This window comes from Lentzea californiensis (genome assembly GCF_024648825.1).
GTDB classification, from domain to species: domain Bacteria; phylum Actinomycetota; class Actinomycetes; order Mycobacteriales; family Pseudonocardiaceae; genus Lentzea; species Lentzea californiensis.
The window spans coordinates 285615-342197 of sequence record NZ_JANBBE010000005.1 but is presented as its reverse complement, the minus strand read 5'-3'; the positions used below and the strand labels follow the sequence as shown (position 1 = coordinate 342197).

The following is a 56583-nucleotide window of genomic DNA, read 5'->3' as shown; positions in this document are numbered from 1 at the left end:
TTGCGGACCAAAGTGGACAGCAGCACCGGGTCGTTCACCGGCGCCGTCAGCAGTCCCGTGTCGTCGTCCCTCGTCGGCCGGGCCCCGGTCAGGTCACCGAGGATCCGGTACACCACGTCGAGATCGCGCAACGACGTCGGCCGCACCTGCAGCGTCTGCCCGCCCACGCGCCGTTTCAGCTCGTCCGGCCTGCCCTCGGCCACGACCCGGCCGTGGTCGAACACCGTGATCGAGTCCGCGAGCTGGTCGGCCTCCTCCAGGTACTGCGTGGTGAGCAGGACCGTCACGCCGTTCGAGACGAGCTTGCGCACCACCGCCCACACCTCGTTGCGGGCGTGCGGGTCCAGGCCGGTGGTCGGTTCGTCCAGGTACAGCACGGACGGGTTGCCGACCAGGCTGGCCGCGAGGTCGAGCCGCCGGCGCATCCCTCCCGAGTACGTCTTGGCCGCACGCCCCGCGGCGTCGGTGAGCTCGAACTGCTCCAGCAGCTCACACGCCTTGGCCTTGGCCCCCGCACGTGAGTAGTCCAGCAGCCGGGCCAGCAGCACGAGGTTCTCCGTCCCGGAGAGGTCCTCGTCCACCGACGCGTACTGGCCGGTCAGCCCGATCAGCGACCGGACCGCCCTCGGGTTCTTCACCACGTCGTGGCCGTGGACCGTGGCGTGCCCCGCGTCCGGGCGCAGCAACGTGGCCAGCACCCGCACCGCCGTGGTCTTGCCCGCGCCGTTCGGCCCGAGCACCCCCACGACCTTCCCCTCCGGCACCTCCAGGTCCACGCCGTCCAGCGCCTTGGTCTCCCCGTAGTGCTTGACCAGGCCTTCTGCCCTGATCGCGAGTGCCATCGTTCCTCCCTGTGTTCAGGGGGAACTGTGCGCCGCACCGCTGGCAGACCGCGCACAGCGCGCTGTCAGCGGCTGGCAGCCATCCTGCGCACGGCCTCGGTGATGATCTCGGGCGAGGTGCCGAGGTTGAACCGGACGTGGCCCGCTCCGCCACTGCCGAACTCGGCACCCGACATCAGGGCGACCTTGCCCCGCTCGAGGAAGTACGCCGCCGGGTCGTCACTGAGGACCCGGCAGTCGAGCCAGGCCAGGAAAGTCGCCTCGGAGGGGTCGTAGCCGATCTCGGGCAGGTGCTCGGTGAGCAGGTTCTTCAGCAACTTCCGGTTGTCGTCGAGGCCGGCCAGCAGCGCGTCGAGCCACTCGCCGCCCTCCCTGAGCGCGGCCGCGTGCGCGATGGTGCCGAAGTGGCTAGGCCCGTGGCTGACCTCCTCGGGCAGCCGCGCGAGGTCGTCGGTGCCGGAGATCGCGACCGCCGCCCGCATGGCCGCCAGGTTCCAGCCCTTCGACGCGGACATGAGCGACATCCCGTTCTCGTCGACGCTCAGGTACGGCACGAACCGGGTGCTTTTCGAGACGAGCGGTGCGTGGATCTCGTCGGCGATCACGCGCACGCCGTACGTCCGGGCCAGGCTCGCGAGGGCCGTCAGCTCCTCGACGGTGTGGACGGTGCCGGTCGGGTTCTGCGGGTTGCACAGCAGGTACACCGGGCGGTCGGCTTTGACGTGCTGGAACGTCCACTCCAGCACGTTCAGGTCGAGGCGGCCGAGCCGCAGCGGCGCCTCGACGACCGCGCGGCCCATGCTCCTGACGAACAGGTAGAACGGCGGGTACACCGGCGGGCTGACGATCACGGGCGCGCCGGGCCCCGACACCAGCTTGATCAGCTCGACGACGCCGAGCATCACGTCGGACACGAGCGCCGTGCGTTCCACCGGGAGCTGCCAGCCCCAGCGCTGTTCCGCGAACGCCGCGAGCGCCTCCTGGTAGCCGGTGCCGGCCGGGTAGCCGGTGTCGCCGAGGTCCAGGGCGTCCGCGACGGCCCTCTTGACGGGCTCAGCCAGGTCGACGTCCATCTCGGCCACCCACAACGGCAGCACGTCGTCCGGGAACTGCCGCCACTTCACACTCGTGCGCCGCCGCAACCGTTCCAACGACACCTGGGCCAGCGGGTTCAGCATGAACCCCAACGTAGGTCACCCGGGATGAGCCGTCACGTTGTGCGGTGATCTGGTTCAGGAGGGGCCCCGCCGGCGAGGCCCCTCCTGAAGCGAACTCAGGCGAACGGCGATTTGTCGACGCCGCACGTCTTCTGAGCAGGCAGCACAGCGGTGAACAGGTACTCCCGCTTCACCTTCTCCGCGCACGCGCTGCGCACGTACATGGAGGTGTGCCCGTGGCCCTCAACGGTCAGGAACCCCGTGCGGGCCATCTCCGCGGCGCCGTCGCGAGCTCCGTGCAACGGCGTCGACGGGTCGAACCTGCTGTTGATGAACAGGATCGGCGCCGACGTCCAGCGGTTCCACGGCCCGGTGTAGCGGTCGTCGTCACGGCCCTGCCAGAACGCGCAGGCCATCATGTCGAACACCACGGCACGGCCCCAGTACGGCACGCGCTGGTCCTCGCTCTTGCCGTACTTCGAGTACACCGCCGGGTCGCGCGGGAAGTCGCTGTCCGAGCACTGCACGGCGTTGAAGCCCTCGAAGCGGTTCGTGACGTAGTCCGCAGACGCCGTCAGCGAAGCCGGTGCCTCCCAGACGCCCTGCAGCACCCGAGCCGTGTCCTGCCAGGTGTCCGGCTGCGCCAGCGCGTCCCACACGAGGCTGATCAGCGAGACGCGGTCGAACCGGCCGTCCGGCGTGGTGACCGGGGACGCGGTCACGCGCGCGACCAGGTCCGACCACTTCTGCTTGAGGTCGCCGCCCGCGAACGCGCAGTTCGCGCCCGGTGCCGCACACAGCTTCAGGAACTGGTCGAACGTCTCGGCGACACCGCGCGGCACGTCCTGGCGGGTGTCCAGCGGCACCGTGGTGCCCTGGTCACCGTGCCCGGTGGCGTTGCCGACGAAGTCGAGCGAGCCGTCGAACGCGAGCGCGCGGACCTTGTCCGGGAACATGTTCGCGTAGATCGCGCCGAGGTGCGTGCCGTACGAGATGCCGTGGTACGTCAGCTTCTTGTCGCCCACCGCCTTGCGCAGCAAGTCGAGGTCGCGGGCCGTGTTGGCGGACGAGACGTGGTCCAGCAGGTTGCCGGACTTCTCCTCACACCGCCGGGCGAACTCGCGGTAGCTGTCGTAGAACGCGGGTTCCTCCGCCGCGGTGTCCGGGTAGACCGGGATGGAGTTGAGGAACTGCTGCTGTTCCTCGACGCTGTCGAAGCAGCGCACGGTCGCCGAACGGCCGATGCCGCGCGGGTCCCACGACACCACGTCGAACCGTGACCTCAGCTCGGACGAGAACAGCCACTCCCACTTGCCACGAGCCCGCAGTCTGTCCACACCGGACGCTCCAGGCCCGCCGAAGTTCACGAACAACGAGCCGATCCGCTTCGCCGGATCGGTCGCGGGCAGTCTGATCAGCGCGAGATCGATCTTCGCACCGGACGGCTGGTCGTGGTCCAGCGGCACCTTGGCCGTCGAGCACTGGAACCCGTCCTGGCAGTCCTGCCAGGACAGGACCGGCGCCTGTTCGGTCGCCACCGCGGCCGGCGCCAGCCCGATGAGCAGCGCGGCCGTCAACAACAGTGATTTCACATGAAGCTCCCCAGGATTGACCTCTCGACCACGAAGACGCCGTCGAGATCAATCTGGTTGCCTCCTGGTGAGCGTCAACCGTTCAGCGCGTGCGTCGCCGTCGCCCCTCCGTCGACCACGAACTCGCCGCCCGTGCAGTAGGCGCTGTCGTCACTGGCCAGGAACAGCACGACGTTCGCGACGTCCTCGGGCTGCCCGATCCGGCGCAGCGCCAGCTTCTTGCCTATCGGCGAGACGTCGATCGGACGGCCCAGGGCCGTGCTGACCATCGGGGTGTCGATGGCGCCGGGGTGCACGGAGTTCACGCGGATCCCGTGCTGTCCCAGTTCCATCGCGGCGACCTTGGTCATGCCGCGGATCGCGAACTTCGACGCCGTGTAGGCCACCAGGTACGGCATGCCGCCCAGTCCCTCGACCGACGACACGTTCACGATCGACCCGCCGGCGGCCTGCTTCATGGACGACACGACCGCGCGCATGCCGAGGAACGTGCCGACCTGGTTGATGCCGATCACCCGCTGGTAGTCGGCGAGCGTGGTGTCTGCCAGGGCGGAGAAGTGCAGGATGCCGGCGTTGTTCACGAGGACCGTGATGTCGCCGAACGTCGCGACGGTGAACGCGACGGCGTCCGCCCACTCGTCCTCCGACGACACGTCCAGGTGGCAGTACTCGGCACCGAGTTCGGCCGCCAGTTCCTTGCCCTGGTCGTCGAGGACGTCGGTGATCATCACCCGCGCGCCCTCGGCGACGAACCGGCGTGCCGCGGCCGCGCCCTGACCCCGGGCGGCGCCGGTGATCAGGGCGACCTTCCCGTCCAGCCGCATCTACATCATCTCGTCGGTCAGCGGCATCATCACGGTCTTGAGCTCGGTGTAGGCCTCGTAGGCGCTCTGTCCGCCCTCACGGCCGAGGCCGGACTGCTTGTAACCGCCGAACGGGATGTGCGGTTCGAGCTGGAAGCCGTTGATGCCGACCATGCCGACGCGCAAGGCCTTCGAGACGCGGAACGCGCGGCGGACGTCATTGGTGTAGACGCCGGCGCCGAGTCCGTACTCGGTGTCGTTCGCGATGCGGACGGCCTCTTCCTCGTCGTCGAACGGCACGACGGTCAGCACCGGGCCGAAGATCTCATCACGCGCGATGGCCATGTCGTTGTTGGCATCGGCGAAGATCGTGGGTGCGACGAAGTTCCCGGACGCGTAGTCGCCGTCGAGCCGGGTGCCGCCGGTGACGAGCCGGGCGCCCTCCTCCTGGCCGCGCTCGATGTAGCCGAGCACGCGTTCGAGCTGCTTGCCGTTGATCAGCGGGCTGGCCAGCACCGCTGGGTCGAACGGGTCGCCGAACGTCACCGCGGTCGCGAGCATCTGCGCCATCGAGAGGAACTCTTCCTGCGCGTCCCGCTGCACCAGCGCGCGTGTGTGCGCGACGCACGCCTGGCCCGACAGGCCCATCGTGACCATGCCCATGCAGGTCATCGCGGCGAGGCCGACGTTCGGGGCGTCCGCGAACACGATCGCCGGCGACTTCCCGCCCAGTTCCAGGGACACGCGCTTCATCGTCCCGGCGGACGCCTCGACGATCCGGCGGCCGATGGCGCGGCTGCCGGTGAAGCTGATCTTGTCGACGCCGGGGTGGGTGATCAGCGCCTCGCCGGTCGGGTTGCCGGGGCCGGTGACGAGGTTGACGACGCCCTCGGGCAGTCCGGCCTCGATCAGCAGCTCGACCATGCGGATCACGCAGAACGACGCGTACTCCGACGGCTTCACCACGACCGTGCAGCCGGCGGCCAGCGCGGGCGCGAGTTTCTGGGCGAACAGCACGAACGGCGCGTTCCACGGCAGGATCGCCGCGACGACGCCGACCGGTTCGCGGAACGTCATCGCGAGGTGGTCGCCGCCCTGGTACGGCGGCAGCGTCTGGCCGCCGACCTTGTCGATCCAGCCGGCGTGGTGGTCGAAGATGTCCGCCGCGATGCCGACCGAGGTGGCGTAGATCTGCCCGAACGACAGCGGCACGCCGTTGTCCAATGCCTGCAGTCCGCGCAGCTCGTCCGAGTGCTCCCGCAGCAGGTCTCCGTACCGGCGCAGGACCTTGATGCGCTCGCCGGCCCGGCTGCGCGGCCACGTGCCCTCGTCGAAGGCCTTGCGGGCCGCACGCACGGCCGCGTCCACGTCCTGCACCGAGGCGACGGCGAAGCTGCCGACCTCCTCGCCGGTGGCGGGGTGGTGGTGGGTCCAGGTCTCGTCCGCCTCGCGGAACTCGCCTCCGATGAGGAGCCGGCCGTCCTTGAGGCCCAGCGAATCGCGGTGCGGTTGGACGGTGAGCGCCACAGCTCCTCCTAGAGCGACATCGTTTCCGTGCAGGCGAAAGTCCTCTGTGGATCTCGTTCGGCGAAGTAGCCGTCGAGATCGGTGAACGCGCCGAACTCCTGCTCGACGGTCGGTGGTGCCATCAGCGCGACCATGCCGCCGTGCACGACGAAGACCTGGCCGTTGATCCTGTCGCCGGACGGTCCTGCCAGGTGCGCCACGAACTTGGCGACGTGCTCGGGTGCCAGCGAGTCGTCACCCTCTGGCGCGTCGCCGAAGACGTGCGCGGTCATCTGGGTCCGGGCGCGTGGGCAGATCGCATTGGCGCGCACGCCGTAGCGGCTCGTGCCACGGGCGGTCGCCACCGTCAGCGCCGCGATGCCCGCCTTGGCCGCCGCGTAGTTGGCCTGCCCCTCCGAGCCGAGCAGGAACGCCTCCGACGAGGTGTTGACGATTCGCGCGTACACCGGTTCACCGGCCGCCTTCGACTGCTGCTTCCACAGCGCGACCGCGTTGCGCGACAACAGGAAGTGGCCGCGCAGGTGCACCCGCACGACCAGGTCCCACTCCTCGTCGGTCATGTTGAACAGCATCCGGTCGCGCAGCACGCCCGCGTTGTTCACGACGACGTGCAGCCCGCCGAACTGCTCCATCGCGGCGGTGACGAGGGCGTCCGCGGTGCTCCGCTCGCCCACGTCACCCTCGACCACGACGCACTTCGCGCCCAGTTCCCCGATCTCGGCCGCAGCGGCCTCGGCCGAGCCCGGCAGGTCGTTGAGCACGATCGACGCACCGGCCCTCGCGAGCTCCAGCGCCTCCGCGCGGCCGAGCCCGGCACCGGCGCCGGTGACCACGGCGACCTTCCCCGCAAGGTCCACAAGAGACTCCCAGAAGAGGTGTGTCAGGACAGACGCGTCAGTCGAAGAGGATCACCTGGCGGATCAGCGATCCACCGCCACGCAGGGCCTGCAGGCCCTCGTTCACGTCCTCGAGCCTGATCCGCTTGCTGATCATGCCTTCGAGGTCCAGCCGGCCCTGCCGCCACAGCGCGATCATGCGCGGGATGTCACGCCGGAAGTTCGCCGTCCCGTAGAACGAGCCGTGCAGCGTCTTGTCGTGCAGGAAGAGCTCCTGGGCGCTGAACGACACCATCGCGTCCGCCCGGCCCGCGCCGACGACGACCGTGTGGCCACCGCGACGGGTCAGGTCCCACGCCTGGCGGATGGTGGCGGGCAGCCCGACCACGTCGAACACGTAGTCGAAGCCCATGCCGGAGTTCAGCTGGTTGTTCAGGTCCGCGACACCGTCGGGCGTCGTCGCGTGCGTCGCGCCGAACTTCCGCGCCACCTCGTGCTTCTCGAGCACCGGGTCGACCGCCACGATCCGTGCGGCGGCAGCGAGCCGGGCGCCCTGGACCACCGCGACACCGACACCACCGCAGCCGATCACGGCGACGCTGGAACCCGGTTCGACCTTCGCGGTGTTGAGCACGGCCCCGACGCCGGTCAGGATGCCGCACGACAGCAGCGCCGCGATCTCCCACGGCACGTCGTCGTCGACCTTCACGGCGGCGTCCGCGGGCACGACCATCTCCTCGGCGAACGCGCCGAGCCCGGCGTATCCGAAGGCCGGGTTGCCACCGACGACGAACCTCGGTGACGTGAACGCGGAGATGGTGTGCACGAGACACAGATGCGATTGACCCGTCACGCATTGGGCGCACTTGCCGCACGGCGGCACGAAAGTGATCGCCACGTGGTCGCCGACCGCGAGCGACGTCACGGCGCTCCCGATCTCGACGATCTCACCGGCGCCCTCGTGACCGACGACGCCGGGCGTGAGGGCCGGCAACGTTCCGTCCATTGCGGACAGATCGCTGTGGCACACCCCGCACGCCTTGATCCTGATGCGGATCTCCTGCGGCCCCACCGGGGCTGTGGTCACGTCGTCGCGGAGCTCGAGCTTGTCGTCGCCTACCTGGTTGAGCACGGCAGCCTTCACCGGTATCACTCCTCGCTGAGCTCACGCGGTCAAACTACCCGTCGCACACTAGAATCTGTTCTTGTTCGTGGCAAGGTCCATCAGCGTGAGAGGCGCAGCGCGCCCATGGGGCACGAGGCCACGGCCCGTTCCGCCGGCTCCTCTTCCGACGGGGCCAGCTCACCGTCCCGGATCTGCAGAACCTCATCGTCGTCAAGGTCAAACACCTCAGGCAGGATTGACATGCACGCCCCGTGCGCCTCACACACCGAAGGGTCGACGCCGACCTTCATCGCGGCCTCCTGACATCAAGTAGAACTTGTTCTAGAGTAGCGGTCATGCGCATCGGTTTCACGCCCGAACAGGAGCAGTTGCGCCAGGAGTTGCGGGCGTACTTCGCCGCGCTCATGACGCCCGAACGCAGGGCCGGGCTCGCCGGCGGCGGTGACTACGGCGACGCCGCGGTCTACAAGGACACCGTCCGCCGGATGGGGCTGGACGGCTGGCTGACCATCGGGTGGCCGCAGGAGTACGGCGGCCGTGCCCGCCCGATGATCGAGCAGCTGATCTTCCTGGACGAGGCGTCCGCGGCCGGTGCCCCGGTGCCGTTCCTGACGCTGAACTCCATCGGCCCGACGATCATGTCGCTCGGAACGCCCGAGCAGAAGGCCTTCTACCTGCCGAAGATCGCGTCCGGCGAGCTGCACTTCGCCATTGGCTACTCCGAACCGGAGGCGGGCACCGACCTCGCGGGCCTGCGCACGCGCGCGGTCCGCGACGGCGACGAGTACGTGATCAACGGGCAGAAGATGTGGACCAGCCTCATCCAGTACGCCGACTTCGTCTGGCTGGCCTGCCGCACCGACCCGGAGTCGCAACGGCACAGGGGTTTGAGCATCATCATGGTGCCGACCTCCGCTCCCGGCTTCTCCTGGACGCCCGTGCCGACCATGTCCGGACCCACGACCAGCGCCACCTTCTACGACGACGTGCGGGTGCCCGCGGCGAACCTCATCGGCGAGGAGCACAAGGGCTGGAAGCTCATCACCAACCAGCTCAACCACGAACGCGTCGCCCTCTGCTCGGCCGCGCCGCTGCAGACCGCGTTGCGCGAAGTTCGCCAATGGGCGGACGAAACCGGTGCCGTGGAACAGGAATGGGTGCGCCTGCACCTCGCCCGCGTACACGCCAAGACCGAGTTCCTCAAGCTCATCAACTGGCGGATCGCCTCCGGTTCCGACGAGGTCCCGTCACCGGCGGAGGCCTCCGCCACCAAGGTGTTCGGCACCGAGTTCGCGACCGAGGGCTACCGGCTGCTGATGGAGGTGCTGGGCGCCAACGGGATCGTGCGCACGGGCTCCGCGGGAGCACTGCTGCACGGCCGGGTGGAACGCATGCACCGGTCGTCGCTGATCCTGACGTTCGGCGGCGGCACCAACGAGATCCAGCGGGACATCATCGCGCGCGTGGGCCTCGGGCTGCCCGCTGTGCCTCGGTAAGGAGACTCCGTGGACTTCACCCTGACCGAGGCCCAGCGCGAACTGGCCGCGCTGACCCGCAAGATCCTCGACTCGTCCGACACGCCCTGGCCCGACCTGGTCAAGTCGGGCGTCGTGCCGGAACGGCCCGACGAGTTCGGCGTGCTGGAACAGTGCTCGGTGCTGGTCGAACTGGGCCGCGCGGTCTCCCCCGTCCCCTACCTGCCCACGACGGTCGCGGCGTCGGCGCTCGCGGAGTTCGGAACTCCGGACCAGCGCGATCGCTGGCTGAAGCCGGGGACGGTGCTGTCCGTGGCGCTGTCGGAGGCCGGCGGTCTGAAGACGACCGTGCCGTTCGCGTCGCAGGCGGCCGCGTTCCTGGTGGCGCACGACGGGCAGGTGTTCCTCGTCAAGGCGGAGCAGCTGGACATCACGGGCCAGGAGCTGGTCGACGGCTCGGACGCGGGGTGCTTCGCGTTCTCCGGCACCGGCGAGGTCGTGCCGGACCTGTCCCCCGACTGGTTGAGCACCCGGTACACGCTGGGGTTGTGCGCTCTGCAGCTCGGCGTCACCGAACATGCCTTGGAGTTGACGGCCGAGTACGCGAGGACACGCGTGCAGTTCGACCGGCCGATCGGCAGTTTCCAGGCCGTGGCGCAACGTCTGGCTGATGCGTACATCGACGTCGCGGCGATCCGGCTGACGCTCTGGCAGGCCGCCTGGCGCCTCTCCGAGGGGCTGGACGCGGCTCAGGAGGTGGCCACGGCGAAGTTCTGGGCCGCAGACGCAGGGCACCGCGTGGCGCACACCGCCGTGCACGTCCACGGCGGCACCGGAATCGACATGAGCCACGACGTGCACCGCTACTTCACCGCGGCGAAGCGCAACGAGTTCGAGCTGGGCGGGGCGACCGCCCAGCTCCTGAAACTCAGCGCAGCTTGGTGAGGCGTTCGACCGTCGCGTCGAACTCCGCCAGCAGGTCCGCCATCACGGCCGCGACCGGGCGGACCTCGTTCATCCTCCCGACGATCTGCCCGACCGGCATCGAGACCACGGACGGGTCGTCCGACCGGGCGATCCGCAGGTGCGCCTCGCTGACCAGGATGTTCTGCAACGGCATCGGCAACGGTTCCGGTGCCTCCGCGGACGTCCACGCCTCTGTCCACCGCGTCTTCAGCAACCGCGCCGGTTTGCCGGTGTAGATGCGGGTGCGGACGGTGTCGCTGGAACCGGCGGCGAGCAACGCCTGCTGCGTGCTGGAGTTGCCCAGCGCGTACTCGGCGGTGGTCAGCCAGTACGAGCCCATCCACACGCCGGACGCACCGAGCGCCATCGCGGCGGCGGCCTGCCGTCCCGACCCGATGCCCCCCGCGGCGAGCACCGGGACGTCCACCGCGTCGGCGATCTCCGGCACCAGCACCATCGTCGCGACCTCGCCGGTGTGACCGCCGGCCTCGTAGCCCTGGGCCACCACGATGTCGACGCCGTTGGCCACGTGCCGTCGTGCGTGCTCGGCCTTGCCCGCCAGCGCCGCCACCGGGACTCCGGCCGCGTGCACCTGCTCGATGACGTCGGCGGGTGGCGAGCCGAGGGCGTTCGCGATGAGCCGGATGGGGTGCCCCAGTGCCACGTCGACGTGTGATCGCGCGACCGAGTGCAGCCATCCGAGCACGCCCTCGCCACCTTCACCGTCGGGCAGCGGTGGCACGCCGAGCTTCAGCAACGTCTGTTGCACGAACTCCTTGTGGCTCTGCGGGATGAGGCTCGCCAGGTCGATCTGCGTGCCCTCCTTCGGCACGGTGGCGGGCATGACGATGTCGACGCCGTACGGCTTGCCGTCGGTGTTCTCGTCCATCCACGTCAACGCGCGGTCGAGGTCGTCCGCGTCGTTGAACCGCACGCACCCGAGGACACCGAGCCCGCCTGCTCGGCTGATCGCCGCCGCCACGTGCTCGGACGGCGTGAAGCCGAAGACGGGGTGTTCGATGCCCAGCTCGTCACACAGGCTGGTGCGCATGATCCTCCACGTGGCGCTTCGCCCACTGGTAGTCGGGTTTGCCGCTGGGGGTGCGGCCGATCTCGGCGACGAGCCACAGCGACCGCGGCACCTTGTAGCCGGCGAGGGTCTCGCGGACGTGAGCGTCCAGTTCGGACAGTGTCGGCGTCGCGCCGTCGCGCGGCTGGACGATCGCGCCGACGCGCTGGCCGAGCAGGTCGTCCGGGATGCCGATCACGAGCGCGTCGAACACGTCCGGGTGCGACTTCAGCACCCCTTCGACCTCTTCGGGGAACACCTTCTCGCCGCCGGTGTTGACGCAGGTGTTGCCGCGGCCCAGCAACGTGATGTCGCCGTCCTCCTCGAACCGGGCGAAGTCGCCGGGCACCGTGAACCGCCTGCCGTCGACCTCGACGAACATCCGCGCGGTCTTCTCGGGGTCCTTGTAGTAGCCCAGTGGGATGTGCCCGCCGCGCGCCAGCTTGCCGATGACGCCGGGCTCCGGCTCCAGCCTGTTGCCGTCCTCGTCGATGACGATGGTGTCCTCGTTGAGCTTCACCTTGGTGCCGTCGGTCTTCACGATCTCCTTGGGCACCGCGCCGATGCCGGTGGACCCGGTCTCGCTCGACCCGATCGACTCCAGCAGCGTCGTGTGCGGCAGGTGTTCGTGGAACTGCTTCTTCACGGTGTAGGAGAACAACGCGGCGCTGCTGTTGAGGATGTACAGCGACGAGCCGTCGTACGTGCCGCGCTGGAACTCCTCGATCAGCGGCCGGCCCATGGCGTCGCCGGTGATGACGGCGACCTGGACCTTTTCCCTTTCGATCACCCGCCAGATCTCGGCGGGGTCGAACTTGGGCACCAGCACCACCGTGCTGCAGCTGAACAACGCGCCCAGGACGGCCCACTGCGCCGCGCCGTGGATCAACGGCGGCAGGCACAGCCTGATGAGCCCGTAGTCCTTGCCCGCCTTGGCCTGCTGCCACTCATCGGTCAGCCGTTCGCCGGTGACGAAGTCGATGCCGCCGCCGAGCGTGCGCCACACGTCCTCGTGCCGCCACATCACACCCTTGGGCATGCCGGTCGTGCCACCGGTGAACAGGATGTAGAGGTCGTCGGGGCTGCGCGGCTCGAAGTCGCGCTCGCCGGACTCCTCGGCGAGTGCCGTTTCGTAGTCGGCGCCTGCGAAGTCCTCGTCCGTCTCGTCGTCGATCACGACCGCGTGGCCGGGCACACCGACCTCCGCGACCAGCGGCGAGTACCGCCGTTCGTGTACGAGAGCGGTCAGATCGGCTTCACCGAACAGGTATTGCAACTCGTTCTTGGTGTAGCGGTAGTTCACGTTGATCGCCACGGCGCGCAGCTTGTAGACGGCGAGCATGGCTTCGACGAGTTCGATCGAGTTGCGCGCGTAGAGCCCCACGTGCGCACCCTGCGTCACGCCGTTCTTTGCCAGGTGGTGAGCCAGTTTGTTGGCTCGCGACTCGAGCTCGGCGTAGGTGACCCGCTTGGACCCGCACACGAGCGCGGTCCTGCCGGGCACGGTGTCGGCGGCGTGTTCAACGAGGTCTGCGACGTTGAGGGCCATGGTGTGCAAAGTAGAACGTGTTACTGTTCTCGACAATCCCCCGTGCGGTCAGACTCGATCCAGGAGGCGCGCGAATGACGACCACGACAGAACCACATGCCTTGGTGGAACTGGCCGGCAACGTCCTGGTCGTCACGATGAACCGCCCGGAGGTCCGCAACGCCCTGTCCGGCCCCATGCTGGCCATCATGAAACAGGCGTGGGACCGGGTGGACTCCGATCCGGACGTCCGCGTCTGCGTCCTGACCGGCGCAGGCGGGGCGTTCTGCGCGGGCGCCGACCTCAAGGCGATGACGTCCAACCATCCCAGCGAGAACGCAGGCAAGTTCGACTTCTCCGTCATCGAACCGCTGCTCAAAGGACGTCGATTGACGAAACCGCTGATCGCCGCGGTGGAAGGCCCCGCGGTCGCCGGCGGCACGGAGATCCTGCAGGCGACCGACATCCGCGTCGCCGGTGAGAGCGCGCGGTTCGGTGTCTCAGAAGCACGGTGGGGGCTGTTCCCCCTGGGCGGCTCGGCGGTGCGGTTGCCACGCCAGATCCCGTACACCGTCGCGGCCGATCTTCTGCTGACCGGACGCCACATCCGTGCGGCGGAGGCCAAGGAGATCGGGCTGATCGGGCACGTGGTGCCGGACGGTCAGGCCCTGGACAAGGCCATGGAACTGGCCGCGCTGATCACAGCCAACGGGCCCGTCGCGGTGCGGAAGATCCTGCAGACCATGCGGGAGACCGAGGTCATGCACGAGAACGAAGCGTTCACAGTGGACGCTCGGCTCGGCGTGGAGGTGTTCTCCAGTGAGGACGCCAAGGAGGGGCCGCGGGCGTTCTCCGAGAAGCGCAAGCCGGAGTTCAAAGGCCGGTAGACACCTCTCGAACGAATTCGTTCGCGCCCGTAACACATTGTGGCGACGCCCCGATCTGCGTATCAAACATCCGCAGTCCGGGGCAGGGGCCAGTCTTGAAGAACGCCGAGCAGTCGACCGAGAACGACATCAGCGGCGATGTCCACGGCACGTCGCTCCAGGCCGAGTCGATCGGCGACGTCTACCTCGGCACGCCCGCCAAACCCCGGTGGTTCACGGCGCTGCAGGCCGCCTTGGTGGTGGTCGTCATCACGGCCGTCACGTTGACGGCCGCCGAACTGGCGCCGCCGACCGAGCCGATCAGGGAGACGCCGGTGGCCGCCACCGGTTCCACCCCGGCGGAGTCCGGTGCGACCTCGTCACCGGCTTCCGCGGCCGGTGCGCAGACCCCTCCCACCATGGCCGGTGCGGCCCGCCCGGCTCCTCCCGGATCGACTCCGCGCACGGCCGGTGGCACCTCGGTCACCGCCGCGCCCACCACGACGACCACGGTGGCCGCGGCCGCACCGACGATCGTGGGAACCGGCTCGCGGTACACCGGTGAGCTGCGGTTCGGCAGCTTTCACCTGGACCTCGCCACACCGCGCGACGTGCCGGGGTCGAACGTCTGGGCGCTCACCCCGACGCGCCTGCACGGCGATCCCGGCTACTGGCTCGCGGCGTGGCACAGCGACGGAGTGCCTGAGCGGAACGAGTGCATCGCCCACCTCCGGGACAACGCCACGCTGGACGCGGACAACGTGGTCGTGGGCAGCAGGGTCTGCGGGCAGACCCCCGAGGGCCGGACCTTCCGCATCGACGTCACCGTGCTGGACGGCAGCGCGATCACCGGCCAGGTGACGGTGTGGGAGTAGTCAGCAGCCGTTCTCCACGAAGTCACCGGGCGGAACCCACGCCGATCCCGGCCAGAAGATCCTGCCCTCAGGCCGAATCTGCCGGCCGAACGCGTACGGGTGGATGTCCCTGTGCGGAATCTCGGGGTCGTGCGGCCAGTACGCGTCCCAGATCTCTTCCTTGCGCTGCCGCCAGTACCCGGACACGTTCTCCGGGTAGCTCTCACTGTTGTAGGCCGTGTACTCGTCGCGGCGCTTCCAGGTGTCGCGCGTGCCGTCCGCCAGGTTCGCCTCGGCGACGAGGAGTGCGGCGGACACGTGGTCGACGTGGTCGCGCCGGGGACTGTCCCGGTGGCCGATCGTGCTGCCGGAACGGATGTGGTCCGGGTTCGCCTGGGCGATGATCGCCCGCAACATGCCCACGAAGCTGAACCTGTTGTAGGACGGGCGCCCGTCGATCGGCTGGGCGACGTACGGGCTGAAGGCCAGCATCTTGTACAGGTCGCCCTGAGGATCACCGTTCGGGTGGTCGCACCCCCCGGACGCGCCGTGGATGTAGGTGAAGACCAAGCGGACGTTGGTGCCGTTCAACCGGTTCGTCGCCACCGGATGGCCGTTGAACCACATCTCCTCGTACGTCCAGCTGTCGGCGACGCCCGCCGTCCTGGCGTACGCGGCCCGCTCCCCTTCGACCCGCTGGTTCGCGTAGGGGAACGGCGGCCGGGTGTGGACCTCTCCGGCGGTGAGGTAGACGACCCAGACGGTGGAACCCGCCTCGACGTCCGAGGCGATGTCCGGGTTCATGAACAGCAGGTCGTCGTCCGGGTGCGCGACGAACGAGATCGTCGTCGTGGGCGCCGCCTGAGCGTGCGTCAGGGTGGCGGCCACGAGGATCATCGAGGTGAACAAGGACAGCACAGATCTGCGCATTGACTCTTCCCCCAGGTAGAAGTCGTGCGAGGAAGACTACCTTCGGCAGCACGGCACAAGGGGGCGTTCGTGACCGAGTCCATCGTCATCGTCGATCTCGACGACTGCCTGATCCCGGACGGCACCGCCGCGCGCGCCGCCGTCGCCGCGGTGCTGGACGAACTCTCGATCGTCGCGGACGAGCAGGCCGTCGACACCGTGTTCGCCGCCGCCCGGGGGGAGTGGCGCGGCAACCCCCACGTCACACATCGAGGAGTGGAACGGGTCGCCTCCTGGGAGGCGCTCCGGGCGGACTTGCACGAGCTGCCGATGCCCGAGGCGGCCCTTCCCCGGTGTCGAGTCCGCTTCGGACTCACTGCGCGACCGCCACGAGCTGTGGCTCGCGACGGACGGCTGCCGTTCGCTCCAGCGCGCGAAGCTGCGGCTGTCCGGCCTCGCCGGACGGTTCCAGCGCGTGTTCGTCTCGGGTGAGGTAGGCCATCCCAAGGGCACGGCGGAGTTCACGGCCGCGGTCAGGACCGCTTTGACGGACGGGAGAACCGTCTGCCTCGTGGCTGGTGACAGCGTGACCACCGATCTCCTGCTCGCGGAGACCGGTGGCTGGCCGTTCGTGCGCATCACCGACGACGTGCGGTTCGCCGACGTGCCCGCCTACTGCCGGTGCTAGTGGTGTGCCGCTGCTAGAGGTCGTTGGCCGCGATGTACCCGAACGTCATCGCGGGCCCGATCGTCGACCCCGCCCCGGCATAACTCCGCCCCATCACGGCCGAGCTGACGTTGCCCGCCGCGTACAGCCCGGGGATCACCGAGCCGTCCGGCCGCAGCACACGGGCACGCGCGTCCGTCACGAGACCGCCCTTGGTGCCCAGGTCGCCGGGCACGATCTTGAAGGCGTAGAACGGCGGCGCCCACAGCGGCGCGAGGCACGAGTTCGGGAAGACCGCCGGGTCGGTGTAGTAGTGGTCGTAGGCGCTGTCGCCGCGCTTGAAGTCGGGGTCGCGACCGGTCATCGCCTGGCCGTTGAACCGGCTGACGGTCGCCCTCAGGTTCCCGCCGGGGACGCCGATGGCCGAGGCCAGGCCGTCGAGCGACCAGTTCTTCACCACGGCGCCGGACTGGTACCAGCCGTCCGGCAGCGGCAGGGCCGGTGCGACGTCGGCGAACAGGTACCTGTTGCGGTAGTTCTGGTCGACGACGAGCCAGGCCGGGATGCACGGGTCGGTGGGGTTCTTGTCGTACATGACGTGCACGACGTCGCTGTAGGGGGCGGCCTCGTTGACGAAGCGCCGGCCGGCCGCGTTGATCATCAGGCCGCCGGGCAGCGTGCGTTCGGCGAGGCAGAAGTACGGTGAGCCCGGCGTCGGGATGGCCGGGCCCCACCAGGCGTCGTCCATCAGGTCGAGCGCCGCGCCGGCTCGCTGGCCCGCGCGGTGGCCATCGCCGGTGTTCTCCTTCGCGCCGACCGTCCACTGCGTACCGATGGGCTGGCGCTGGTACTGGGCGCGCATGGCCGCGTTGTGCTCGAAGCCGCCGGAACCCATGATCACGCCGCGGCGGGCACGCACGAGACCGCGAGAGGTCAGCACTCCCTTGACGGCGCCGTTCTCCACGAGGAGGTCCTGGAGGCCGGTGTTGAGCCACACCGGGACCCCGGCCTGCAGCAGACCGGCCCGCAGACCACCGGCCAGCGCCTGGCCCATGGTCAACGGCTTCTGGCCCGCCAGAGCGGCAGCGGTGCCGCGGGCCAGGGCTGCCGCGGCGGTCGCGGCGCCCTTCGCGTTGACGAGAGCGAGTGCGAGCCACTTGTAGTCCGCGCCGTAGATGACCATGCCGGCCGGTGTGGCCAGGTAGGGGGCGTTCAGGTTCGCCAGTTCGGCGCCGAGGACTCGGCCGTCGAGCATCTCCGGCTCGATCGAACGGCCCTTCGCGATGCCGCCGGGGTACTCCGGGTAGTAGTCGCTGTAGCCGTCCATGTGCCGGAAGCGCAGCGGGCTGTTGCGCATGACCAACGAGATCATCTGCGGCCCGTGCGCCAGGTAGGCCCGCTGCCGCACGATCGGGATGTCGCCGACGACCGCCGCCAGGTACTGCGCGGCCTTCGCGGGCGTGTCCGGGACGCCGGCCGCGAGGATGACCTCGTTGTTGGGGATCCAGATCCCGGCACCGGACCGTGCGGCGGAACCACCGTAGGTCGGCGCCTTCTCCACGACCACGCAGCTCAGACCGCGTTTGGCGGCGGTCAGTGCGGCGGTCATGCCGGCCGCGCCCGCACCGACCACCACGACGTCGAACTCGCCGAGGTCGGCGGAGGCGGTCCCAGGTCTGACCAGTCCGGAAGCCAGCGCGAGACCGGCTCCGGCGAGCACCTGACGGCGGTTCAGGTTCACGGGTTCACTCCAGACATCGTCTTCCGGTGGTCCCAGCTGGCGGTCTTGGTCGGGCGGAAGATCACGGCAACGCGTCGCGACATCGCCTTCCGCAGTGCTGCACGGGCTTCGGGATCGGCGCCGACCTCGCCGAAGTTGCGGGCCACCACGGCGTCCACCACCCGGCCGAGATCCGGTGTGAACTCGGTGACGCCCTCCATGTGCACGCCGCGCAGCTGGTCGTAGGTCTCCCCCGCCTCGGCCAGCACGCTGCAGCGCGGATCACGTCGCAGGTTCACGATCTTCTGCGACTTGCGGTCCGTGCAGAACACGAGCTCGCCGTCCACCCACGCGAACCACATCGGCGCGAGGTGCGGCATGCCGTTGCGGCCGATGGTCGCCACGACCAACGTCTTCTGGCCCTCGAGAAAGGTCTCGACCTCGGCCGGCGTCATCTTGATGAGGTCACGCAAGGTCGCGCAGCTTTCGCTTGTACAGCTTGCCGTTCGGATCACGCGGCAGCTCGGACACGTACTCGACCGTCCGTGGCAGCTTGAACTTCGCGAGACGGGTACGGGCGAACTCCAGCAGTTCCTCGGTCAGGGCCTCGGAGGCCTCGACGCCGTCCGCGGGCTGCACCACGGCCTTGATCGACTCACCCCAGTCCGGGTGTGGGACGCCGAACACCGCCACGTCCGCGACCTTGGGATGGCAGATCAGCTCACCCTCGATCTCCGCCGGGTAGATGTTCACGCCACCGGAGATGATCATGTCGTTCTTGCGGTCGCACAGGAACAGGTAGCCGTCCTCGTCCAGATACCCGATGTCCTGCAACGTGAACAGCTTGCCGACGCGCGCGGCCCGGGTCTTCTCCGCGTCCTTGTGGTACTCGAACGTCGCGTCGCCCATCCGCATGTAGACCAGGCCCTGCTCGCCCACCGGCAGCTCGGTGCCGTCCTCGCCGAGGATCTTGATCTCGGACGTCGGCCACGGCAGACCGACCGATCCAGGCTTGCGCAGCCATTCCTGAGCGGTGATCGCGGTGCCGCCGCCCTCGGTGGCCGCGTAGTACTCGATCACGACCGGTCCCCACCAGTCGAGCATGCGGCGCTTGACCTCCAGCGGGCACGGCGCCGCGCCGTGGATCATCGCGCGCAGCGAACCCATGTCGTACTTGGCTTTCACGTCGTCCGGCAGCGCCAGCAACCGGTGGAACTGGGTCGGCACCATGTGGCTGTGGGTGACCTTGTGACGTTCGATCAGCCGCAGCATGTCCTCCGGCGCCCAGTGGTCCATGAGCACCGTGGTGTGGCCGAGCTGGATCGAGATGACGACGAAGTTGAGCACCGCCGTGTGGTAGAGCGGTGACCCGCACAGGTGCACGTGCCCGTCGTGCGGCTTGATCCCGAAGATGCCGAAGAACCAGGCGGCGGACGGCGGCACGACATCGGGGTCGGCACCGGTCAACGGCCGGCGCACGCCCTTGGGGCGGCCGGTCGTGCCGGAGGTGTAGAGCATCGGCGACCCCGTGGTGCGGCCGTCGGGCCTGCCCTCCTCGCCTTCACCGAGCTTCGCCAGCGGGCTGAAGTCCGCGATCTCACCGACAGCGAACTTCGCCTCGGACGGGAGGCCCGCCGCGGCTTCGACGGCCGCCGCGGCGAACCGATCGTGCGCCACGAAAGCCTTGGCACCGCTGTCCTGCACGAGGTACGCGACCTCGGCCCCGGTCAGGTGCCAGTTGGCCATCACGACGTAGAGGCCGGTCTGGAAGGCGGCGAAGTACACCGCCACCAGGTCGGCGCTGTTGGGCAGCATCAGCACGATGCTGTCGCCGGGTTCCAGCCCCAGCGCCCGGAACCCGCGCCCGTAGCGGTTCGCGGTGCCCGCGAGCTCCGAGTAGGTGATCTCTCGACCACTCGGATCGACCAGCGCGGTCAGGTCCGGCTGATCGGCAGCGATGTTCCAGAGTCCTGTGACCACACCCTCAAAGTAGAACGCGTTTCACCTACTGACAAGCCTCCGACAAGGCTTTGATCGAAGCAACGTCGCGGCATCCGACGAGCAGTGTCGTGACGCCGGCCTTCTCCCACCGGCGGACCTCCTCGCGCACGTGCTCCGCGTTGCCGACGATGCTGATCTCGGCCACCAGCTCGTCCGGGACCACCTGCGCCGCCTCGTCCTTGCGGCCCGCCTGGAAGAGCTCGCCGATGCCCTGGACTACCTCGCCGTATCCCATGCGGGTGAACACCTCCGCGTGGAAGTTCATGCCGGGTGCACCCATTCCGCCGATGTACAAAGCAACGAACGGCTTCAGCATCGCCCGCACGGCCGCCGGATCGTCCGTCACGACGACCTGGCAGGTGGCCGCGACCTCGAAGTTCTCCCTGTTCCGGCCAGATTTCGCGAAGCCCTCGTCCAGCCACTCGTCGTACATGCCGGCAAGCCGTGGCGCGTAGTAGATCGCGAGCCAGCCGTCCGCGATCTCCGACGTCAGCGCGACGTTCTTCGGACCCTCCGCACCGAGCCAGATCGGCAGGTCAGCGCGCAGCGGGTGGGTGATGGGCTTGAGCGGCTTGCCCAGCCCCAGAGCGCCGGGCCCCTGATAGGGCAACGGGTAGTGCGGGCCGTCGTTGCGCACCGGCGCCTCACGGGCCATCACCTGCCGCAGGATCGACACGTACTCCCTGGTCCTGGCCAGGGGTTTCGAGAACGGCCGCCCGTACCAGCCCTCCACGACCTGCGGGCCGGACACGCCCAGCCCGAGCACGAACCGCCCGCCGGAGAGGTGGTCCAGCGTCAGCGCGTGCATCGCGCAGGCGGCCGGCGTACGGGCCGACATCTGCACGACGGACGTACCGAGCCGCACGCGCGAAGTCTCGGATCCCCACCACGCCAACGGGGTGAACGCGTCCGACCCCCACGCCTCGGCGGCGAACACCGCGTCGAAGCCGAACTCCTCCGCCGCCGCCACGAGATCGGCGGCGTTCTGGGGCGGACCGGCACCCCAGTACCCGAGCTGCAGACCGAGCTTCATGCACCCATCTTGCCACCATTTCGAGAACCTGTTTCACTTTGATCTGTGACTCGGCCGCTGAGTGCTCCGCTCGACGTTGGCTTCGACTACACGCGCTCCCTCGGCCCGACGCTGGGCCGGTTCCTCTCGGATCTCCGCCGCCGCAAGGTGACCGGCATCCGCGGCAGTGACGGGCGCGTGCACGTGCCGCCGCTCGAGTACGACCCCGTGACCGCCGAACGCCTTTCGGAGTTCGTGGACGTGACGGCGACCGGTGTCGTGCGCGGGTGGTCGTGGATTCCCGAGCCTCTCGAAGGGCAGCCGCTCGACCGGCCGTTCGCCTGGGCGCTGATCCAGCTCGACGGCGCGGACACCTCGCTGCTGCACGCCGTCGACGCGGGCTCACCGGACCAGATGGCGACCGGAACACGCGTGCGCGCGAGGTGGCGCCCAGAACGCGTCGGCGCGATCACCGACATCGAGTGCTTCGAGATCTCCGACGAGCCGGCCGACCCCCCCGCGGAGGCCGACGAGGTCACCATGGTCACCACGCCGGTGAACCTGCACTACACGCACTCGGCGTCGCCGACGGAGGACCCGTTCCTGCGCGGCCTGATGGAGGGCAGGCTGATCGCCCAGCGCTGCCCGGTGTGCGAGAAGGTCTACTTCCCGCCGCGCCCTGCCTGCCCCGTGGACGGCGTGCCTACGACGGACCAGATCGAGCTGTCCGACCGCGGCACCATCACGACGTACTGCGTGGTCAACGTCCCGTTCCTCGGCCAGCGCATCCCACCGCCGTACGTCTCGGCGTACGTGCTGCTCGACGGCGCGGACATCCCGTTCCTGCACCTGCTGCTCGGCGTCGCGCCGGAGGACGTGCGGATGGGCATGCGCGTGGAGGCGGTCTGGAAGCCGCGCGAGGAGTGGGGCCCGACGATGCAGAACATCGACCACTTCAAGCCCTCCGGCGAGCCCGACGCGCCGTTCGACTCCTACTCCCAGCACCTGTGAGGCTCGCGTGCGTGACATTGCGGTAGTCGGCTTCGCGCAGACGCCCTGCGTGCGCGAGACCGACGGCACCACCAACGGTGTCGAGATGCTGGTGCCGATCTTCCACGAGGTGCTCGGCGGGCTCGGGATCACCAAGACCGACATCGGGTTCTGGTGCTCGGGCTCCTCGGACTACCTGGCCGGGCGCGCGTTCTCGTTCGTCTCGGCGGTCGACGCGATCGGGGCCTTCCCGCCGATCGCCGAGTCGCACGTGGAGATGGACGCCGCGTGGGCGCTCTACGAGGCGTGGGTGAAGCTGCTGTGCGGCGAAGTCGACACCGCGCTGGTCTACGGTTTCGGCAAGTCGTCGGCGGGGCAACTCCGCCGGGTCATGGCGATGCAGCTCGACCCGTACCTCGTGACACCGCTGTGGCCGGATTCCCTCGGCCTTGCGGGCATCCAGGCGCGCATGGGCATCGAGACCGGCCTCTGGGACGAACGCGCAATGGCCTCAGTGGCCGCGCAGAGCCGTTCCGCCGCCCTCTCGAACCCACTCGCGCAGCTGTCCGGCGAGGTCGACGCCGACGAACTGTTGAACCTTCCCTACGTCGCGGACCCGTTGCGCCGTCACGACTGCGCGCCGATCACCGACGGTGCGGCCACGATAGTGCTCGCAGCGGGCGACAGGGCGCGGGAGCTGTGCGAACGTCCGGCGTGGATCACCGGCTTCGAACACCGCACCGACACGCCGTCGTTCGGCACGCGCGACCTGACGACTTCCCCCTCTGCCGTCGCCGCGGGCAAGGCAGCGGGTGCCGATGGCGTCCAGGTCGCGGAACTGCACGCGCCGTTCACCCACCAGGAGATCCTGCTGCGCCAGGCACTCGGGCTCGGTGACGACGTGACCGTGAACCCCTCCGGCGGCGTGCTGGCGGGCAACCCGATGTTCGCGGCCGGGCTCGCACGCATCGGCGAGGCCGCGCGCAGGATCCACGACGGCTCGGCGACCAAGGTCCTCGGCCACGCCACCAGCGGCCCGCTCCTCCAACAGAACCTCGTCTGCGTGATGGAAGGGCGGGAGTAGATGCGACCGGCAGCAGTGGTCGGAACCGGCCAGACGCACCACGCCGCGAAGCGCCTCGACGTGTCGATGGCGGGCCTGTGCCGCGAGGCGATCGACCGCGCGATGGCCGACGCGGGCGTGGACTGGTCCGACATCGACGCCGTGGTCCTCGGCAAGGCACCCGACCTGTTCGAGGGCGTGATGATGCCCGAACTGTTCCTCGCGGACGCACTGGGCGCGGTCGGCAAACCGTTGCTGCGCGTCCACACCGCCGGTTCGGTCGGCGGCAGCACGGGCAACGTGGCCGCCAGTCTGGTGCAGTCCGGCGTGCACGACCGCGTCCTGGCCGTCGCGTTCGAGAAGCAGTCCGAGTCGAACGCGATGTGGGCGCTGTCCGTGCCGACGCCGTTCACCATGCCGGTGCACGCGGGCGCGGGCGGCTACTTCGCACCGCACGTGCGTTCCTACATCCGCCGCGCCAGCGCTCCCGAACATATCGGCGCGATGGTCGCGGCCAAGGACCGGCGCAACGGTGCTCGCAATCCCTATGCGCACCTCAAACAACCGGACATCACGGTCGAGTCCGTGCAGGCCTCCACCATGCTGTGGGACCCGATCCGGTACGACGAAACGTGCCCGTCCTCGGACGGCGCCTGCGCGGTCGTCATCTCCTCGGAACCCACCTCGGGCCAGGCCGCCTGGATCCGCGCGACCGCGATGCGCACGGAGCCCACGACGTTCGCCGGCCGTGACCAGGTCAACCCGCAGGCCGGCCAGGACGCCGCCAGGGCGTTGTGGAAGCAGGCGGGTATCACCGATCCGCTGTCCGAAGTGGACGCGGCCGAGATCTACGTGCCGTTCTCGTGGTTCGAGCCGATGTGGCTCGAGAACCTCGGGTTCACCGACATCGGCCAGGGCTGGAAGCTCACCGAGGCGGGCGAGACCGAGATCGGCGGCCGCCTGCCGGTGAACCCGAGCGGCGGCGTGCTGTCGTCCAACCCGATCGGCGCTTCCGGTCTGCTGCGCTTCGCCGAAGCCGCCATGCAGGTCATGGGCACCGCGGGAGACCACCAGGTAGACGGCGCGCAGGTCGCGCTGGGCCACGCGTACGGCGGTGGTTCCCAGTTCTTCGCCATGTGGGTCGTCGGATCGGAGAAGCCTTGAAGTTCACCGTGGGCATCGCCATGAGCCCGCTCGACCAGCTGACCGAGTTGGCCCGGTGCGCCGAGGAGTGCGGCTACGCCTCGATCGCGCTGCCGGACTCGCTGTTCTTCTCGGAGAAGGTCTCCGCGGACTACCCGTACACCCCGGACGGCTCCCGCATGTGGAACGCCGACACCCCGTGGGTGGACCCGTTCGTCGCCGCCGCCGCGATGGGCGCCGTGACGTCCCGCATCAACTTCTATACGCAGGTCCTGAAACTGGGCTCCCGCAACCCGTTGCTGCTCGCCCGCCAGGTCGGCTCGGTCGCGCACATGACCGGCAACCGCTTCGGCTTCGGCGTGGGCCTCGGCTGGTCGCCGGAGGAGTTCGAGTGGTGCGGTGTGCCGTACAAGAACCGCGGACCGCGCGTGGACGAGATGATCGACGTGCTGAAGCTCGTGCTCGGCGGCGGCATGGTCGAGTACCACGGTGACTACTTCGACTTCGACCGGCTGCAGATGTCGCCGGCACCCACTTCGCCGGTGCCGTTCTACGTCGGTGGCCACTCCGCGGCCGCGTTGAAGCGCGCCGCCCGCGTCGGTGACGGCTGGACGTCGGCGATGATCAAGTTCGAGGAGTTGAAGTCGGTGATCGCCCAGCTCACCGATCTCGGCTGCTTCGAGCGGCCGTTCGAGGTCCAGGCCGTGTGCATCGACCGGTTCGGGCTCGACGGCTACAAGCAGCTCGACGAGATCGGCGTGACCGACACGATCGTCGTGCCGTGGCTGTTCTACGGCGTCGGTTTCGACGGCAGCCTGCAGGCCAAGAAGGACGGACTTCGGCGCTTCGCCGACGAGGTGATCGGAGAGTTCGCGTGACCGCTGTGACTTGGACGGCTTCCAAGACCGAAACGCCGGCCCGCGTGGCCTCCTGGCGTTCCATGGAGGCCGTCTCGAGCGGCAAGAAGGACGAGTGGCTGGCGCTGTTCGCCGAGGACGCCGTGGTCGAGGACCCGGTGGGTCCGTCGATGTTCGACGCCGAGGGCAAGGGCCACCACGGCAAGGAGGCGATCGAGGCCTTCTGGGACCTGGCGATCGCGAACGTCGAACGCTTCGAGTTCGCGATGCACGACTCTTTCGCGGCCGGCTCCGAGTGCGCGAACGTGGGCACTATCAGCGCGTTCCTGCCCGGTGGGGCGCGTGTCGATACCGAGGGCGTGTTCGTCTACAACGTGGGCGAGGACGGCCTGATCAAGTCGATGCGGGCGTTCTGGGAGACCGAACGAGCACTCGCGACCCTGCGCGTGCCCTGAAACGAAGTTGATGAGGGGAGCTTTCATAAACCTCAGGTTTATGAAAGCTCCCCTCATCTCAAATCACTGGCTAGGCGTACTGGACGCGGAACTCCTTGATGCCGTTGAGCCAGCCCGAACGCAGCCGCCGCGGTTCCGCGACCTGCTTGATGTTCGGCATGGCGTCCGCGATCGCGTTGAAGATCAGGTCGATCTCCAGCCTGGCCAGGTTCGCGCCGACGCAGAAGTGCGCGCCGCTGCCGCCGAACCCGAGGTGCGGGTTGGGGTCGCGAGTGATGTCGAACTCCTGCGGGCGGTCGAAGACCTCCTCGTCGAAGTTGGCCGACGAGTAGAACATCCCGACACGCTGCCCCTGTTTGATCTCCACGCCGCTCAGTTCGGTGTCGGCCATCGCGGTGCGCTGGAACGACACCACCGGCGTGGCCCACCGGACGATCTCGTCGCCGGTCGTCGCGGGCCGCTGGTCCTTGTACAGCTCCCACTGCTCGGGGTGGTCGAAGAACGCCTTCATGCCGTGCGTGATGGCGTTGCGCGTGGTCTCGTTGCCCGCCACAGCGAGCAACAGCACGAAGAAGCCGAACTCCTCCGACGCCAGTCCCGCGCCGTCCACGTCCGCCTGGACCAGCTTCGTGACGATGTCCTCGCGCGGGCACTTCCGCCGGTCCTCGGCCATCGTCCACGAGTAGCCGAGCAGCTCGGTTGCGGCGGTGAGCGGTTCGATCTCGAACTCGGGGTCGTCGTAGGCGATCATCTGGTTCGACCAGTCGAAGATCTTGCGCCGGTCGTCCTGCGGGATGCCGATCAGCTCCGCGATGGCCTGCAACGGCAGTTCGCAGGCGACGTCGGACACGAAGTCGCCGCTGCCCTTGTCCAGTGCCTCCGCGACGATCCGCTCGGCACGCGCGGTCAGCGCTTCACGCAGGCTGTTGACCGCGCGCGGGGTGAAGCCGCGGGAGATGATGCCGCGGACCTTCGTGTGCGTCGGCGGGTCCATGTTCAGCAACAACAGCCGCTGCATCTCGATGTTGTCGCGCGGCATGTCCTCCTTGAACCGGATGATCGCCGTGTTCTCGCGGCTGGAGAACAGCTCGCTGTTGCGCGAGACCTCCTTGACGTCGCGGTGCTTCGTCACCACCCAGAAGCCGTCGTCGGGAAACCCTGCCGACCCTCGAGGTATGGAGTTCCACCAGATCGGCGCGGCCTGGCGCAGCTCGGCGAACTCCTCGAACGGCAGCCGGTTCGCGTACATGTCGGGGTCGGTGAAGTCGAAGCCATCAGGGATGCGCGGCCTGCCCACAGGAACCTCCTAGGTGGAACGCGTTCTATCCGATTCAAACACGCTTGCGGCTTGTGTTGAAGCCCCCACACGGCCAATCTGGAACAACACAGGAACGTGTTCTAGTTTCCAGGCCAAGGAGGCTCGCGTGGGCAGTCCGGTGATCGTGGGAGCGGTGCGCACGCCCATCGGCAGGCGCAACGGCTGGTTGTCCGGCCTGCACGCCGCCGAGCTCCTCGGTGCGGCACAACGGGGACTGCTCGACCGGACGGGTCTTGATCCGTCCACCGTCGAACAGGTCATCGGCGGCACCGTCACCCAGGCGGGCGAGCAGTCGAACAACATCACGAGGACGGCCTGGCTGCACGCGGGCCTGCCGCAGACCACCGGCTGCACCACCGTCGACGCCCAGTGCGGCTCGGCCCAGCAGTCCACGCACCTCATCGCCGGCCTGATCGCGGCGGGAGCCATCGACGCGGGCATCGCGTGCGGGGTCGAGGCGATGAGCCGCGTGCCGTTGCGCAGCAACATCGGCGAGACCGGCATGCCGCGCCCCGACTCGTGGACGATCGACCTGCCCAACCAGTTCGTCGCCGCCGAACGGGTCGCGGAACGGCGGGGCATCGGGCGCGAGGAGGTCGACCGGTTCGGGGTCCAGTCGCAGAACCGGGCGCGAGCCGCGTGGGCAGCCGGTCGGTTCACCGCCGAGGTCGTGCCGGTGAAGGTCGGCGAGGACCTCGTGGACACCGACCAGGGCATGCGCGCGACGTCGCTGGAGGCGTTGGCGGCGTTGAAGGCCGTTGTGCCGGACGGGGTGCACACCGCCGGAACGTCGTCGCAGATCTCGGACGGCGCGTCTGCCGTGATGGTCGTCGACGAGGAGTTCGCGCGGGCGCACGGGCTCAAGCCGCGTGCCCGGATCGTCACGCAGTGCCTGGTCGGGTCGGACCCGTACTACCACCTGGACGGGCCGGTCGACGCCACCGCGCGGTTGCTGAAGCGCAGCGGGATGAAGATGGCGGACATCGACCTGTTCGAGGTCAACGAGGCGTTCGCGTCCGTCGTGCTGTCGTGGGCGGCGGTGCACCGGCCGAACCTGGACCGGGTCAACGTGAACGGTGGCGCGATCGCGATCGGTCACCCCGTCGGCAGCAGCGGGACCCGGCTCATCACGACCGCGCTGCACGAGTTGGAGCGCAGGGACGCTTCCACCGCGCTGATCACGATGTGCGCGGGTGGGGCCATGGCCACCGGCACGATCATCGAACGGATCTGAGGTCCGCGGCGGGGTACGGGGTCCGCCGGCTCTCGTGCTGGAAGCGGCGGTAGAAGTCCTTCATCACCGCCGCGATGTCGTTGTGGCGGTGGAGGACCGCCGCGACCCGTGGCGGAACTCCCTGCGAACGCAGCTGGTACGCGAACCACATCACCAGGTGCGTGACCGTGTAGTGGCGGTCGTAGTCCTGGTTCTGCGCGAAGAACGCGATCTCCTCCTCGGACAGGTCGAACCGGGAGGAGATCGCGAGGCCGTAGTCGGCGAAGTACAGGCGTTCGCCGTCGGTCAGGACGTTCTGGAAGTGGCCGTCGAAGTGCAGCAGGCCGCGCGAGTTCATGAACTCCACCGTGGTGGCCATCTCACGTTCGACCATCTCGCAGGCGCTTTCGAGGTCGTCCTGGCCGTTCAGCCAGTCGTGCAGGTTCTGCGGGACGTACTCCAGGAACAGCGCGATGCTCGCGGCCGACTTCTTCAGCGCCTCGATGCGCGGAGCCACCTCCGATCCCCAGTAGCCGACCGCCTGCTCCAGTTCCGCGGACAACGTCTGGTCCGGGTGCGGGAGGACCCGCCAGTGGTACGTCAGTGGAAAGCCCTCGTGCTCGCCCGCCAGTACCCAGTCCGTCGTCATGGTGTGCACGGCCAGCTCACGCCAGGCGCCGAAGCCCGCCGACCCGACCAGACCGATGCCGTAATGGGCGTGCACGGGCAGGTCGTAGAGGTTCGCCGTCGATCCGGCGTGCCGCAGCTCCAGGTCGGTCAGCGGCAGCCGCTTCACGAAGACCGGGATCCCGCCGACGTCCGTCAACGCCGTCGGCCCGCCGATTCCCGCCCCTCTCGGCTCGGCACCGTCCACCAGGTCACCGAGTTCGCGGTCGCTGAGCAGCGACAACGCGGCCGAGACGGTCCTGTGGAAGTCCAGACGGGTCACATGATCGAACCTACTCGGCTCCGTAAACCGGCGTCGGGTCGTCGTCGGCGACCAGCTTGCGCACGACGCCGCCCAATTCCTCGGGCGACCACCGCTCGCCCTTGTCGACCTCCGGCCCGCGCCGCCACCCGTGCACGACGCAGACGCGTCCGCCGTCGACCTCGAACATCCGCCCGGTCACGTCCCCGGCCTCCTCGCTGCCCAGCCACACGACCAGCGGCGAGATGTTCTCCGGGGCCATCGCGTCGAACCCGTCCTCCGGCGCCGCCATCGTCTCCGCGAACGTCGCCTCGGTCATCCGCGTGCGGGCGGCCGGGGCGATCGCGTTGACCGTGATGCCGTAGCGGGCCAGTTCGGCGGCCGCGACCAGCGTCATCGACGCGATGCCCGCCTTGGCCGCCGAGTAGTTCGCCTGCCCTACGCTGCCGAAGATGCCCGCGCCGGACGAGGTGTTGATCACCCGGCCGGACACCGCGCCACCGGCCTTGTGCACGGCACGCCAGTGCGCGGCGGCGTGGTGCAGCGTCGCGAAGTGGCCCTTGAGGTGAACGCGCACGACCTCGTCCCACTCGTCCTCGCCGCAGCTCACGATCATGCGGTCGCGCACGATGCCGGCGTTGTTGACGAGCACGTCCAGTCCGCCGAACTCCGACACGGCGGTGTCGACCAGCCGTTTCGCACCAGCCCAGGTGCCGACGTCGTCGGTGTTGACCACGGCACGGGGCCCGATCAGGTCCGCCACCTCGCCCGCGACCGCCGCGGACAGGTCGTTCACGACGACCCGTGCCCCCGCGGAACCGAACGCCATCGCATGCGCACGGCCGATGCCACGCCCGGCCCCCGTCACGATCACAACCCGGTTCATGAAGAGCCCCCATCGGCAGCGGTCAGGAACGCGGGTGCCTCTCCCCCGCCGTGCACGACCAAGGTCGCGCCGCTGACGTAGGACGCCAGCGGTGAAGCCAGGAACACCGCGCACGCGCCGATCTCGTCCGGCGACGCGAGACGTCCCAATGGCACGGTCTTCGCCACGGCCTCGATCCCGGCATCGGAGCCGTAGTGCAGGTGTGACTGCTCGGTGCGCACCATGCCGACGGCCAGCGCGTTGACCCGCACCTTCGGTGCCCACTCGACGGCCAGCGACGAGGTCAGGTTGTCGAGCCCGGCCTTCGCGGCGCCGTAGGCGGCGGTGCCGGGCGACGGACGCCGTCCGCTGACACTGCTCACGTTCACGATCGACCCACCGGAGTCCTGCTCCTGCATGACCTCGTTGGCCGCCTGGGCCACCAGCAACGGAGCCAGCAGGTTCAGCTCGACGATCTTCGAATGGAACCGCGGCGAGGCCTTGCCCGCCAACGCGAACGGCGCACCACCGGCGTTGTTGACCACGACGTCGAGGCGGCCGTGCTCGGCGACGATCCCGGACACCAGCGCGCCCACCTGATCGGCATCCCGCACGTCACACGGCACGAACGACGCTCCATCCACCTCCGATGGACGCCGGGCGCACGTGACGACGACGGCCCCGGCCGCGAGGAACGCGCGGGTGATGCCGAGACCCACACCCCGCACGCCGCCCGTCACGAGGACCACTGCTCCGTCGAGGTCCAGTTCCACATGCACCTACCCCGGTCGCTTCGGCACTGCTAAATTACCAAGCAATCGCTTGGTTCGGAAGGCGGCTCCATGGGAATCTCCAGCAGCCACACCGAAAACGGCATCATCGAGGTCACCGTCGACTACCCCCCGGTGAACGCCATCCCGTCGCAGGGCTGGTTCGAGCTGGCCAGGGCAATCACGTCCGCGGGTGAGGACCCGGAGGCGCGGGTGGTGATCCTGAGAGCCGAGAACCGCGGCTTCTGCGCGGGCGTCGACCTGAAGGAGATCCAGCGGGCCGAGGGCTACAACGCCCTGGTCGCGGCGAACCGGGGTTGCGCCAAGGCTTTCGCGGCCGTGTACGACTGCGAGGTGCCGGTGATCGCCGCGGTGAACGGGTTCTGCCTGGGCGGTGGCGTGGGGCTGGTCGGCAACGCGGACATCATCGTGGCGTCCGACGACGCCACGTTCGGGCTGCCCGAGGTCGACCGCGGCGCGCTCGGCGCGGCCACGCACCTGGCCCGGCTCGTGCCGCAGCACCTGATGCGGACGCTGTACTACACGGCCCGCAACGTCAGCGCGCAGACGTTGCACCACCACGGCAGCGTCGTGGAGGTCGTGCCGCGCACGCAACTCGACGACGCGGCGCGCGAGATCGCCAAGGAGATCGCGAAGAAGGACACGTCGGTGATCCGCGCGGCCAAGGAGGCCATCAACGGCATCGACCCGCAGCGCGTGCACCAGAGCTACCGCTTCGAGCAGGGCTTCACCTTCGAGCTGAACCTGACGGGCGTGTCGGACCACGCCCGGCAGGCCTTCCTGGACGGAGACCATGCGCGACAAGCGAATGACAGCTGATCAGGTCGTCAGCGAGATCAAGGACGGGATGACCGTCGGCATCGGCGGCTGGGGTTCGCGGCGCAAGCCGATGGCCCTGGTCAAGGCGTTGCTGAAGAGTCCGGTCACAGACCTGACGATCGTCACCTACGGCGGTCCGGACGCCGGGCTGCTGTGCGCGGCGGGCAAGGTCCGCAAGCTGGTCTACGGCTTCGTCTCGCTCGACTCGATCCCGTACGACCCGTGGTTCAAGCGGGCGCGCGAGACCGGCGCGATCGAGGTCCTGGAACTGGACGAGGGCATGTTCCAGACCGGCCTGCGCGCCGCCGGGCACCGGTTGCCGTTCCTGCCGATCAGAGCGGGCCTCGGCTCGGACGTGCTGAAGTACGCGCCAGAGCTCAAGACCATCAGGTCGCCGTACGACGACGGCGAAGAGCTGGTCGCGATGCCGGCGTTGAAGCTCGACGTCGCCCTGGTCCACCTCAACCGCGCCGACAGGCACGGCAACGCGCAGTACCTCGGGCCGGACCCGTACTTCGACGACCTGTTCTGCCTGGCCGCGGACCGGCGTTACGTCTCGTGCGAGCAGGTCGTGGAGACGTTCGACGGTCCTCCGCAGACGTTGCTGCTCAACCGGATGATGGTCGACGGCGTGGTGGAAGCGCCGGGTGGAGCGGCGTTCACCAGCTGCGTGCCCGACTACGGCCGCGACGAGGCCCTCCAGCGCGAGTACGCGGAAGCGGCCTCCGACCTGGAGAAGTGGCCGGACTTCTACGAGGGGTTCCTGCGATGAGCGACATCACGCGAGCCGAGGTCTGCGTCGCCGCCTGCGCCGACCTGTTCCTCGGCGCCGGCGAGACGCTCGCCAGCCCGATGGGCCTCATCCCGTCCCTCGGCGCGAAACTGGCCCGCCTGACCACCGAGCCCGACCTCCTGCTCAGCGACGGCGAGGCGTTCCTGCTGACGCCCGAGTCCACTGTGGAGGGCTGGCTGCCGTACCGCAAGGTGTTCGACGTCGTCGCGCACGGCCGCCGGCACGTCGTCATGGGCGCGAACCAGGTCGACAGGTTCGGCAACCAGAACATCTCCGCGATCGGCGACCACGCGAGGCCCACCCGGCAGCTGCTCGGGTCCCGCGGCGCTCCCGGCAACACCGTCAACCACCGCACCAGCTACTGGGTGCCGCGCCACAGCACGCGGGTGCTGGTCGAGGCCGTGGACGTGGTGTCCGGTGTCGGCTACGACCGCGCGGCGGGCCCGTTCCACGATGTCCACCGCGTCGTCACGAACCTCGCCGTGCTCGACTTCGACACCCCCGACCACTCGATGCGCGTCGTCTCCGTGCATCCCGGGGTGTCGGTCGACGAGGTCCAGAAGCAGACGTCGTTCCCCCTCGTCGTCCAGGACGTCACCGAGACCCGCCTGCCGACCGACGAGGAGCTCGAGCTGATCAGGACCAGGCTCGATCCGGGTGGCAAGCGGGACAGGGAAGTGCCGTCATGAGGACCGCGCTGACCGACCTGGTCGGTGTCCGGCACCCGGTGGTGCAGACCGGGATGGGCTGGGTCGCGGGGCCGCGCCTGGTCTCCGCGACGGCCGAAGCGGGCGGGCTCGGCATCCTGGCCTCCGCCACCATGACGTACGCCGAGCTCGAAGCCGCGATCAAGGAGACCCGCTCCCGCACGTCCGAACCGTTCGGCGTGAACCTGCGGGCGGACGCGCACGACGCCCCGGAGCGGATCGACCTGCTGATCCGCGAACACGTGAAGGTCGCTTCCTTCGCGCTGGCCCCGAAACCGGACATGATCGCGAAGCTGAACGACGCCGGGGTCGTCGTGATCCCGTCGATCGGTGCGGCCCGGCACGCCGAGAAGGTCGCGAAGTGGGGCGCCCACGCCGTGATCGTGCAGGGCGGCGAGGGCGGCGGTCACACCGGTGGCGTCGCCACGACGTTGCTGCTCCCGAGCGTGCTGGACGCCGTCGACATCCCGGTGGTCGCGGCCGGTGGCTTCTTCGACGGCCGGGGACTGGCCGCCGCGCTCGCGTACGGCGCGGCCGGCATCGCGATGGGCACCCGGTTCCTGCTCACGCAGGAGAGCACGGTCCCGGACGCGGTGAAGCACGCGTACCTGCAACGGGATCTGAACGGCACGGTCGTGACCACGCGCGTCGACGGCCTGCCGCACCGGGTGCTGCGGTCGGACCTCGTCGAGCACCTCGAGAAGTCCGGCCGGATCAGCAGCCTGGCGAGGGCCGTGAGCAACGCGGCCAGGTTCCGGCAGCACACCGGGCTGAGCTGGCGCGCGATGATCCGCGAGGGCCTGGCCATGAAGCACGGCAAGGACCTCACGTGGTCGCAGGTCATCATGGCCGCGAACACGCCGATGCTGCTGCGCGCCGGCCTCGTCGAGGGCAGGACGGACGCGGGCGTGCTCGCGTCCGGTCAGGTCGCCGGGTTGCTGGGCGACCTGCCGGCGTGCGCGGACCTGATCGAGGGCATCGTCAAGGACGCCGAGGCGGCCATCGACCGGCTCAGAGACGTTCGATGATGGTCACGTTGGCCTGACCGCCACCCTCGCACATCGTCTGCAGCCCGAACCGGCCACCGGTCCGCTCCAGCTCGTGCAGCAGCGTCGTGAACAGCTTGGTGCCGGTCGCGCCGATCGGGTGCCCGAGCGCGAGCGCTCCCCCGTTGACGTTCACGCGTCCCATGTCGATCTTGAGCTCCTTGGCCCACGCCATGGCCACCGACGCGAACGCCTCGTTGATCTCGAACAGGTCGATGTCCGACAGGGACATCCCGGCGCGTTCCAGCGCGTACCGGGTGGCCCGGATCGGCGCGGTCAGCATGTAGATCGGATCGGATCCGCGCGCCGACATGTGGTGCACACGGGCCCGAGGCGTCAGCTTGTGCTCACGCACGGCCTGTTCCGACACGACCAGCACCGCCGAGGCACCGTCGGAGATCTGCGACGACAGCGCCGCCGTCGTGCGCCCGCCCGGCCGCAACGGCTGCAGCTTCGCCATCTTCTCCGCACTGGTGTCGGGACGCGGGCACTCGTCGGCCGCGACACCGTTGACCGGCGCGATCTCGCGGTCGAACCGGCCCTCCTTGATCGCGGTGATCGCCCGCAGATGGCTCTGCAGCGCGAACTCCTCCATCTCGCGCCGCGACAGGTCCCACCGCACCGCGATCAGGTCGGCCGCCCGGAACTGGTTGACCTCCTCGTCGCCGTAGCGGTGCTGCCAGCCCTCGCAGCCCTCGAACGGGCTGACCGTCATGGCCGACCCGATGGGCACCTGCGACATGTTCTGCACGCCGCCCGCGACCACGACGTCGGCCGTGCCGCTCATCACCGCCTGCGCCGCGAAGTGCAGCGCCTGCTGGCTCGACCCGCACTGCCGGTCGACCGTCACGCCCGGCACCTGCTCCGGGAAGCCCGCCGCCAGCCAGGACGTCCGCGCGATGTCACCGGCCTGCGGGCCGACCGTGTCCACGCAGCCGAAGATCACGTCGTCCACGTCCGTCGGGTCGACGTCGACGCGGTTGAGCAGTGCCGTGATCACGTGCGCGCCGAGATCGGCGGGATGCACGTGGCTCAGCTCGCCACCACGCCTGCCCGCCGGGGTCCGCACAGCCTCGATGATGTACGCCTCGGCCACGAGGGCCCTCCTTCTACGGCTTTGCTACGTCTTGGAGTTCTTCCGCCGGCCCGTGGCGATGCCGTCGAGCAGGATCGCGAGGTACTGGTCGGCCACCTCTTCGGCGGACAGGCCGCCGTCCGGCCGGTACCACCGCACGGCCACCCACACCGTGTCGCGGATGAACCGGTAAGCCACGTCGACGTCGAGGTCGGCGCGGAACACGCCCGTGCTCATGCCCTCCTCCAGCAACACCGTCCACAGCTTGCGGAACTCCACGCTGCGGTCCTCGATGTAGGAGAACCGTTCGAGCGGGGTGAGGTGCTTGGCCTCGTTCTGGTAGATCGCGACGGCGGCGTGCCGGGCGTCGATCGCCTCGAACGACGCCACCACCAGAGCCTTCAACGTCTGCTTCGGGCCGAGGCCTGCCTCGACGACCTCCCGGTAGCGCGTGAACAGCTCGTCCAGGAACGTCCGCAGGATCTCGTCCACCATCGACTCCTTCGAGTCGAAGTGGTGATAGAGGCTGCCGGACAGGATGCCCGCCGCGTCCGCGATGTCGCGCACGGTCGTCTGCCCGTACCCGCGTTCGGCGAACAGCTGTGCCGCCAACGCGAGCAGTTCCTGCCTTCGGCCACTCATCGGTCTTACCTTCCTCACGGATGCTGACTGCTCACCGAGACGACCTCGCCCGTCAGGTACGACGAGTAGTCGCTCGCGAGGAACACGATCACATTCGCGACCTCCCAGGGCTCGGCGGCGCGCCCGAAAGCCTCGCGCGACGCCAGTTCGGTCAGCAACTCCTCACTGGTGACCTTGGCCAGGAACGGGTGCGCCGCCAAGCTCGGGGCGACGGCGTTCACCCGGATGCCGTGCTCGGCCACGTCCATCGCGGCGCACCTGGTCAGCGCCATGACCCCCGCTTTCGCTGCGGCGTAATGGGCTTGACCCCTTTGTGCCCGCCAGCCGATCACACTGGAGTTGTTAACGACGACACCGCTTCGTTGGACGACCATTTGGCGTAACGCGGCCCTGGTGCAGCGGAAGGTGCCGTTCAGCGTGACGTCGAGGACGCGGGACCACTCGTCGTCCGCCATGTCCAGCAAGGACTTCTCGCCGCCGAGACCGGCGTTGTTGACCATCACGTCGATGCGGCCGTAGCGCTCGACCGTCTCGTCGACCAGCTGTTGCACCTGCTGCTCGTTCGTGACGTCGCACGGGACGGCGTGGTCGGTGCCCAGCGCCTCGTGGGTCTCCCTGAGGCGGCGCTCGTGCCAGTCGCTGATGACCACCGTGGCGCCCTCTTCAAGGCACCGTTTCGCGGTGGCCGAGCCGATGCCCGTGCCCGCTGCCGCCGTCACGACGACGATCTTGTCCTTGAGCAGGTCGTGGCCGTTCATCGCGGCAGCCCCAGGATGCGGTGGGCGATGATCTCGCGCTGGATCTCGTCCGAGCCGCCGTAGATCGTCTCCGCGCGGCTGAACAGGAACATCCGCTGCCACTCGTTGTCGTCGATCATCGACTCGGGGCCGAGCGAGTCCATCGCCAGCTCGCCGAGCCTGCGGTGCCAGCCCGCCCAGAACAGCTTGAGCACGGACGCCTCCGGGCCTGGATCGTCGTTCAGCGTTCTCATCGTGTGCGAGCGCATGACGTGCAGTTCGAGCCACGCCCTGGTGAGGCGTTCGTCCTGGGGCGCTTTCGCCATGATCGCGTCTAGCTGCCGGCGGAAGCTCACCTGGTGGCCGAGCATCGCGGTGCCGCGCTCGAAGCCGAGGGTGGCCATGGCGATCTTCCAGCCCTCGCCGGGCCGGCCCACGACGTTCTCGCGTGCGGTGAGTGCGCCGTCGAAGAAGACCTCGTTGAACTCGGACGTGCCGGTGAGCTGGCGGATCGGCCGCACCTCGATGCCCGGCTGGTCCATCGGCACGAGGAGGTACGAGAGGCCCTGATGCCGTTGCGATCCGGGCTCGGTGCGGCACAGGACGAAGATCCAGTCGGAGTAGTGCGCGTTCGACGTCCAGATCTTCTGGCCGTTGATCACCCACTGGCCGCCCTCGAGCGTGGCCCTGGTCGTGATCGAGGCCAGGTCCGAGCCCGCGCCCGGTTCCGAGTAACCCTGGCACCACAGCTCTTCGAGTGTGCGGATCTTCGGCAGGAAGCGTTCCTTCTGCTCCGGTGTGCCGAACGCGACGAGAGTCGGGCCGAGCAGGCCCTCGCCGACGATGTCGACCTTCGCCGGGGCGTCGGCCTCCGCGTACTCCTCGTGGAAGACCACCTGCTCTTCCACACTGCGCTCACCGGGCCAGCCGAGGCACGTCCACCCGCTCCTGGCGAGGTGCCGGTGCCACCGCAGCCGTCCCTCGAACGCCTCGTGCTCGCGGCCCGGCCCACCCAGGCCGCGCAGCTCAGCGAACTCACCGACGAGGTTGGCGGACAACCATTCCCGCACCTCGCGCCGGAAGGACTCCATGGGCCATACTCTAACCTACCAAGCACTTGCTTTGGAGGGCGTGATGGCGGACGTTCCAAGCAGGCAAACGGTTTCAGCCGTGCTCGACCGCGCTGCTGCTTCGTACATCGACGCGGAGGCGTTGGTGGACGGGGAGGTTCGCCTCACCTGGACCGAGTTGCGTTCAGCGGTGCTGGACGCGGCGCGCGCACTCGTGGGGATGGGTGTGCAGCCCGGTGATCGGGTGGCCCTGTGCGCGCCCAACTCCGCTCGATGGGTGGTCGCTGCGCTCGGAGCGTTGCACACGGGTGCGGCTCTGGTACCGATCAACACCCGGTTCACCGCCACGGAGACGTTGGACGTGGTGCGGCGCAGTGCCGCGCGCGTTCTGGTCGTGGAGGGCGAGTTCCTCGGGCGTGACCGGGAGGCGGAACTGCGGGCGTTGTCACCGGAACTGCCGGCGGTGGTGCGATTACCGGTCGAGTGGGCCGCCTCGAACGTCGATCTCCCTCAGCTGGCTGAAGACCAGCTCTGCGACGTCATGTTCACGTCCGGCACGACCGGGCGCAGCAAGGGGGCGATGAGCGCGCACCGGCAGTCGCTCGGGGTGGCCGAGGCCTGGGCCGCCTGCGGTGAGCTGACGTCCGCCGACCGCTACCTGATCGTCAACCCCTTCTTCCATACCTTTGGTTACAAGGCCGGGATCCTGGCCTGTCTGCTCACCGGGGCGACGATCGTGCCGCAGCCGGTGTTCGACGTCGTGGAGACGATGCGGCTGGTCGAACGGGAGCGGATCACCGTGCTGCCGGGGCCACCGACGATCTTTCAGACGCTGCTCGACCACCCCGACCGAGGCTCGTTCGACCTGTCGAGTCTGCGGCTCGTGGTCACCGGCGCCGCGGTCGTGCCCGTCGTGCTGATCGAACGGCTGCGGGCGGAACTGTCGCTGACCGTGCTCACCGCCTACGGGCTGACCGAGGCCGTCGTCGCCACCATGTGCCGCCCCGGCGACTCACCCGAGACGGTCGCGCACACGTGCGGTACGCCGATGGCGGGGTTCGAGCTCCGGCTGGGCGAGCGGGACGAGGTGCTGCTGCGCGGCCCGAACGTGATGCTCGGCTACCTCGACGACCCCGATGCCACCGCGGCTGCCATCGACGCCGACGGCTGGTTGCACACGGGTGACGTCGGCGTCCTCGACGAGCGGGGCTATCTCTCGATCACCGACCGGCTCAAGGACATGTACATCTGCGGCGGGTTCAACGTCTACCCCGCCGAGGTCGAGCAGGCGCTCGCCCGGCTGCCGGGGGTCGCCGAGTCGGCCGTGGTCGGGATGGCCGACGCACGGCTGGGCGAGGTGGGCGTGGCGCACGTCGTCACAGCGCCTGGTTTCTCGCTTTCCGCGGACGAGGTGATCGCGTTCTGCCGGGAACGGCTGGCGAACTACAAGGTGCCGCGCGCCGTCGAGTTCCACCCCGAACTCCCCCGCAACGCCATGGGCAAGGTCCTCAAAACCCAACTGCGCAAGGAGAACGCGTGACAGTCTCGTATGAGCGGCGGGACTCGGTCGCCGTCGTGACCATGAACCGCCCCGAGTACCGCAACGCGCAGAACTCGGCGATGACCTACGCGTTGGACGAGGCCTTCACCCGCGCGGTGGACGACGACGAGGTCAAGGTGATCGTCCTCGCGGGCGCCGGCGACCACTTCTCCGCGGGCCACGACATCGGCTCGCCCGGCCGTGACGTCGACACGTCCTTCGAGCGCAAGGCCGTGATGTGGTGGGACCACGTCGGCCGCGAGGGCGGTGACCTCCGCTTCGCTCGCGAGATGGAGGTCTACCTCGGCATGTGCCGGCGGTGGCGGGAGATCCCGAAGCCGACGATCGCGATGGTGCAGGGCGCCTGCGTCGCCGGCGGCCTGATGCTCGCCTGGGTGTGCGACCTCATCGTGGCGGCCGAGGACGCGTTCTTCGCCGATCCCGTGGTGCGCATGGGGATTCCGGGCGTCGAGTACTTCGCGCACCCGTGGATGCTCGGCCCGCGTGCCGCGAAGGAGGTGCTGTTCACCGGTGACCGGTTCTCGGCCCAGCGTGCCTACGAGTGGGGCATGGTGTCGCGCGTCGTGCCGCGTGCGGAGCTGGAAGAGTCCACTTTGCAGCTGGCTTCGCGCATCACGGCGATGCCGCGGTTCGGGCTCGCGCTGGCCAAGAAGGCGGTCAACCAGTCCGAGGACCTGATGGGACTGCGTGCCGGCATGGACTCGGTGTTCGGCCTGCACCACTTCGCGCACGCGCACAACGCCGAGGTGAGTTCCGACGCGTTGGCCGGCATGGACGCCCGTGCGATGAAGAAGGCCTCCGGCTGATGGACCTCGACCTGGACGCTTCGACACTGGAATTCCAGGCCGAGGTGCGGTCGTGGCTGGCGGCGCACGTCCGGCCACTGTCCTCGATGGACACCGCGCAGGGCTTCGAGGAGCACCGTTCGTGGGAACGGCTGCTGGCCTCCGAACGGCTGTCGGTGGTCTCGTGGCCGTCCTCGTACGGCGGCCGGGAGGCGTCGCTGCTGCAGTGGCTGGTGTTCGAGGAGGAGTACCACGCCTCGGGGGCGCCTGGCCGTGTCTCGCAGAACGGCATCTTCCTGCTGGCGCCGACATTGTTCGCGCACGGCACCGACGAGCAACGTGCCCGGATCCTGCCCTCGATGGCGCGCGGTGACGAGGTGTGGGCGCAGGCGTGGTCCGAACCCGAGGCCGGGTCCGACCTGGCTTCGTTGCGCAGCACCGCTGTTCGCTGCGACGGCGGCTGGCTGCTGCGCGGCCAGAAGACCTGGAGCTCGCGGGCGGCGTTCGCGGACCGGGCGTTCGGCCTGTTCCGCACCGGCCCCGGCGAACGTCACCGCGGCCTGACCTACCTGCTCTTCGACCTGCGGGCTTCCGGTGTGACCGTGCGCCCGATCGACCAGCTGGACGGCGAACCGGGCTTCGCCGAGATCTTCCTGGACGACGTGTTCGTGCCGGACCGCGACGTCGTGGGCGAGGTCGGCGACGGCTGGCGCGTGGCGATGAGCACGGCGGGCAACGAACGCGGCCTGACCCTGCGCAGCCCGGGCCGTTTCACCGCCGCCGCGTCCCGGCTGGTGGAGCTGTACCGCAAGAACCCGGACCCGGCGCTGCGCGACCGCGTCGTGGACGCGTGGATCGGTGCGCAGGCCTACCGCCTCCACACGTTCGGCGCGCTGGCCCAACCCCTGTCCGGGCCTGCGGCCAGCGTGACGAAGGTGTTCTGGTCCGAGCTGGACGTCGCCCTGCACGAAACGGCGCTCGACCTGCTCGGCGAGGTCGCGCCGGGGTGGCGGGACGGGTGGCTGTTTTCGCTGTCGGGCCCGATCTACGCCGGTACCAACGAGATCCAGCGCAACGTGATCGCCGAACGACTCCTGGGGCTGCCGCGATGATGTTCACGCTGTCGTCCGAGCAGACGGACCTGGCCGGGGTGCTGCACGGTTTCCTGGCTGCGGGGAAGACGGACCTGTCGTCGCTCGGGCTGGACGAGGTGACCGATCCGGTCGACCTGGTGGTGGTGTTCGAGGAGTTGGGACATCACGCGGTCAGCGGACCGCTGATCGAGTCGCTCGCGGTGCTCCCGGCACTCGGCGCCGGTCCTGGCTCGGTCGCCTTCCCGCCGCACGTTCCCCACGCGGTCGAGGCCGACAGGTACTTCCTGGTCGAGGGCGACACCCTCCGAGAGGCCTCCCCCACGGCCGAACTCCAGTCCGTCGACCCCGGCCGCCGCCTCTTCTCAGTCTCCTCCGGCCCGGTCATCGCCACCGACGTGCCCGCCGCCCGCGCGTTCGACCTGGGCGTCCTGACCTGCGCGGCCCAACTCCTCGGCCTGGGCCGCGCGATGCTCGACATGAGCACCGCCCACGTGCTGGCGCGAACCCAGTTCGGCAAGCCCATCGGCCAGTTCCAGGCGGTCAAGCACCACCTCGCGAACGTCCTGATCGGCCTCGAACTGGTCCGCCCACTGGTGTTCGGCGCGGCCGTGACCATGTCGCCTCGGGATGTCTCCGCCGCCAAGGTCGCCGCCTCCGACGCAGCGTGGCAGGCCGCCCGCGTCGCGTTGCAGGTGCACGGCGCCATCGGTTACACCGCCGAGCACGACCTCGGCCGGTTCCTGCTGCAGACCCGAGCCCTGCGCATGGCGTGGGGCAGTCCGTCGATGCACCGAGCACGCGTGCTGGAGGCGTTGTGACACCGGAACAACTCGCGTTGCGCGACGCCGTCCGCAGCCTGCTCGACAAGCACTCGGACGTCCGCGCGGCCATCGAGACCCCGCACGGCTACGACAAGGCCGTGTGGGCACGGCTGTGCGACATCGGCGTCCTCCCGATCCCCGAGCAGCACGGCGGCTCCGGCGCCGGCCTGGCCGAGACCCGCATCGCGCTGGAGGAACTAGGCCGCACCCTCACCCCGTCCCCGCTGCTGGCCTCAACCCTCGCGGCTCACGCACTGCTGGCGACGGGAAACGAGGAGGCGTGCGACCGGCTGCTGCCCCGGATCGCGGACGGGACCGTCGCCACCCTCGTCTGGCCGTGGGACAACGGCCGGACCAGCCTCGACGGCCCGGCGCGCTACGTCCTGGACGGCGACCTCGCTGAGATCCTCCTCGCCACCGACGGCACCGACCTGTACGAGATCGACCTCGCCGGCGTCACCCGCGAACACACACCGACGATGGACCAGACCCGCCGCCTCGCGGTGATCCACCTGGCCGGCGCAGCCGCGACCCGCCTCGGCCACTGGTCACCCGCGATCCGTGACGTCGCGCTGTCCTTGCTGGCCGCCGAACAGGTCGGTGCCGCCGCTCGAGCCCTCGAGCTCACCGTCGAGTACACCAAGACCCGGGTCCAGTTCGGCAAGCCCATCGGGTCGTTCCAGGCCCTGAAGCACCGGATGGCCGACCTGCACGTCCTGGTGGAGACCGCGCGGTCGGCCGCTCTGGCCGCTGACGACGAGGTTGCCGCGGCGGTGGCCAAGGTCTACTGCTCGGAGGCGTTGTTCAAGGTGGCTTCTGAGATGGTCCAACTGCACGGTGGTATCGCGATCACTTGGGAGCATGACGCGCACCTGTACCTCAAGCGGGCTCATGGCAGTGGGCAGCTCTTCGGGAGCCCGGCCGTGCACCTCGAACGGCTGCGGGCCAAGATCTGACCCGTGGACGTGAAGACCTACTCGACGGTCACCGACCTGTGCGCGCGGTTCGCGGGGCGGCTGGAGGATGACGTCCTGCGGTCGGTGCGCGAGGACTACTTCGGCGGCGAACCCGCGCAAGCCGAGGCCGCGTTGTTGTTGACGATGGCACACGAGAACATCGGCATCACGCAGGAAGAACACGACCTCATCCGGTCCACGTTGGACGATCCGCACAGCCCGGACCTGGCCGCCGTGCGGATCATCGCCGCCGTACCGCCTGTGCCGTACCGGTTCAGTCCCCACGGCCCCGCCGACGCACCGGATCCGAGCCGGGCGGACCGCGTGCTGGCCGACGAGGCGGCGCGGTACGGAGGACGCGTTCTGCGCCGAGCCTGGAGGGAACCTCTTGCCGGCGCACCGGACGTCGCTAAGTGGACCTACGTGCTGGAGGTGTCCGATGCCGACGACGTGCTCGGCGTCTTCGCTGGCCTCTCCGGACGGCTGTGGGTCACGTTGCGGGAGAAGTGGCCGCTGGAGGTGGTCGGGAACAGCCTCTCCCCGTACCAGGCCGCCGCCTCGATCGCGCCGCGGATCTGGGCGGCCTAGAACTGGCCCAGCACGCGCCGGAACGTCGGGCACTCCATGTGCGTCGGCGCCCTGCAGGCCGCCGCGTGCCGCAGATCGTCGCGCATCAACGCCAGCTTCCGGATCGTCTCGTCCAGTTCGTCGGCCTTGGCGGCGAGCATCTCGCGGTTCGGCGACGGGCGGCCGTCCGGCGAGAACATCAGCAGGATCTCGTCCAGCGAGAACCCGGCCGTGCGGCAGACGCCGATCAACGCTAGCTGTTCCAGCACGGCGACCGAGAACACGCGTGCGAGGCCTTGGCGGCGCACGCAGGTGATGAGGCCGCGTTCCTCGTAGTAGCGCAGGGTCGAGGCGGGCACGCCGGAGCGTCGCACCACCTCGCCGATACCGATCTCGTCCACGACACTTGACCTCAAGCCGACTTGAACTAGGACAGTGGGAGCATGACAGCAGAGGTGAACAGCGAGCAGGCCGCCTGGTGGAACGCCGCGGGGCAGGGCTGGGCGAACGTGCAGGACATCGTGGACCTGATGCTCCGCCCGTTCCAGGACCTGCTCGTGCAGGCCGCGCTCGAACGGCCGCGCGAGCGGGTTCTCGACGTCGGGTGTGGCACTGGTGGTGTCACGCGGGCGATCACCGAGGCCACCGGAGCGGCCTGCGTGGGTGTCGACATCTCCGAGACGATGCTCGCCGCTGCGCGTGAGCACGGGAAAGCCGAGTACCTCCTGGCCGACGCACAGGTGCACACGTTCGACGAGAGCTTCGACCTGGTCGTGAGCCGGTTCGGGGTCATGTTCTTCGACGACCCCACGGCCGCCTTCCGCAACCTGCTGCGCGCCACGTCGCCGGGAGGCGATCTGTGCTTCATCACGTGGCGCTCCGCGGACGAGAACCCGTTCATGACCACCGCGACCAGGGCCGCCGCCCCGTTCCTGCCGGACGCGCCGGCGCCCGACCCGGACGGGCCTGGTCCGTTCGCCTTCGCCGACCCCGGCAGGACGCGCAAGATCCTCGAGGAGGCCGGTTGGGGCGGGATCGACATCCAGCCGGTGGAACAGGTCCGCGCCCTGCCCGAGGAACTGCTGGACCCGTACCTGAGCAACCTCGGCCCGATCTCCCGCGCGCTCAAGGAAGCCGCGGAGTCCGAACGGCACCGGATCATGAGCGAACTCCGGGGTGCGTTCGACGATTTCGTGCACGGCGACGAGGTGCGGGTTCCGGCCGCGGTCTGGCAGGTCACCGCGCGAGTGCTGTGACCGTCGGCCTTCACCCCGTCTTTCGACGGGCAGACGGGCGCATCGTGGTGCCGGCCCCGCGTCCTCGTACTGGTTGCACGGAGGCGCGGGGCCGGTGCCGCGAGGTGTCCTGCTGAGCGCCGGAAGGCGCGGTGAAGGCCGGCGGTCACAGCACTAACTCCACTCTGACTGGCGCTGCCAGGTCAGCAGGTTGTCGAGGACCTCTCCGGACCAGCCGCGGGGGTCCAGCTCGGCGTGCGAGGCGTAGCGGCCGCGGTAGAACAGCAGCGGCTGCGCCTCGCGCACCGGACCGAGTTCGACGACCGAGCCGACGACCATGTGGTGGTCGCCGGCCTCGTGCACCGTCGCGACCTGGCAGTCGACCCACGTCAGCGCGCCGTCGAGCACCGGAGCGCCGGTCGGGGAAGGTGTCCACGAGACGGTCGAGAACTTGTCCGTGCCCGCCTTCCCGAACACCGTCGACACCTCGCGCTGGTCCTCCGCGAGGACGTTCACGCAGAACGAGCCGGACGAGGCGATCGCCGCCCAGCTGCGTGAGGTCCGTTGTGGACAGAAGACGACCAGCGGTGGGTCCAGCGAGAGCGCCGCAAAAGCCTGGCAGGCGAACCCGACCGGTCCGTCCGCGGACATGCCGGTCACCACGGTCACCCCGGTGCAGAAGTGACCGAGAACAGAACGGTAGCGGGCCGCTACTTCTGGATGCCCACGCTGAAGTCGTGTCCCCACAGGCTCACCGCCGTGCTCTCGCGTGCGATCCAGTCCTCATCGTCGACCTGCCGTCCCTCACAGCCGAACTCGACGTCGAAACCGCCGGGTGTCTTCATGTAGAACGACAGCATCAGGTCGTTGACGTGCCGGCCCAGAGTCGCGGACATCGGCACCTTGCGCCGCGTCGCCCGGTCCAGCGTCAGACCCACGTCATCGGTGTTCTCGACCTCGACCATCAGGTGCACGATTCCGCTCGGTGTCGGCATCGGCAGGAACGCGAGGCTGTGGTGGCGCGGGTTGCAGCCGAAGAAGCGCAGCCACGCGGGTGGTCCGTCGGCGGGCCTGCCGACGAACTGCGGGGGCAGGCGCATCGAGTCGCGCAGCCGGAACCCGAGCACGTCGCGGTAGAAGTGCAGCGCGGCCTCGTCGTCCGAAGTGGACAGCACGACGTGCCCGAGGCCCTGCTCCTCCGTCACGAACCGGTGCCCGTACGGCGAGACCACGCGCCGATGCTCCAAAGCCGCGCCGTGAAAGACTTCCAGCACGTTCCCGGACGGGTCCTCGAACCTGATCAGGCCGTTCACACGCCGCTCGGCCAGGTCCTCCGCCGAGCCCTCGACGTACGCGACACCAGCGGAGGCCAGCCGTTTCGCGACCTCTTCGACCTCAGCCTCGGTGGCGGCCTCCCAGCCGGAAGCCTGCAGGCGGTCCTGCGAGCCCGGCACGATCACCAGCCGCGCCGGGAAGTCGTCCATCCTCAGGTACAGAGCGCCCTCGACGGAACCCCTGCCCTCCACCATACCGAGGACCTTGAGCCCGAACTCGCGCCACCGGTTCATGTCGGTGGCCTCGATGCGGAGATACGCCAGCGACCGGATGCCCATCACGCCTCCGTCAAGAAATCGAGGGCGAGCCTGTTGAACTCGTCGAACTTCTCTAGCTGCGCCCAGTGCCCACATCCGCCGAACACGTGCAGCTGCACGCGCGGGATCAGCTTCGTCGCCAGCAGCGCGCCGTCCAGCGGGTTCACCCGGTCCTCGCGGCCCCACACCAGCAGAACCCGTTGGCGCAGCTTGTAAGCCTCGCGCCAGAGCATGCCCTGCTCGAAGTCCGGGCCGGAGAACGACTTGCCCAGCGCGGCCATGGCGCGCAACGACTCCGGCTGCGACGCGTCCTCGAACCGTTCGTCGATCAGCTCGTCGGTGATCAGCGACTGGTCGAACACCATGATCCGCAGGAACTCCTCGATCTTCTCCCGCGTGGGTGTGCGAGCGAACGCGCTCAGCTTGCGCACGCCCTCGGTCGGATCAGGCGAGAAGACGTTCAACGACAACCCGCCCGGTCCCATCAGCACCAGCCGGCCGGCACGTTTCCCGTTGTCCAAGGCGAAGCGGACCGCGGTGCCGCCACCGAGCGAGTTGCCCAGGATGTGTGCCCGCTCGATCTTCAGGGAGTCCAGCAGGTCCTTCAAGGCCCTGGAGGCGAAGGTGAAGTACTGGTCGTGCTCGGCGGGCTTGTCCGACTGACCGTAGCCGGGCATGTCGACGGCCAGCACCCGGAACGACTTCGCGAACACCGGGACGTTCGCGCGGAAGTTGCTGAGAGCCGACGCGCCGGGCCCGCCGCCGTGCAGCAGGACCAGCGTTTCCGCGTTGTCGGTACCGGCTTCGTGGTAGTGCAACCGCACGCTCATCAACGCCCCCTCAGAACAAGCCGTCGCGGACCTGGATGCCGAGCTCGTTCTTGCCGTACAGCACGAGCACGCGCTCCGGGTCGTTGGCCGCGTGCACGCGTGCGGCGTGCGCGTCGCGCCAGAACCTGGGCAACGGCAGGCCGGCGTTGATCGCCTTGCCGCCCGCGCTCTCGAAGAGCCGGTCGATCGCGGAGATCGCCCGCGCGCTGCCGAGCACCTGGTCGCGCCGGGCCCGCAGCCGCATCTCGATCGGGATCTTCGTGCCGGCGACGGCGTGCTCCCACTCGTCGTTGATGTCCTTCTCCAGCTGCCACCAGGCGGTGTCGATGTCGCTGGCCGCCGTGGCGATCCGCACCTGGGCGAACGGGTCGTCGACGGACTTCTCGCCCAGGTAGGCGGCCCGGACGCGCTCGCGGGTCGCGGTGACGTGCAGGTCGTAGGCGCCGGTCGCCATGCCGATCATCGGCGCGGTGATCGCGTACGGGTGGATCGTCCCGTACGGCATGCGGAACAGCGGGCCGGGGTTGACCTCCTGGCCAGGACACTTGCACCGCGCGGTGTGCGACATGCTCAGCGCCCGGTACTCCGGCACGAACACGTCCTCCACCACGATGTCGTTGCTGCCCGTGCCGCGCAGGCCGACCGTGTCCCACACGTCGTTGATCGTGTAGTCGGCGATCGGCAGCAGGAACGTCCGGAAGTCGACCGGCTTGCCCTCGTCGTTCATCACGAGGCCGCCGAGCAGCACCCACGTCGCGTGGTCGCAACCGGACGAGAAGCTCCACTTGCCGCTGAACCGGAAGCCACCCTCCACTGCGGTCGCGCGGCCTGTCGGCGCGTAGGAGGACGAGATCCGGGTGTCCTGGTCTTCGCCGAACACCTCCTCCTGCGCCTGAACGTCGAACAGGCCGACGTGCCACGGGTGCACGCCCAGCACGGACGCGACCCAGCCCGTCGACCCGCACGCGCTGCCGATCATCCTGACCGCGGTGTAGAAGTCGAGCGGGTGCGACTCGAAACCGCCGTACCGCACGGGTTGCAACATCCGGAAGAAACCGGCCTCCTGCAACGCCTTCACCGACTCCGGCGGCACCTTGCGCAGTTCCTCCGCCTCGGCCGCGCGTTCGGCGAGCGCCGGCAGCAGTTCCCGCACCTTGCCGAGGATTTCCTGGCTCATCGGACTCTCTCCCTGCTCAGCTCCAGTGCGATGTCGATCAGCTGGTCCTCTTGGCCGCCGACGAGCTTGCGTTCGCCCGCGCGGACGAGAATCTGCGCGCCGGACACGCCGTAGCGTTGCGCCTGCGTATACGCGTGTTTGAGAAAGCTGGAGTAGACGCCCGCGTACCCCATCATCAGCGCCATCCGGTCGAGCAGGCACTCGTCGGGCATGACGGGGCGGACGACGTCCTCGGCCGCGTCCACGATCTTGAAGAAGTCGACGCCGGTCTCGAAACCGAGCTTGTCGCACACCCCGACGAACGCTTCGAGGGGCGTGTTTCCGGCGCCTGCCCCGAATCCGCGCACGCTGCCGTCGATCTGTGCGGCTCCAGCCCGGGCCGCGGCGACGGAGTTCGCGACGCTCAGCCCCAGGTTCTCGTGCCCGTGGAAGCCGACCTGGGCGTCATCCCCGAGTTCAGCGACCAGGGCTTCGACCCGCTCGGCCACCTGTTCCAGCACCAAAGCACCAGCCGAGTCGACCACGTAGACGCACTGACATCCCGCGTCCGCCATGATGCGGGCCTGTTTCGCCAACGACTCCGGTGGCTGTGAGTGCGCCATCATCAGGAAGCCGACGGTCTCCAGGCCACGTTCGCGAGCCAGCGCGAAGTGCTGCACGGACACGTCGGCCTCGGTGCAGTGCGTGGCGATCCGGACGATCGAGGCGCCGTTGTCCTGCGACACCAGGATGTCGTCCTTGACCCCGACGCCCGGCAGCATGAGCACGGCGATCTTGGCCTGCTGGGCCGTCTCCACGGCGACCTTGATCAGTTCCTGCTCGGGCGTGAGGCTGAAGCCGTAGTTGAACGACGACCCGCCCAGTCCGTCGCCGTGCGTCACCTCGATCACCGGCACCCCGGCGCCGTCGAGTGCCGCCACGATCGAGCGCACGTCGTCGGCCGTGAACTGGTGCCGCTTGTGGTGCGAGCCGTCACGCAGTGACGTGTCGGTGAGTCGTAGCTGCACGGGCGATCTCCTCCCCCACCTTGGTCGCGGCGGCCGTCATGATGTCGAGGTTCCCGGCGTACTCCGGCAGGAAGTCGCCCGCTCCCGCGACCTCCACGAAGATCGCCACCCGGCCGGCGTCGAACTGCGGTTCGCGCAGCAGCCGGAACCCCGGTACGTACGAACGGATGTCGGTCTCCATCCGGGCGATCGAGTCCGTGATCAGATCCGGATCGGCGTCCTCGGGGATCGCGCAGAAGATGGTGTCGCGCATGATCATCGGCGGGTCCGCCGGGTTCAGCACGATGATCGCCTTGCCGCGCCCCGCCCCGCCGATCGCCTCGATGCCGCGACTGGTGGTGCGGGTGAACTCGTCGATGTTGGCCCGCGTGCCCGGTCCCGCCGACACCGACGCGACGCTCGCGACGATCTCCGCGTACGACACCGGAACCACCCGGGAAACGGCGTGCACCATGGGGATCGTGGCCTGACCACCGCAGGTGATGAGGTTGATGTTGGGCCCGTCGCGGTGCTCGCCGAGGTTGACCGGCGGCACGACGTACGGCCCGACCGCGGCCGGTGTCAGGTCGATCGCCCGGATGCCCGCCTCGGCGTAACGCGGGGCGTTGGCCCTGTGCACCGCTGCGGAGGTCGCCTCGAAGACGATGTCCGGCAGCTCGTCCTGACGCAGCAACCACTCCGCGCCGTCGACCGAGACCTCGAGGCCTGCCGAAGCCGCGCGCTCGAGTCCCTCGCTGGCCGGGTCGATGCCCACCATCCAGCGCGGTTCCAGCGCCGGCGAGCGCAGGAGCTTGTACAGCAGGTCGGTGCCGATGTTGCCGGAGCCGACGATGGCCGCCTTCACCCAGTCACCTCATTCAAATTTCAGGTCGACAGAACCGAGTCCGGCGAACTCGGCGCGGAACTCGTCACCCGGCCGGGCGTCGATGGCACGTGTGCACGAACCGGGCAGCACGATGTCGCCGGCCAGCAACCGGACACCGAAGCTCGCGACTTTGGCCGCCAGCCACGCCACCGCGATCGCCGGATCGCCCAGCACGGCGTCACCGCGTCCTTCGGCAACCAGCTCACCGTTGCGCCGCAAGGTGGCCGCGACGGCACCGATGTCCAGTTCGGACGGACGCACGCGTTCGGAGCCGAGCATGAACCCGGCCGACGAGGCGTTGTCCGCGATGGTGTCCTGCAGGCCGATCCGCCAGTTCTCGATGCGGCTGTCGATCAGCTCGATGGCCGGCGCGACGAACTCGGTGGCGTCCAGGACGTCCTCGACCGTGCAGCCCTCGCCGGGCAGGTCGCGGGCCAGCAGGAACGCGATCTCGACCTCGACCCGCGGGTACAGGTACGCCGACGCGTCCGCGGTGCCGGCGAGCTGCATGTCGTCGAGCAGGTGGCCGTAGTCGGGTTCGTCGACGCCCATCATCTGCTGCATCGCCAGCGAGGACAGCCCGACCTTGTGGCCGATCACGTCGCGGTTGCGGTGGCGGACGTTGAGCAGCTGGATCTCGTACGCGTCCACCACGTCGATCTCGGGGTACAGCTCCACCAGCGGTTTGATCGGCACGCGGTCGCGTTCGGCCGCGCGCAGCAACTCGGCGGCAGCCTCCCTGGACTGGATCGTCAGCACCTGGCCTCCTTCGCTGCGTGGTGACCTGCCCGGCGGCCCGAGAAGACGCAGTCGGCGAGCGCGAGGCCGCTGACGTAGGACTCCGAGCACACCCCGACCGCCGACCGGCCCGCCGCGTACAGGCCTGCGACGCCTTGCACCTGACCGGTGTCCTCGTCCACGACGAGCCCGCCGAGCGTGAGCATCGGGCACGGGTAGCCGAACCCCGCGCGCACCGACACGTTGATCAACGAATAGGGAGGCTTCCCGAACGGCTCGGGCGGCGCGATTCCGGCCTTCGCGGCGGCTTCCTCGATCGTCGGCGCACTGACCAGGCCGCGGCCGAGCAGGTAGCGGACCTGCCAGCGCTGGAACGGCGCCGTCTGGGTGCGCACCTGGGCGCGCGCGACCTGGAGGATCTCGTCGTCGATCAGCAGCCAGGCCTTGCCGCCGCGTTCGACGATCGCGGTGCCGTTGGCGGCGCCGTACAGGGTCGCGTCACCGAACCGCCGCCCGGCCGAGTCGACCAGGACTCCGCGCTGCAACGCGCTGGGCGGGGTGATGAACCGCCAGACCGAGATCTTGTCCATGCGTGCGGTCCTGCCCCCGGCGGCGACGCCGAGCCGGATCCCGCCACCGTCGTCGCCGGGCGTGCCCAGCGCGAGGCCACCGCGGTAGGCCGGCGCGTGCTCGTGGACCAGGGCCCGATCGGAGATGAAGCCGCCGGCCGCGATGACCACGCCCTGCCCGGCGTGGACCACCAGCGGCCGGCCGAACCGTTCGAGCCACGCCGCCAGCCCGAACAGCCTCTTGCCCAAAGGCGGGTAGTAGAGCCACGGCTTCGCGCCCGCCCTGGACAACGCCGCGTGCAGAGCCCGTGGAAGTCCGGTGAGGGTCCGGCACCGCACACCGGTCACGCGCCCGTCCGCGACGACCAGCTCGACAGCACGGGTCTGCGGCATGATCCGCACGCCGGCGCGCCGGGTGGCCTCGGCCAGTCGAGTGAAGAAGAGCTTGCCGGACGTGCCCTTCGCCCTGGTCCTGTGCCCACGTGGAGCCGGATCGGGCCAGGCGTCCTCACTGCCGGACAGGTAGAGGTAGTGGTCGTCGGTCGGGTACGACGTCTTGAACGGCGACACCCGCGCGTCGAACGGCACGCCCAGGTCCTCCAACCAGGCCAGCATCTTCGCGCTGTCCTCGCAGAACCTGCGCAGGGTCTCGGGGGACACCGCGTCCCGGACCTCGTGCCTCAGGTAGGAGTACATCGCGTCGACCGAGTCGGTCACACCGGCCTCGACCTGCTGCCGCGTCCCGCCGCCCGCGTAGACGACGCCGCCGGACAACGCGGTCGCGCCACCGCCGGTGAACCGGTCCAGCACCACCACGGACGCACCGGCCGTCGCGGCCTCGACGGCGGCGCACGCGCCGGCCGCGCCGAAACCGATGACGACCACGTCAGCGGTGACTTCCACGCAACCCTCCTGGAACACGTTCTTGGCAAGAAACAGGTTCTTGGTGAGTCGACTTGCCTGGAACTCCTACACCATAGCGCCAAACCGCCTCAGAACTATAACCTGTTCTAGTCTGAGCCCCGTGGAGGTGTGATGTACGACGTGATCGTCGTCGGCAGCGGCGCGGCGGGCATGACAGCCGCGCTCTGCACCGCTCGGAACGGCCTGCGGACCCTGATCATCGAGAAGGCCGCGCACTACGGCGGCTCGACCGCGCGGTCGGGCGGAGGCATCTGGGTGCCGAACAACGCCGTGGTCGCCGCCAACGGCGTGCCCGACTCCCCGGAACGAGCGAGCACCTACCTGGCGCACATCGCTCCGGACGTACCGGAGGAGCTGCGGGAGGCGTTCCTGGAAGCCGGACCGGCCATGCTGGCGTTCGTCTGCGCCCACACGCCGCTGAAGTTCCGCTGGGTGCGCGAGTACTCCGACTACTACCCGGAAGCGCCGGGAGGGCAGCCGCGCGGCCGCTCGGTCGAACCGCTGCCGTTCACCGCATCGCTGCTGGGCGAGGAGATCAAGGACCTCGAACCGCCTTACGTGCCGACGCCCGCGGGCATCGTGATCACCCAGACCGACTACCGGTGGCTGACCCTGATCGGCAGGCATCCGCGCGGCGTCCTCACCGCCGCCAAGGTCTTCGCGCGCCGGTTCCTGCCGGGCCGCCGCCTCACCATGGGCCAGGCACTGACGGCGGGCCTGCGGGCCGGGCTCAAGGCGCTGGACGTCGAGGTCAGGCTCAACACCGCGATGACCGACCTGCACCACGAGAACGGTCGTGTGGCCGGAGTTCTGGTCGGCGACAAGGTGATCCTGGCGAAGCACGTGGTGCTGGCGTCCGGCGGGTTCGAGAACAACGAACGGATGCGCAAGCAACATCAGGACATGGGTACGGAGTGGACGGTCGGCGCCAAGGCGAACACCGGCGACGGCATCGAGGCCGGGCAACGGGCCGGCGCCGCCGTCGGACTGATGGACGACGCCTGGTGGGGCCCGTCGGTCCCGCTGCCGCGCGGCCCGTTCTTCCTGCTCGCGGAGCGGTCCCTGCCCGGCTGCGTGCTGGTCGACAAGACCGGCCGCCGGTTCGTGAACGAGGCCGCGCCCTACATCGACGTGGTCAACGCCATGACCGGTGACACCTGGCTCGTCTTCGACCACTCCTACCGCGGCCGCTACCCGTTCTGCGGCATCCCGCCCCGGCGCCCGCTCCCCCGGCGCTGGAAGGACACCGTGCTCACCGCGCCCAGCCTGGAGGAACTCGCCCAGGAGGCCGGCCTGCCGGAGCTGACCGAGACCGTCCGGCGGTTCAACACACTGGCCGTGGACGGCAAGGACGCCGACTTCCACCGGGGCGACAGCGCGTACGACCGCTACTACGGCGATCCGCGCACCAAGCCGAACCCCAACCTCGCGCCGCTGACCACCGGCCCGTTCTACGCGGTCAAGATCGTGCCCGGTGACCTCGGCACCAAGGGCGGCCTGCGCACCGACGCCCATGCGCGCGTGCTGCGCGAGGACGGTTCGGTGATCGAAGGCCTGTACGCGGCGGGCAACACCAGTGCTTCGGTCATGGGACACACCTACGCGGGCGCGGGAGCCACCCTCGGACCGGCGATGACGTTCGGGTACCTCGCCGGCCTCGACATCTCTGGAGGAGAGCGATGACGCAGGACAGCGTGCGGACGATCGACGCGGGCACGCCTCCGGCGAGGTTCGCGCGAGGCTGGCACTGCCTGGGCCTCGCCAGCAGCTTCCGCGACGGCAAACCCCACGCCATCGAGGCGTTCGGCACGAAGCTCGTGGTGTTCGCGACCGAGGACGGCAAGATCAACGTCCTGGACGGGTACTGCCGGCACATGGGCGGCGACCTCACCCAGGGCACGATCAAGGGCAACAACATCGCCTGCCCGTTCCACGACTGGCGCTGGGCGGGCAACGGCAAGTGCGTCGACATCCCCTACGCCAAGCGGGTTCCGCTGAGGGCGCGCACCCGGTCGTGGATCACCCTGGAGGAGAACAAGCAGCTCTTCGTGTGGAACGACCCGCAGGGAAACCCGCCGCCGGAGCACATCACGATCCCGCGCATCGAGTCGGCGTTCAGCGACGAGTGGAGCAACTGGACCTGGGACTCGGTGGTGATCGACAACGCGAACTGCCGCGAGATCATCGACAACGTCGTCGACATGGCCCACTTCTTCTACATCCACTTCGCGTTCCCGACGTACTTCAAGAACGTGATGGAGGGCCACGTCGCCTCGCAGTACCTGACGACGCGCGGCCGTCCGGACGTCGCGATGGGCTCCAACTACACCGGTGACGTGGAAGTGCGTTCCGAGGCCGCGTACCACGGGCCGTCCTACATGATCGACTACCTGTGGAACGACTACAAGGGCATCGAGATCGAGACGGTGCTGATCAACTGCCACTACCCGATCTCGCCGACCTCGTTCAAGCTCCAGTGGGGCGCGATCGTGAAGAAGCTGCCCGGTGTGGACGACGAGCACGCGGACAAGATCGCGAGGAAGTTCGCGCGCGGCATCGGCGTCGGGTTCCTGCAGGACGTGGAGATCTGGCAGAACAAGTCGCGCATCGACAACCCGTTGCTGTGCGAGGAGGACGGGCCGGTGTACCAGCTCCGCCGCTGGTACGAGCAGTTCTACGTCGATGTCGAGGACGTCAGCGACGACATGGTGCGGCGCTTCGAGTTCGAGGTCGACACGAGCCGGGCGATCGAGGTGTGGGAGAAGGAGGTCGCGGAGAACCTCGCGCGCCAGGAGTCGGCGACGTGAGCGAGCGCGACGAGTTCCTCGCCGGTGGCATGGTGCCGGTGGGGTGCGACTGCGGGAACCGGGTGCTGGTGAAGAAGAACAGCCCACAGCACACGAGCGTGCAGTGGCTGTCCGACACCCGTGACTGCCCTGAGCTGTGCGGTGCGCGGGCGGCGCTCGTGCCGACGTGCCTGCGGTTGCGCGACAGCATCGAGAAGGCCGTGCGCGAGGGAACGCTGGAGGTCGCCGATGGCTGAGGTGCACCGGCTCCGGGTCGACGCCGTGATCGAGGAGACCGCCGACGCGCGCTCGTTCGTGCTGTCCGGTGTGGACTTCGCGGTGAGACCCGGGCAGTTCCTGACCGTGCGGGCCGGTGACGTGGCGCGCTGCTACTCGCTGTCCAGCGCGCCGGGCGAGCCGTTGAAGATCACGGTCAAGCGGACGCCGGACGGGTACGGGTCGCACTGGATGTGCTCGTCGCTGGCCGCCGGGATGGAACTGGACGTGCTCGCCCCGGCCGGGGTGTTCACGCCTTCGTCGCTGAACGGGTCGTTGCTCGCGTTCGCGGCGGGCAGCGGGATCACGCCGGTCATGTCGATCATCCGGGCGGTGCTGACGCAGGGCTCGGGGCAGGTGTTCCTGGTCTACGCCAACCGGGACGAAGCTTCGGTGATCTTCGCGCGAGAGCTCTCCGAGCTGGCTCGGCAGCACCCGGACCGGCTGACCGTGGTGCACTGGCTGGAATCGGTGCAGGGCCTGCCTTCGGTGGCGGGGCTGCGGGCGTTCGTCCGTGACTGCGACGAGGCGTTCGTGTGCGGGCCCGGACCGTTCATGGAGGCCGCGCGCAAAGCGCTGCACGACGTGCCGGTCGTGCACGTCGAGAAGTTCGTGTCGCTGTCCAGTGATCCGTTCTCGGCCGTGGTCCCGGTGGTCGACGACCGGCCGGACGCGGTCGTCGAGGTCGAGCTGGACGGTGAACGGCACCGGTTTCCGTGGCCCGCGCGGACGAAGCTGCTCGACCTGTTGCTGGAGAAAGGACTCGACGCGCCTTACTCGTGCCGCGAGGGTGCGTGCAGCGCGTGCGCGTGCCGGCTGGTCGAGGGCGAGGTCAAGATGCTCAACAACGACGTGCTCGACTCCGAGGACATCGCCGAGGGCATCGTGCTGGCGTGCCAGTCGGTTCCGGTCACCGACACCGTGAAGATCACCTACGAGTGAGGGGCGCCTGATGCCGATCGATCCTTCCGTCGCCGTCGGGGCGGAGCTTCCCGAGGTCAAGTTCTCCTGGACCGAGTCCGACGTGCTGCTCTACCACCTGGCGCTGGGGGCCACCGAACTCCGTTACGTCTACGAGCAGGGCCTGCGGGTGCTGCCGACGTTCGGGGTGGTGGCACCGCGCTTCCACGAGACCGCGCCGCCCGCCGTGTCGTTCCCCGGTGTCGACATCGACCTGGCCAGAGTTCTGCACGGCACGCAGGAGATCGCCGTGCACGCGCCGCTGCCCGCCGAGGGTGAGGCCGTGCTGCGGACGCGGATCGCGGACGTGTGGGACAAGGGCAAAGCCGCGGTCATCGTGCAGGAGTCGACGGCCGTGACGCCCGGCGGCACCGCGCT

General features: G+C 69.2%; 59 protein-coding genes (2 of these 59 running past the window's edge). 27 read left to right on the top strand and 32 right to left on the bottom strand.

Features of this window, described 5'->3' with window-relative positions; genetic code table 11:
• The 8 genes from LX88_RS21150 to LX88_RS21115 all read right to left on the bottom strand — a co-directional run.
• On the bottom strand, positions 1-842 hold the 5' portion of the coding sequence (locus LX88_RS21150; protein WP_258949514.1) for an ATP-binding cassette domain-containing protein. It extends 109 nt beyond the left edge of the window; 842 of the gene's 951 nt are visible here — the first part of the coding sequence; it begins with the start codon at positions 840-842; its stop codon lies beyond the left edge, outside the window.
• A gap of 65 nt (positions 843-907) precedes the next feature.
• Positions 908-2020 carry a MalY/PatB family protein gene (locus tag LX88_RS21145; RefSeq protein WP_258949513.1) on the bottom strand — a complete coding sequence of 371 codons (1113 nt, stop codon included), beginning with the start codon at positions 2018-2020 and terminating at the stop codon, positions 908-910.
• A 95-nt stretch (positions 2021-2115) separates the two neighbouring features.
• The gene (locus tag LX88_RS21140; protein ID WP_258949512.1) at positions 2116-3591 is read right to left on the bottom strand and encodes an alpha/beta fold hydrolase; all 1476 of its coding nucleotides are present in this window, start codon (positions 3589-3591) and stop codon (positions 2116-2118) included.
• 74 nt (positions 3592-3665) lie between these two features.
• On the bottom strand, positions 3666-4415 hold the full coding sequence (locus LX88_RS21135) for a glucose 1-dehydrogenase (protein WP_258949511.1): 750 nt from the start codon (positions 4413-4415) through the stop codon (positions 3666-3668).
• Positions 4416-5921 carry an aldehyde dehydrogenase family protein gene (locus LX88_RS21130; protein ID WP_258949510.1) on the bottom strand — a complete coding sequence of 502 codons (1506 nt, stop codon included), beginning with the start codon at positions 5919-5921 and terminating at the stop codon, positions 4416-4418. It abuts the gene before it with no gap.
• Positions 5922-5929: 8 nt separating this feature from the next.
• Positions 5930-6778: an SDR family NAD(P)-dependent oxidoreductase gene (locus LX88_RS21125; RefSeq protein WP_258949509.1), complete on the bottom strand. Its 849-nt coding sequence runs from the start codon at positions 6776-6778 to the stop codon at positions 5930-5932.
• Between the two features lie 37 nt (positions 6779-6815).
• Entirely contained in the window at positions 6816-7901 is a 1086-nt protein-coding gene (locus LX88_RS44340; RefSeq protein ID WP_258949508.1) for a Zn-dependent alcohol dehydrogenase, read from the bottom strand.
• Positions 7902-7981: 80 nt separating this feature from the next.
• The gene (locus LX88_RS21115) at positions 7982-8173 is read right to left on the bottom strand and encodes a ferredoxin (protein ID WP_258949507.1); all 192 of its coding nucleotides are present in this window, start codon (positions 8171-8173) and stop codon (positions 7982-7984) included.
• 45 nt (positions 8174-8218) lie between these two features.
• Between LX88_RS21115 and LX88_RS21110 the strand changes: the two genes are divergently transcribed.
• A complete protein-coding gene (locus tag LX88_RS21110; RefSeq protein ID WP_258949506.1) occupies positions 8219-9379 on the top strand; it encodes an acyl-CoA dehydrogenase family protein in 1161 nt (386 codons plus the stop codon).
• Positions 9380-9388: 9 nt separating this feature from the next.
• The gene (locus tag LX88_RS21105) at positions 9389-10303 is read left to right on the top strand and encodes an acyl-CoA dehydrogenase family protein (RefSeq protein WP_258949505.1); all 915 of its coding nucleotides are present in this window, start codon (positions 9389-9391) and stop codon (positions 10301-10303) included.
• Here the strand turns inward: LX88_RS21105 and LX88_RS21100 are convergent.
• Positions 10287-11375, bottom strand: coding sequence for an NAD(P)H-dependent flavin oxidoreductase (locus LX88_RS21100; RefSeq protein ID WP_258949504.1), 1089 nt, complete (start codon positions 11373-11375; stop codon positions 10287-10289). The two genes, LX88_RS21105 and LX88_RS21100, sit on opposite strands and share 17 nt — an antisense overlap.
• Entirely contained in the window at positions 11356-12942 is a 1587-nt protein-coding gene (locus LX88_RS21095; protein ID WP_258949503.1) for an acyl-CoA synthetase, read from the bottom strand. Before LX88_RS21095 ends, LX88_RS21100 begins: the two co-directional genes overlap by 20 nt.
• A 74-nt stretch (positions 12943-13016) precedes the next feature.
• Here LX88_RS21095 and LX88_RS21090 point away from each other — a divergent pair, with 74 nt between their 5' ends.
• The gene (locus LX88_RS21090; protein ID WP_258949502.1) at positions 13017-13808 is read left to right on the top strand and encodes a crotonase/enoyl-CoA hydratase family protein; all 792 of its coding nucleotides are present in this window, start codon (positions 13017-13019) and stop codon (positions 13806-13808) included.
• 95 nt (positions 13809-13903) lie between these two features.
• Positions 13904-14662: a hypothetical protein gene (locus LX88_RS21085; RefSeq protein WP_258949501.1), complete on the top strand. Its 759-nt coding sequence runs from the start codon at positions 13904-13906 to the stop codon at positions 14660-14662.
• Here LX88_RS21085 and LX88_RS21080 read toward each other — a convergent pair whose 3' ends face one another.
• Complete coding sequence (locus LX88_RS21080) at positions 14663-15571, bottom strand: PIG-L family deacetylase (RefSeq protein WP_258949500.1); 909 nt, start codon at positions 15569-15571, stop codon at positions 14663-14665.
• Between the two features lie 69 nt (positions 15572-15640).
• Between LX88_RS21080 and LX88_RS21075 the strand changes: the two genes are divergently transcribed.
• Positions 15641-16042, top strand: coding sequence for a hypothetical protein (locus LX88_RS21075; protein ID WP_258949499.1), 402 nt, complete (start codon positions 15641-15643; stop codon positions 16040-16042).
• Positions 16043-16251: 209 nt separating this feature from the next.
• Here LX88_RS21075 and kstD read toward each other — a convergent pair whose 3' ends face one another.
• The 4 genes from kstD to LX88_RS21055 are packed head-to-tail and all read right to left on the bottom strand — an operon-like array spanning position 16252 to position 20971.
• On the bottom strand, positions 16252-17958 hold the full coding sequence (gene kstD / locus LX88_RS21070) for a 3-oxosteroid 1-dehydrogenase (RefSeq protein WP_258949498.1): 1707 nt from the start codon (positions 17956-17958) through the stop codon (positions 16252-16254).
• Positions 17955-18410: a pyridoxamine 5'-phosphate oxidase family protein gene (locus tag LX88_RS21065; RefSeq protein WP_258949497.1), complete on the bottom strand. Its 456-nt coding sequence runs from the start codon at positions 18408-18410 to the stop codon at positions 17955-17957. Before LX88_RS21065 ends, kstD begins: the two co-directional genes overlap by 4 nt.
• On the bottom strand, positions 18403-19917 hold the full coding sequence (locus tag LX88_RS21060; RefSeq protein ID WP_258949496.1) for an acyl-CoA synthetase: 1515 nt from the start codon (positions 19915-19917) through the stop codon (positions 18403-18405). Before LX88_RS21060 ends, LX88_RS21065 begins: the two co-directional genes overlap by 8 nt.
• 25 nt (positions 19918-19942) lie before the next feature.
• On the bottom strand, positions 19943-20971 hold the full coding sequence (locus LX88_RS21055; RefSeq protein WP_258949495.1) for an LLM class F420-dependent oxidoreductase: 1029 nt from the start codon (positions 20969-20971) through the stop codon (positions 19943-19945).
• Positions 20972-21016: 45 nt separating this feature from the next.
• Here LX88_RS21055 and LX88_RS21050 point away from each other — a divergent pair, with 45 nt between their 5' ends.
• From LX88_RS21050 to LX88_RS21030, 5 genes are read left to right on the top strand one after another with little or no spacing between them, the layout of a single operon-like run.
• Positions 21017-21961, top strand: coding sequence for a Zn-ribbon domain-containing OB-fold protein (locus LX88_RS21050; RefSeq protein ID WP_258949494.1), 945 nt, complete (start codon positions 21017-21019; stop codon positions 21959-21961).
• A 7-nt stretch (positions 21962-21968) separates the two neighbouring features.
• Positions 21969-23024, top strand: coding sequence for a thiolase family protein (locus LX88_RS21045; RefSeq protein WP_258949493.1), 1056 nt, complete (start codon positions 21969-21971; stop codon positions 23022-23024).
• The gene (locus tag LX88_RS21040; protein ID WP_258949492.1) at positions 23025-24167 is read left to right on the top strand and encodes a thiolase family protein; all 1143 of its coding nucleotides are present in this window, start codon (positions 23025-23027) and stop codon (positions 24165-24167) included.
• A complete protein-coding gene (locus LX88_RS21035) occupies positions 24164-25024 on the top strand; it encodes a TIGR03619 family F420-dependent LLM class oxidoreductase (RefSeq protein WP_258949491.1) in 861 nt (286 codons plus the stop codon). The genes LX88_RS21040 and LX88_RS21035 overlap by 4 nt, the downstream gene beginning before the upstream one ends.
• Positions 25021-25458 carry a nuclear transport factor 2 family protein gene (locus LX88_RS21030; protein ID WP_258949490.1) on the top strand — a complete coding sequence of 146 codons (438 nt, stop codon included), beginning with the start codon at positions 25021-25023 and terminating at the stop codon, positions 25456-25458. Before LX88_RS21035 ends, LX88_RS21030 begins: the two co-directional genes overlap by 4 nt.
• A 70-nt stretch (positions 25459-25528) precedes the next feature.
• Here the strand turns inward: LX88_RS21030 and LX88_RS21025 are convergent, their stop codons facing one another.
• Positions 25529-26755, bottom strand: a complete 1227-nt coding sequence (locus LX88_RS21025) for a cytochrome P450 (protein ID WP_258949489.1) — start codon at positions 26753-26755, stop codon at positions 25529-25531.
• Between the two features lie 127 nt (positions 26756-26882).
• On the opposite strand from LX88_RS21025, the gene LX88_RS21020 reads away from it, so the two are divergent.
• Positions 26883-28010 (top strand): steroid 3-ketoacyl-CoA thiolase, encoded by a 1128-nt coding sequence (locus tag LX88_RS21020; RefSeq protein ID WP_258949488.1) that lies wholly within the window; start codon positions 26883-26885, stop codon positions 28008-28010.
• Here LX88_RS21020 and LX88_RS21015 read toward each other — a convergent pair.
• Genes LX88_RS21015 through LX88_RS21005 form a run of 3 tightly spaced genes read right to left on the bottom strand, consistent with a single transcriptional unit; the run spans position 27994 to position 30561 of the window.
• Positions 27994-28938, bottom strand: a complete 945-nt coding sequence (locus tag LX88_RS21015) for a BUD32 family EKC/KEOPS complex subunit (RefSeq protein WP_258949487.1) — start codon at positions 28936-28938, stop codon at positions 27994-27996. The two genes, LX88_RS21020 and LX88_RS21015, sit on opposite strands and share 17 nt — an antisense overlap.
• A 10-nt stretch (positions 28939-28948) precedes the next feature.
• Positions 28949-29803: an SDR family oxidoreductase gene (locus tag LX88_RS21010; protein ID WP_258949486.1), complete on the bottom strand. Its 855-nt coding sequence runs from the start codon at positions 29801-29803 to the stop codon at positions 28949-28951.
• Positions 29800-30561, bottom strand: a complete 762-nt coding sequence (locus LX88_RS21005; protein WP_258949485.1) for an SDR family oxidoreductase — start codon at positions 30559-30561, stop codon at positions 29800-29802. The genes LX88_RS21010 and LX88_RS21005 overlap by 4 nt, the downstream gene beginning before the upstream one ends.
• Before the next feature lie 63 nt (positions 30562-30624).
• Between LX88_RS21005 and LX88_RS21000 the strand changes: the two genes are divergently transcribed.
• The 4 genes from LX88_RS21000 to LX88_RS20985 are packed head-to-tail and all read left to right on the top strand — an operon-like array spanning position 30625 to position 33920.
• A complete protein-coding gene (locus tag LX88_RS21000) occupies positions 30625-31392 on the top strand; it encodes an enoyl-CoA hydratase family protein (protein WP_258949484.1) in 768 nt (255 codons plus the stop codon).
• Positions 31367-32164 carry a CoA transferase subunit A gene (locus LX88_RS20995; RefSeq protein ID WP_258949483.1) on the top strand — a complete coding sequence of 266 codons (798 nt, stop codon included), beginning with the start codon at positions 31367-31369 and terminating at the stop codon, positions 32162-32164. Before LX88_RS21000 ends, LX88_RS20995 begins: the two co-directional genes overlap by 26 nt.
• Positions 32161-32874: a CoA-transferase subunit beta gene (locus LX88_RS20990; RefSeq protein ID WP_258949482.1), complete on the top strand. Its 714-nt coding sequence runs from the start codon at positions 32161-32163 to the stop codon at positions 32872-32874. The genes LX88_RS20995 and LX88_RS20990 overlap by 4 nt, the downstream gene beginning before the upstream one ends.
• The gene (locus LX88_RS20985) at positions 32871-33920 is read left to right on the top strand and encodes an NAD(P)H-dependent flavin oxidoreductase (RefSeq protein ID WP_258949481.1); all 1050 of its coding nucleotides are present in this window, start codon (positions 32871-32873) and stop codon (positions 33918-33920) included. The genes LX88_RS20990 and LX88_RS20985 overlap by 4 nt, the downstream gene beginning before the upstream one ends.
• Here LX88_RS20985 and LX88_RS20980 read toward each other — a convergent pair.
• The 4 genes from LX88_RS20980 to LX88_RS20965 are packed head-to-tail and all read right to left on the bottom strand — an operon-like array spanning position 33904 to position 37483.
• Positions 33904-35034, bottom strand: coding sequence for an acetyl-CoA C-acetyltransferase (locus LX88_RS20980; protein WP_258949480.1), 1131 nt, complete (start codon positions 35032-35034; stop codon positions 33904-33906). The genes LX88_RS20985 and LX88_RS20980 overlap by 17 nt on opposite strands.
• 24 nt (positions 35035-35058) lie before the next feature.
• Positions 35059-35655, bottom strand: coding sequence for a TetR/AcrR family transcriptional regulator (locus tag LX88_RS20975; RefSeq protein ID WP_258949479.1), 597 nt, complete (start codon positions 35653-35655; stop codon positions 35059-35061).
• A gap of 14 nt (positions 35656-35669) precedes the next feature.
• Positions 35670-36413, bottom strand: coding sequence for an SDR family oxidoreductase (locus LX88_RS20970; protein WP_258949478.1), 744 nt, complete (start codon positions 36411-36413; stop codon positions 35670-35672).
• On the bottom strand, positions 36410-37483 hold the full coding sequence (locus tag LX88_RS20965) for an acyl-CoA dehydrogenase family protein (protein ID WP_258949477.1): 1074 nt from the start codon (positions 37481-37483) through the stop codon (positions 36410-36412). Before LX88_RS20965 ends, LX88_RS20970 begins: the two co-directional genes overlap by 4 nt.
• A 43-nt stretch (positions 37484-37526) precedes the next feature.
• On the opposite strand from LX88_RS20965, the gene LX88_RS20960 reads away from it, so the two are divergent.
• Genes LX88_RS20960 through LX88_RS20935 form a run of 6 tightly spaced genes read left to right on the top strand, consistent with a single transcriptional unit; the run spans position 37527 to position 43267 of the window.
• Positions 37527-39002, top strand: a complete 1476-nt coding sequence (locus LX88_RS20960) for a FadD3 family acyl-CoA ligase (RefSeq protein WP_258949476.1) — start codon at positions 37527-37529, stop codon at positions 39000-39002.
• A complete protein-coding gene (locus tag LX88_RS20955) occupies positions 38999-39829 on the top strand; it encodes an enoyl-CoA hydratase (RefSeq protein WP_258949475.1) in 831 nt (276 codons plus the stop codon). The genes LX88_RS20960 and LX88_RS20955 overlap by 4 nt, the downstream gene beginning before the upstream one ends.
• Positions 39829-40920: an acyl-CoA dehydrogenase family protein gene (locus LX88_RS20950; RefSeq protein WP_258949474.1), complete on the top strand. Its 1092-nt coding sequence runs from the start codon at positions 39829-39831 to the stop codon at positions 40918-40920. The genes LX88_RS20955 and LX88_RS20950 overlap by 1 nt, the downstream gene beginning before the upstream one ends.
• Complete coding sequence (locus LX88_RS20945; protein WP_258949473.1) at positions 40917-41720, top strand: acyl-CoA dehydrogenase family protein; 804 nt, start codon at positions 40917-40919, stop codon at positions 41718-41720. The genes LX88_RS20950 and LX88_RS20945 overlap by 4 nt, the downstream gene beginning before the upstream one ends.
• On the top strand, positions 41717-42679 hold the full coding sequence (locus LX88_RS20940; RefSeq protein ID WP_258949472.1) for an acyl-CoA dehydrogenase family protein: 963 nt from the start codon (positions 41717-41719) through the stop codon (positions 42677-42679). Before LX88_RS20945 ends, LX88_RS20940 begins: the two co-directional genes overlap by 4 nt.
• Positions 42680-42682: 3 nt before the next feature.
• Positions 42683-43267, top strand: coding sequence for a hypothetical protein (locus LX88_RS20935; RefSeq protein ID WP_258949471.1), 585 nt, complete (start codon positions 42683-42685; stop codon positions 43265-43267).
• On the opposite strand, the gene LX88_RS20930 is transcribed toward LX88_RS20935, so the two are convergent.
• Positions 43264-43647 carry a helix-turn-helix domain-containing protein gene (locus LX88_RS20930; protein ID WP_258949470.1) on the bottom strand — a complete coding sequence of 128 codons (384 nt, stop codon included), beginning with the start codon at positions 43645-43647 and terminating at the stop codon, positions 43264-43266. The genes LX88_RS20935 and LX88_RS20930 overlap by 4 nt on opposite strands.
• 42 nt (positions 43648-43689) lie before the next feature.
• On the opposite strand from LX88_RS20930, the gene LX88_RS20925 reads away from it, so the two are divergent.
• Positions 43690-44502 carry a class I SAM-dependent methyltransferase gene (locus LX88_RS20925; RefSeq protein WP_258949469.1) on the top strand — a complete coding sequence of 271 codons (813 nt, stop codon included), beginning with the start codon at positions 43690-43692 and terminating at the stop codon, positions 44500-44502.
• 153 nt (positions 44503-44655) lie between these two features.
• Here LX88_RS20925 and hsaB read toward each other — a convergent pair whose 3' ends face one another.
• From hsaB to LX88_RS20885, 8 genes are read right to left on the bottom strand one after another with little or no spacing between them, the layout of a single operon-like run.
• A complete protein-coding gene (gene hsaB / locus LX88_RS20920; protein WP_258949468.1) occupies positions 44656-45228 on the bottom strand; it encodes a 3-hydroxy-9,10-secoandrosta-1,3,5(10)-triene-9,17-dione monooxygenase reductase subunit in 573 nt (190 codons plus the stop codon).
• A complete protein-coding gene (gene hsaC / locus LX88_RS20915) occupies positions 45192-46094 on the bottom strand; it encodes an iron-dependent extradiol dioxygenase HsaC (RefSeq protein WP_258949467.1) in 903 nt (300 codons plus the stop codon). Before hsaC ends, hsaB begins: the two co-directional genes overlap by 37 nt.
• Positions 46094-46903 carry a 4,5:9,10-diseco-3-hydroxy-5,9,17-trioxoandrosta-1(10),2-diene-4-oate hydrolase gene (gene hsaD, locus LX88_RS20910; RefSeq protein ID WP_258949466.1) on the bottom strand — a complete coding sequence of 270 codons (810 nt, stop codon included), beginning with the start codon at positions 46901-46903 and terminating at the stop codon, positions 46094-46096. Before hsaD ends, hsaC begins: the two co-directional genes overlap by 1 nt.
• A gap of 10 nt (positions 46904-46913) precedes the next feature.
• The gene (gene hsaA / locus LX88_RS20905; RefSeq protein WP_258949465.1) at positions 46914-48080 is read right to left on the bottom strand and encodes a 3-hydroxy-9,10-secoandrosta-1,3,5(10)-triene-9,17-dione monooxygenase oxygenase subunit; all 1167 of its coding nucleotides are present in this window, start codon (positions 48078-48080) and stop codon (positions 46914-46916) included.
• Positions 48077-49087, bottom strand: coding sequence for a 4-hydroxy-2-oxovalerate aldolase (gene dmpG / locus LX88_RS20900; protein ID WP_258949464.1), 1011 nt, complete (start codon positions 49085-49087; stop codon positions 48077-48079). Before dmpG ends, hsaA begins: the two co-directional genes overlap by 4 nt.
• Positions 49053-49931 (bottom strand): acetaldehyde dehydrogenase (acetylating), encoded by an 879-nt coding sequence (locus LX88_RS20895; RefSeq protein ID WP_258949463.1) that lies wholly within the window; start codon positions 49929-49931, stop codon positions 49053-49055. The genes dmpG and LX88_RS20895 overlap by 35 nt, the downstream gene beginning before the upstream one ends.
• Positions 49932-49940: 9 nt before the next feature.
• Positions 49941-50711: a 2-keto-4-pentenoate hydratase gene (locus LX88_RS20890; RefSeq protein WP_090063324.1), complete on the bottom strand. Its 771-nt coding sequence runs from the start codon at positions 50709-50711 to the stop codon at positions 49941-49943.
• The gene (locus LX88_RS20885; RefSeq protein ID WP_258949462.1) at positions 50705-52162 is read right to left on the bottom strand and encodes an FAD-binding protein; all 1458 of its coding nucleotides are present in this window, start codon (positions 52160-52162) and stop codon (positions 50705-50707) included. Before LX88_RS20885 ends, LX88_RS20890 begins: the two co-directional genes overlap by 7 nt.
• 132 nt (positions 52163-52294) lie before the next feature.
• Between LX88_RS20885 and LX88_RS20880 the strand changes: the two genes are divergently transcribed.
• The 5 genes in view from LX88_RS20880 to chsH3 are tightly spaced (at most 10 nt apart) and all read left to right on the top strand, a layout consistent with a single transcriptional unit that may run on beyond the window.
• Positions 52295-53866, top strand: coding sequence for an FAD-dependent oxidoreductase (locus tag LX88_RS20880; RefSeq protein ID WP_258949461.1), 1572 nt, complete (start codon positions 52295-52297; stop codon positions 53864-53866).
• Positions 53863-54990, top strand: a complete 1128-nt coding sequence (locus tag LX88_RS20875; RefSeq protein WP_090063329.1) for a 3-ketosteroid-9-alpha-monooxygenase, oxygenase component — start codon at positions 53863-53865, stop codon at positions 54988-54990. The genes LX88_RS20880 and LX88_RS20875 overlap by 4 nt, the downstream gene beginning before the upstream one ends.
• Positions 54987-55226 carry a hypothetical protein gene (locus LX88_RS20870; protein WP_030481678.1) on the top strand — a complete coding sequence of 80 codons (240 nt, stop codon included), beginning with the start codon at positions 54987-54989 and terminating at the stop codon, positions 55224-55226. Before LX88_RS20875 ends, LX88_RS20870 begins: the two co-directional genes overlap by 4 nt.
• Positions 55219-56187: a ferredoxin--NADP reductase gene (locus LX88_RS20865; protein WP_258949460.1), complete on the top strand. Its 969-nt coding sequence runs from the start codon at positions 55219-55221 to the stop codon at positions 56185-56187. Before LX88_RS20870 ends, LX88_RS20865 begins: the two co-directional genes overlap by 8 nt.
• 10 nt (positions 56188-56197) lie before the next feature.
• On the top strand, positions 56198-56583 hold the beginning of the coding sequence (gene chsH3, locus LX88_RS20860; RefSeq protein WP_258949459.1) for an enoyl-CoA hydratase ChsH3. Its footprint extends 448 nt past the window's final position; 386 of the gene's 834 nt are visible here — the first part of the coding sequence; its start codon is at positions 56198-56200; its stop codon lies beyond the right edge, outside the window.

Bases quoted from the DNA above. Each gene is read 5' to 3' on its own strand.
- LX88_RS21040 (WP_258949492.1), top strand. From the start codon at position 23,025: ATGCGACCGGCAGCAGTGGTCGGAACCGGCCAGACGCACCACGCCGCG.
- LX88_RS21100 (WP_258949504.1), bottom strand. From the start codon at position 11,375: ATGCGCACCAGCCTGTGTGACGAGCTGGGCATCGAACACCCCGTCTTC.
- hsaD (WP_258949466.1), bottom strand. From the start codon at position 46,903: ATGAGCGTGCGGTTGCACTACCACGAAGCCGGTACCGACAACGCGGAA.
- LX88_RS21145 (WP_258949513.1), bottom strand. From the start codon at position 2,020: ATGCTGAACCCGCTGGCCCAGGTGTCGTTGGAACGGTTGCGGCGGCGC.
- LX88_RS20875 (WP_090063329.1), top strand. From the start codon at position 53,863: ATGACGCAGGACAGCGTGCGGACGATCGACGCGGGCACGCCTCCGGCG.
- LX88_RS21090 (WP_258949502.1), top strand. From the start codon at position 13,017: ATGACGACCACGACAGAACCACATGCCTTGGTGGAACTGGCCGGCAAC.
- LX88_RS21110 (WP_258949506.1), top strand. From the start codon at position 8,219: ATGCGCATCGGTTTCACGCCCGAACAGGAGCAGTTGCGCCAGGAGTTG.
- LX88_RS21055 (WP_258949495.1), bottom strand. From the start codon at position 20,971: ATGAAGCTCGGTCTGCAGCTCGGGTACTGGGGTGCCGGTCCGCCCCAG.
- LX88_RS21095 (WP_258949503.1), bottom strand. From the start codon at position 12,942: ATGGCCCTCAACGTCGCAGACCTCGTTGAACACGCCGCCGACACCGTG.
- LX88_RS20990 (WP_258949482.1), top strand. From the start codon at position 32,161: ATGAGCGACATCACGCGAGCCGAGGTCTGCGTCGCCGCCTGCGCCGAC.
- LX88_RS20880 (WP_258949461.1), top strand. From the start codon at position 52,295: ATGTACGACGTGATCGTCGTCGGCAGCGGCGCGGCGGGCATGACAGCC.
- LX88_RS21135 (WP_258949511.1), bottom strand. From the start codon at position 4,415: ATGCGGCTGGACGGGAAGGTCGCCCTGATCACCGGCGCCGCCCGGGGT.
- LX88_RS20970 (WP_258949478.1), bottom strand. From the start codon at position 36,413: ATGAACGGCCACGACCTGCTCAAGGACAAGATCGTCGTCGTGACGGCG.
- LX88_RS20865 (WP_258949460.1), top strand. From the start codon at position 55,219: ATGGCTGAGGTGCACCGGCTCCGGGTCGACGCCGTGATCGAGGAGACC.
- LX88_RS20985 (WP_258949481.1), top strand. From the start codon at position 32,871: ATGAGGACCGCGCTGACCGACCTGGTCGGTGTCCGGCACCCGGTGGTG.
- LX88_RS21080 (WP_258949500.1), bottom strand. From the start codon at position 15,571: ATGCGCAGATCTGTGCTGTCCTTGTTCACCTCGATGATCCTCGTGGCC.
- LX88_RS21115 (WP_258949507.1), bottom strand. From the start codon at position 8,173: ATGAAGGTCGGCGTCGACCCTTCGGTGTGTGAGGCGCACGGGGCGTGC.
- LX88_RS20960 (WP_258949476.1), top strand. From the start codon at position 37,527: ATGGCGGACGTTCCAAGCAGGCAAACGGTTTCAGCCGTGCTCGACCGC.
- LX88_RS20995 (WP_258949483.1), top strand. From the start codon at position 31,367: ATGCGCGACAAGCGAATGACAGCTGATCAGGTCGTCAGCGAGATCAAG.
- LX88_RS20925 (WP_258949469.1), top strand. From the start codon at position 43,690: ATGACAGCAGAGGTGAACAGCGAGCAGGCCGCCTGGTGGAACGCCGCG.
- hsaA (WP_258949465.1), bottom strand. From the start codon at position 48,080: ATGAGCCAGGAAATCCTCGGCAAGGTGCGGGAACTGCTGCCGGCGCTC.
- LX88_RS21000 (WP_258949484.1), top strand. From the start codon at position 30,625: ATGGGAATCTCCAGCAGCCACACCGAAAACGGCATCATCGAGGTCACC.
- LX88_RS20945 (WP_258949473.1), top strand. From the start codon at position 40,917: ATGATGTTCACGCTGTCGTCCGAGCAGACGGACCTGGCCGGGGTGCTG.
- LX88_RS20965 (WP_258949477.1), bottom strand. From the start codon at position 37,483: ATGGAGTCCTTCCGGCGCGAGGTGCGGGAATGGTTGTCCGCCAACCTC.
- hsaC (WP_258949467.1), bottom strand. From the start codon at position 46,094: ATGGGCATCCGGTCGCTGGCGTATCTCCGCATCGAGGCCACCGACATG.
- LX88_RS21010 (WP_258949486.1), bottom strand. From the start codon at position 29,803: ATGAACCGGGTTGTGATCGTGACGGGGGCCGGGCGTGGCATCGGCCGT.
- LX88_RS20975 (WP_258949479.1), bottom strand. From the start codon at position 35,655: ATGAGTGGCCGAAGGCAGGAACTGCTCGCGTTGGCGGCACAGCTGTTC.
- LX88_RS20950 (WP_258949474.1), top strand. From the start codon at position 39,829: ATGGACCTCGACCTGGACGCTTCGACACTGGAATTCCAGGCCGAGGTG.